Here is a 56,829-nt window from a genome sequence, read left to right as displayed (position 1 = left end):
CTTTACTACGCCTATTTGCTGAAGAAGAACATTAGCCCGAATGGTAAAGATGAAGCACTGGTCATCCTACTGGCATTCGCGGTTTTCTTTCTGGCGATATTTGCCCACAACCTGTCCAGCTACAATCCGCAGATCTCGCTGAATCTGATTAATAAAGCGAACGGTCACGACCGTAACGCCTGGAGCAGTTACTACAGCGCGTTGATTGTGGCAGGCTGGTTTATGACGCTGCTGTTGGCAATTGTCATCACTCAACTCAGGAACCTGCTGTGGGTGAGCATTGCGGCATTCTGCATCTCGAGCCTCTTCAGCAATCTGATTTTGCTGAACCTGAATGAGTACAATTTCTCCGTCTGGTATCTGAGTCGCGGCATTGAGGTGGTCTGCACCTTCTTTGTGATCATCGTGCTGCTCTATGACATCTTCCTGATGCACAAAAATTCCACCATGCTCTCGATACACGATCCTCTGACCGGTATCTACAACCGTGCCTATTTCTACAAAGAGCTGCAGCAACTGATCGCAGCTGGTGAGAGCATCAGTCTGATGATTCTGGATATCGATCACTTTAAACGTATCAATGACCGTTATGGACACCCGACAGGGGATGCGGTGATACGTAGCGTCGTTGAGTTAGCAAAAAACGCCACCCGTGAATGCGATATTCTGGCGCGCATCGGTGGCGAAGAGTTTGCCGTGTTGATGCATAACGCCTCTGCGCAGGTGGCGCTGACGGTAGCAGAGCGCATTCGTGGGCGCATTGAATCGGAGACGGCAAAAGCGGGAGCGAATCTGACCCCGGAGCCAATGACGGTGAGCATCGGCGTCTTTACCTCATTAGAAAAGCGTTTCACCGCCGATGAGTGCATTTCGTTTGCTGACAAGGCGTTATACGTCGCGAAGGAGAGCGGGCGAAACAAAGTTGTTGTCAGCAGGTAACGTCAGGTTACACGATTGAGTACTTTCCCTTCTGCGCGCAGGTGGTACACTGAAAATGTGATTTTCATCATGACCTGCGTAAAAACGAAAAAGAGATACTGCTATGCAACATATCATTGAAGGGTTCCTCAACTTTCAGAAAGAAGTTTTTCCTCAACGTAAGGAACTCTTCCGTAGCCTGGCTTCCAGCCAGAATCCTAAAGCGCTGTTCATCTCCTGTTCCGACAGCCGTCTGGTGCCAGAGTTAGTCACCCAGCAGGAGCCGGGGCAGCTGTTCGTCATCCGTAACGCCGGTAATATCGTACCGTCCTTCGGCCCGGAGCCGGGCGGGGTGTCGGCGACGATTGAGTATGCGGTTGTCGCGCTGGGCGTGACCGATATTGTTATCTGTGGCCACTCTAACTGCGGCGCAATGAAAGCCATTGCTACCTGTCAGTGTCTGGAACCGATGCCTGCGGTTTCCCATTGGCTGCGCTATTCCGACGCGGCGAAAGCGGTTGTCGAGAAGAAAACCTACGCGACTGAAACCGATAAGGTGAACGCGATGGTGGAAGAGAACGTGATTGCGCAGTTGAATAACATCAAGACGCACCCGTCGGTGGCCGTGGGCCTGCGCGACAACGCGATTCGCCTGCACGGCTGGGTATATGACATCGAAAGCGGTGCCATTCGTGCACTGGATAAAAACAGCAAAACGTTCGTCTCCCTGGCCGATAACCCGGAAGTCTTCTTCGAGTAATCGCCACCGTACGCTGCCTGCGGGCAGCGTTAACGGTTTTTCACCAGTCTCAGTTTGCCGCGTTTTGCGGAGCGCCGGGGCAACGCATTCGTAATCACATAAAGAAAAGGTTGCCAGGCCATGGCCTTGTCCTCCGCTGCCGTTGTTTTAAACATGGCAAACTGGAGAAGAAAGGCGCTCCGGCGAAAGACTGAATCTGGCCGTCTGCGCTCATGCTTTAGCATGATGACAGTAATTAAAACGGGAGCCGCGCGCGCCCGTTTTTTATTGCCAGTCCTTTACTCATCGCAAACAAAAACATTCAACTTATGCTTCATTAATGTTACAAATACAGCGAAATATCATGCGATCGGCGTCGGGAGGATGCGATGATTCTGGAAAAACTGCGGACACCAAACGGCAAGAAATTCCTGCTGTGTGCGGTAGTAGTATTTGCCATTGCTTTAGTAGTGGTAGGGCGAGCAACCTTTGGTGGTGTGGTCAGAGAATATAATCTGCCATACGCTGAGTGGACAACCGGCATGTTTGTCCTGCAAGGGGCGATGGTGATGGTTTACAGCTCAATATTTACCGTCCTGTGCTCTATCCCACTGGGATTTTACTTCTTAGGTTCCGAAGAGCAGCAGTAATCACCTCGGGTGAGCCCCTGCGCTCACCCGCCTGAATGGGTATTGCCATTCCGCTTAACTCCTGACAGGATCAAATTCTCGCTTGCGAAAGTTCTCAGCCATAATGATCTGATACGTATTGAAGACGTACCGGACGCAGCGGCTGACTGCGCGGGTGGCGTTTCAGGGAATTAACCCATCCGTACGGGGTGTCAGTGAGAATTATTCAGGATAGTTTGCGTAAAAAGCAGTCTCTGCTTGCCTCGGTAGCGGTCACTTTTCTGCTCATCTGCCTTGCCGTTTTCTTCTTGTACCAGCGTACGCTGTCGCAGGTGAGCGAAGGGGTTAACGCGATGCAAAGCCAGATGGTGACGATGTTTAACGATAACGAACTGATGGCGGAAGCCGCGGGCGTACGTTACCAGCAGATAAGCCGCCACTATCTGTGCGGCGATGCCGATGTTTTCGAGCCCCGTGGTGGCGCCTGGGGAATTAACGCCGATCCCAAAAATATCGATAAGCAGCATGGCGCGTTGATTACCCGTAGCCCCGAGCGCAGCGCCCGCTGTATCTATGTGGCTGCCGAATATATCCGGGATAAAGTCCGGGCGCTCAACCCTGAGCAGCACGATATCCATCGCTATATTATTGCCAGCGACGGCCGCTGGTTTTACTGGTTTACGCCCACTGATTCCGTGCCGTTTAGCTTTGAAACCTCACAGATGGCTAATGACCCGCGCCAGTTCTTCCATGAACCGGAAATGTTCTATGACCGCGTGCTGCAAAAAAGCATGCGTAAAAAATCCCTTAGCTCAACCACCTTTTACGCCGACAAAATTACCGGCGATAAGGCCTACAGCGTGGTGAGCTATATCTACGATCTCTCTGAAGGTGAACCAAGTAACCATATCATCGGCTATCTGGCCTATGACCTTTCACGGGTCGAGCTGCAGCGGATACTGAACCAGGCATTCAATCAACAGGTACCATCGGGATTAATTCTGGGCTATCAAAGTCGAGAAACGGGCGAAGTGCTGTGTATTGTCGGCAACTGCCGCTGGCTGGATAGCTACCGTATTCATACGGTCTCATCGCGCTATGAAATTAAATATGCGCTCCCGGTGTGGCTATTTATCGCGCACAACCCCTATGCGTTGACGATTCTGGCGATGGCGCCGGTGCTGCTGCTTTTACTGTTCCTGCTGATCCGCTATCACCTTAACCACGCAGACCTGCGCTTTTACCGTGACCCGCTAACCGGCTGCTTTACGCGCAATATTTTTGCCCTTATTCAGGAGCGCGGGCTGCCTTTTATGACGGTTATTCTTTTTGACTGTAACAAGTTTAAGGCGATCAACGATAACTATGGCCACCAGGCCGGAGACCGGGCGCTGCAGGCCATCTCGCAGTGTATGTTGAACGATGTTCGAGCGAACGGGGATTGGGTCATTCGCAGCGGCGGCGATGAGTTCGTGGTATTGCTGAGCCGGACGGATATCGCCCATGCGCATATGGTTGCTGAGCGGATTGCGGCAAAGATTGCGGTGTTCCCGTTCAGCCCGCAGGGGCAACAGGTGCCGCTATCGGTATCCTGGGGGGTAGCGCCGTGCGTCACGACGCTGGATGCGGCAATTCAGCAAGCTGACGAAGAGATGTATCAGATGAAAAATCGCCGTGGCGAAAGACGATAAGCCGGGCAGAAGCGCGGCTTATCTCCGGTTTACCACCAGCCGAGTTGAACGCCTACGACGGTAATGACGGCGACGATCAGCATAATAATCGTGGTCTTTCTCATTGTGCTCCTCCCGGCAGTGCGTAACCGCCTATAAAAAACCAGGCCAGAAAGATCACGGCGATAATAAAGATAACGATGGGAAAGGCGATACCCAATCTCATTGTGACATCCTGATTGTTGTCCAAAACAGCGCGTATGATACTGTAATTATTCGACCCGTTGGGCGCTAATTTCCGGGCGATGACGGAATTTTTTATCCTGATACATTTCGCTGTCGGCGGCGCGAAGCGCGCTGTCAGGGTCCATCAGGTGTGGGTCAACCACGACGGCACCAATGCTAGCACCGGGATAGTGAATCAACGTGTCGCCGAGCAGGTAATCGCCAACCAGGAGTTGACGCAGCGTTTCGGCAAACTGCTCAAGCTGCACCGTCGCGCGGGCAAGGGTAGCGACCATAAACTCATCGCCACCCAGTCTGCCAAGCTGGTCATCAGGCGAGATGCCGAGCTTTAGCCGCTGGCCCACCTGCTGTAAAAACGCATCGCCAGCCTGATGGCCGTAGCAGTCGTTGATCATCTTAAATTTATCGAGGTCGATAAACGCCAGCAGCACCGAATGGTTCAGATGCCGGGCGAGGGAGAACAAGGTCTCCAGATTTTCAAACACCGCACGGCGGTTCGGTAGGCCGGTCAGCGCGTCGGTGTAGGAGTGATAAATCAGCGCGGCGTTAGCTTCCTGAAGCTGCGAAACCAGCGACTCTTTTTCGATATAGCGGGCAATGATGCTGGCAAACAACTGCAACACATGCTCGCTGTTAAAGCTGAGCGGCTTTTGTTGGGTGCTGGTGGCGCACAGGGTGCCGTACAGGGAGCCGTCGGTCAGATGGATAGGCGTGCTGAGGAAGGTGGTGATCCCCAGCGCTTTTGCCGCATCGCAGTCGGCCCACTGCTCAGGTACGTGGTCGCTGTAAAAACAGCCGTCGGCCATGGCGCGCTTGCACAGAGTGTCGCCCCAGGGAACGGAGAAGTTTTCCGGGATGTTCATCTCGCCGCTGTTGCGCGAGTATACGATGTGCTGCAGGTCGGCCTGAGTATCAATTTTCGTCAGATAGGTGGATTCCATATTGGCCACCAGTTCAAGCATCTCAAGCAGTTGGCGAACAAGACTCTCAAGTGATTGTTCAGAGGCAAGCGTTTGTGATACCCGGGCAAGAATAATATCTGACATGAAAACAAGGGTCCCTACGATAGCGTGAGTGGTGGTTTTTCGCCCTAAATGAAATCCGGACTCACTAAATTTTATACATTATGTATCCAGAACGTAAGCACTGTGTGGCTAAAAGGTGTGTAACGGAAGGTTATCTGTTTCTTATTACAGATAAAAAAAGCCCCATCGGGGGAGATGGGGCAAAAATAACTCATTGATTATGGAATGTTCTGTTCTCTGGTCAGTTGAGAACGAGACGTACTTTACGTCGCAAAAGTGTAGCTAATTTGAAGAAATTATGGAGTTTAAAGCTAAATTCCAGCGTGAAACCAAGGAGAAATGATGTCCAGTCGCTACGTTTTACTACTGCCTCTACTGCTTGCTGGGTGTGCAAAATCAGCCGAACCGGATGCACCACCACCGCCGCAAATCGGTATGGCTAATCCTGCTGCGGTGTACTGCCAGCAGAAGGGAGGTGAAAGCATTCGTCAGGTCAATGCTAAGGGCGAGTTCAGCCTCTGTAAGCTGCCGAGTGGCGAAACGATTGAGGAGTGGGCGCTGTGGCGGCGCGATCATCCGCAGAAAAAATGACAGTACATTCCTTATCCAGTACACTGCGCCTCCAGGATAATTCTGATTAACGAGAGACGTATGTTTTCGCTGAAGCCGGGCACCATCGCCATTATTATCGGTGCCCGTACCGCCGCTGGCCGAGCAAATATCGGCAAAAGTGTTGAACTGTTTGCGCTGATTAAGCCAGGAGAACGCTGTCTGAACCCGGTGAACGGGCTGATGACAGAACTGGCCGCCGATTCGCCGCGTGCGCTATGGCTGGTGACCGGTGAAGTGAGCGCGGGTGAAGGGCAGCAGGGCTTCGCTTTTGTGCGTTCAGAATATTTGCTGCCGTTAACGCCGGATGCGCTGATGGCGCAGGAGCAGGCTGCTCTAGTGGGGTAACGCGATGCCCGTAGACATCGCGTTCAGGCGCTAGCGATTTTTCAGCCAGTCGGCCAGCACGCGCGCGTGGTTTTGCGCGGTGTTCGCGGCGGCATAAATCAGCGTTAGTCCCTGCTTTTGCGCGATGTCGGCCAGGCGCTGGCCTACATCCTGATGGTGCGAAAGCTCTTCGCGGTAGTGCTGGCAGAAGGTGGCAAAGTCGATAACCTCGCCGTGATAAGCCTTACGCAGCTCGGCTGAAGGGGCAAGGTCTTTGCACCATTCATCGTAGATAAGGTTTTCCTTTTTGATACCGCGCGGCCACAACCGGTCCACCAGGACACGGTAACCATCGTCAGGTGCTGCGTCGTCATATACGCGTTTACACTGGATCATATCCTTCCTCCCTTGTTCCATTCGACCATACCACAAAGATTGGTTGTGTTCGCCCTCTGGGTATTGCTAAAGCGTGACGACATCGCTAGTCTGAGGCTCCTTATGCCGTTCGAAACGTCTGCACATAAGGACCTCTCATGGAAAACTCTGCACTGACCCCCGTTCTTCGCATTGCCCTCGTGGGCGACTACAACGCTGATGTGATTGCTCATCAGGCGATCCCGCTGGCGCTTGACGATGCCGCCGCGGTGCTGGAAGTGCCCGTTGAATATCGCTGGGTTGCCACGCGTGATGTGCACAGCGCCGATAGCCTCGCTGACTTTGATGGTATCTGGCTGGTGCCTGCCAGCCCGTACCAGAATACCGAAGGGGCATTAATCGCCGTACGCTACGCCCGCGAAAACAGCCTGCCGTTTCTCGGCACCTGCGGTGGGTTCCAGCACGCTATTCTGGAGTACGCGCGCAACGTGATGGGTTGGGAAGATGCGGCTCATGCGGAAACGGATACCGAAGGCCGGATGGTGATTGCGCCGCTGACCTGCTCACTGGTGGAAAAGAGCGACACCATTGAACTGCGTGCCAATACGCTGATTGCGCGCGCTTATGGCCGCGACAGCATCGAAGAGGGCTATCACTGCAACTACGGTATTTCCGCCGACTTCGCCGAGGCGCTGAAATCGCTGCCGCTGCGGGTAACCGGCTGGGACGATAATGGGGATATTCGCGCGGTGGAACTGGTGACGCATCCGTTCTTCGTGGCGACGCTGTTCCAGCACGAGCGTAACGCTCTGGCAGGACGTCCGGCGCCGCTGGTGCAGGCATTCCTGCACGCCGCCGCCCAGTAAAAAAAGTAGCCCGGACGAGGCGGTACGCCGACTCCGGGATTTCCCCGGCGTCGCTGCGCTCGGCCGGGCTACGTGTTATTCGACGTTAATCTCTCTGTCTCGTCCGGCAAGCCCGCCGAACACCGCCATCACCAGCGCAATGATCGCCACCGCCATCAACGAAAGATGCCATGCGCCGGTTGCATCGTGAATTTTCCCCATCAGCGGAGGCCCACAGGCGGCCAGCAGATACCCCACCGCCTGCGCCATCCCCGAAAGTGCCGCGGCCTGGTGCGCCGAGCTGGCGCGCAGCCCGATAAAAGTCAGGCCCAGAATCATTGTGGCACCAGAGCCAAAGCCAAAGATAACCGTCCAGAGCACCGCCTGTAAGGGAAAGAGCCAGTAGCCCAGCGCGCTGACGGCGCACATCAACGCTACGGTAATGGCGATCCCTCGTTGATCCTTCATCCGATGCAGGATCAGCGGCACCACAAAACCGGGGGCGGCGGTGGCGAGTTGCAGGAGGCCGTGCAGAGAACCGGCATGCGCTTCGCTGTAGCCCTGGCTAATCAGAATCGCCGGCAGCCAGCCAATAATCACGTAGTAGACCAGCGAGTTCAGACCCAGGAACAGCGTCACCTGCCAGGCCAGTGCCGAGCGCCAGATGCCGCGGTTATGCATGGCTCCGCTGCCGGAGATGGCCGTAGTTTTTGCAGCTCTCCACTGCGGCAGCCAGAACAGCAGCGCCAGTACCGGGAAGACCATCAGCATCAGCAGCGCGCCGCGCCAGCCAAAGCCGCTAAGCGCAATCGGCACCACCAGTGCAGAACCGAGTGCCGCCGCCGCGCCCATCGTCACCGAATACGCGCCGGTAAACTTCGCCACCTGCGAAGCAAAATCACGTTTGATTAACCCAGGCAGCAGCACGTTGCCCAGCGCAATTCCGCAGCCAATGATGGCGGTGCCAGTAAACATCAGCGTCACCGACGGCAGGGAGCGCACGGCAATTCCGGCGCAAATCAGCAGCATGGCGATAAACAGGCTGCGTTCCATACCGATGCGACGGGCAACCCCGGCGGCCAGCGGAGAGACGAGACCAAACGCCAGCAGCGGCAGGGTGGTTAACAGCCCGGTTTGTGCGGTGGTCAGGCCATATTCATCGCGAATGGCGTCGAGCAAAGGCGCGGCGCCGGTAAAGGTGACGCGCAGCGTCGAGGCAATCAATAAAATACCAATAATCAGCAGCCAGCGGCGGCTGGCAGACGTCGTAACTTCAGACATAGTCATCTCGACAAAAGAGTGGGAGCACTACAATACCCGCTTTAGCGGTTGTTGAAATCAAGCTAAAATGACAGATTATCGCTAAAATCGGACAAAATGATGCTGGGACTCGGATTAGGCGGCTATCACCCGGATAGCCATCAGGATGCCGCCGTGGCGTTTGGGATTCAAGTGGCACAAGGGGAGCAGTACATCCCCCTGCATCAGCACCGTAAAGGTCAGCTGATCCTCGCGCTACACGGCGCCATTACCTGCGAAGTGGAGAACGCTTTATGGATGGTGCCGCCGCAGTTTGCGGTGTGGGTTCCCGGCGAAGTGCCGCACAGCAACCGCGCCACGCCGCAGGCTGAACTGTGCTTTTTGTTTATTGAACCTGGCGCAGCGCAGATGCCGGCGCACTGCTGCACGCTGAAAATATCGCCGCTGGTGCGTGAGCTGATTCTGTCGCTGGCGCAACGGGATGAAGCGCAACGCCAGCAGCCGGAGACGCAGCGGTTGATTCAGGTGCTGTTCGATGAACTTCCGCAGCAGCCGGAGCAGCAACTACAGCTGCCGGTGTCTGCACACCCTAAAATTCGCCTGATGGTTGAGACCATGGAAGCCGAGCCTGCCCAGTGGCAGACGCTGGCACAATGGGCCCAGCACTTTGCCATGAGCGAGCGTAACCTCGCCCGACTGGTGGTGAAAGAGACCGGGTTGAATTTCCGTCGCTGGCGTCATCAGCTGCAGCTGATCCTTGCGCTGCAAATGCTGGTGCGCGGTCTGAATGTCCAGCAGGTGGCGCTATCGTTGGGCTATGACTCCACCACGGCGTTTATCACCATGTTCCGTAAAGGGCTTGGGCAGACGCCGGGACGCTATCTGGCGGCGCTGACTACGACTTCCCAATAAGCAGCGACACCAGGCCCGCCGCAATCAGCGGCCCCACCGGCACGCCGCGAAACAGCGCGACGCCCAGCACGGTGCCAATCAATAGCCCGGCCACCAGATGCGGCTGAGTGCCCATCAGCGTCACGCCGCGCCCACCGAGCCACGAGACAAATACGCCGACGCCGATAGCGACCAGCGATTTCCAGTTGGCGAAAGAGTGGATCAGCGTCGAGGCTGGCAGCGTGCCGCTGGCGATAGGGGCCATTACGCTGATGGTCAGAATGATAATCCCGATGCTGAGCCCCTGCTTCTCGACCCACGGGAAAAAGGTGCTGAGCGGGGTGACGCGAAGAATAATCAGAACCAGAATGGAGACGGCGACGGTGGTGTTGTGACTAATAAAGCCCAGCGCCGCCAGACCCAGAAGGATCAGTAGGGTGGTATCGATCATAAAACGGTAATCCTTGCCAGAAAGCGAAAAAGAGCGTGCATTATCGTCTCCCGGCGTCGCGGCGCTCGGCCGGGCTACTTGTAAGCCACTCTACTGTACGCAAGAAGCGGGGCGTAGACAGGTCTTTTTCAATCTTTGGCGAGGATTTCAGGCATTTGCCTGATTATTTAACCAATACCGTTATTAATGGGCTGCCTTCACGAATAAACAGCGGAATCGTCTCCGGTACTGAATCGAAACGATAGCGGTAAGCCGGATAAGGCGGTTACGCCGCTATCCGGCAATGGCTTGCTGTCAGGAGTGACGGCGGAAGGCAACCAGTTCCGGCTGGGCAATGCGCAGGTAATCTTCGGTATTGAGGATCACCGATTTTTCGAGGCTACCGGCGTTAAAGGCGATCTCTTCAAAGCGGTCAAACAGCAGCGGGTCGGCGATGAGACGCAAAGATGGATGGAAGCTGAACGGCGGGATGGCGCCAAACACGCAGGCGGTGAGGGCATCCACTTCTGCCGGGCTTGCCAGCGACGCTTTCAGGCCACCGATATGCTGCGCCAACTGCGCAAGGTCGGCCTGCTGGTCAGCAGCGAGGATCGCCAGCACGTGCTGGCTCACGCCGTTGCCTTTCACTTTGCACACCAGCGCTTTTGCTCCCTGGCCTAATGCGGTGCCGCGAATTTCAGAAACCGCTTCGCATTTACCGACCGCCTCGTGTGCCATCACGCGATAGCGGGCCTGATGGTGGTCGAGCAGGTTCAGCAGTTGTTGGTGAATATTGGCCGCGACGGGCTCAATCATGGTGTTCTCTCCTGTGTTCCGCCGAAAGCGTGCGGCTACGCTGTTTTTTATGCTGATAGAGGCGCTGGTCGGCGATTTTCATCGCCTCCTCAAGATTATCCCCCAGACGCATTTTATAGGCGCCCCAGGAGAAGCTGACGCGGTTTTCGGTATCGATAATCGCCAGCTGCTCCAGAATTCTGTCGGTAATCACCTTCGCTTCGGCCTCTTCGTAGTCGATGAGGATAATACAAAATTCATCGCCGCCCAGCCGAACGCCATAGTCGCTTTTACGGATGGTGGCGGAGATAGCCTGGGCCAGCATGATGATCGCTCGGTCGCCTTCATCGTGGCCCCAGGTATCGTTAATTTGCTTCAGCTTGACGCAATCGAGGGCGATGACCACAATCCCTACGCCCTGTTCTGTCAGGCGCTGCAGTCGCATGCTCTGCACCGATGAAAGAATTTTACGGTTGTATAGCCCGGTGAGGGAATCGCTGATGTTCTCTTTGCTGACCGTCCGGTAGAGACGGAAATGGGTGCGGACCAGCTGCAATAATGCGGCGGTAGAGGCCAGATAAAACAGGAACAGCTTCCACGAGCTTAACAGGAAGTACATCACGTCCAGCGACAGCTCTACGCGCATGTTCTCCGCCAGCGGCCGGGTGTAGTTCACGTAGCTCAGCAGGTGAGAGGCGCTGCGATGGATAACAATATGGGCGTCGTTGTCGGAATCAATAATTGAGATATCCAGATAGCGCCAGAAATGAGGACGGTCGCGGGTATAGAGAATATCGTGCAGATCCTGATGCGACAGATCGACCATCACGATCCCCTGCAGGTTTTCATGATGATAAAGTGGTGTTAAAAACGTTAAAATATTCTTATGAGTAAAGGTATCAATATAGATACTCGACACCACCGTACGCCCAAGGAATAAGTTTTCGAGGCTCGCTGGCGATATTCCTAGCCGGTCGCCGTAGAGAAAATTCCAGCTGGTTAACGTTGGGTCGTTAATAGTGACTTGTGAATTGAAATAGATATATTGATTCACGATATCAATATAATAGCGAAAACGTTTTTGCTGTCCTTCTTCATCGGGCAGCATCGGTTTCCAGACTTCATTATTCTCAATAGCGGAGTCAAACGCCTCTAAGGCTGGCAGACTCTTTACCCATGTTTCACAGGGCGTTCTTCCGGCGGTGAGCGACCCTTCCAGCAGCGAGTAGCTCTCGCCGTCAATGTTCAGACCGTTCACTTCACCACGATGCTGCACGCTGGCGCAGGCCCGCAAGGCGGCCTCTGGGGTAGGCCATTCATCCAGTTTCTGTGCAAACTGAGATATGATCAGCTGGTTTTGATACTTCTCATAGAGAAAGGCCGACTCCCCTTTATCGACGATATATCGCATATATTCGGACATATCCCGATGACTGGCGATTAATTCATATATCAGGAAGGAGGAGGTCAAAATGACAACGCCTGATGAAATGACAAATCGCAGTATTTTATTCTGCAGTTTCATGGTGAAATTAAATGTTCTTCCGTGTCAGCCGGAATTTTAACATGGGAGGCTCGCTATCTCTAGCGATGCATTAGCGATAGAAATGTTTTGCAAACATCAAGAAGGGGCTGTCTCCGAAGAGACAGCCGAATAACGTTATTTTTCACTGCCTTGTTTGTGGAACAGTTCGCGGAATACCGGGTAGATATCCTCCTGATCGCGAATATGCTGAATGGCAAAGTTATCAAACGTCTGCTGCAGATGCTCATATTCGCGCCACAGCGTCTGATGCGCCCGTCGGGTGATTTCGATATAGCTGTAGTAACGCACCACCGGCAGAATTTTCTTCGCCAGAATTTCATGACACAACGGGGAGTCGTCCGCCCAGTTATCGCCGTCCGACGCCTGCGCGGCGTAAATGTTCCACTGCGCCGGGTCGTAGCGGGCTTTCACCACTTCATCCATCAGCTTTAGCGCGCTCGAGACAATAGTGCCGCCGGTCTCCTGCGAATAGAAGAACTCGTGCTCGTCCACCTCTTTGGCCTGGGTATGGTGGCGGATATAGACCACTTCGACGTTTTTATAGGTCCGGCTCAGGAACAGATAGAGCAGGATGTAAAAGCGTTTGGCCATATCTTTGGTGGATTGGTCCATCGAGCCGGAGACATCCATCAGGCAGAACATCACCGCCTGGCTGGAAGGCTCAGGGCGTTTTTCGTAGTTTTTGTAGCGCAGGTCGAAGGTGTCGATAAACGGCACACGGTCGATTTTAGCCCGCAGCTCGGCAATCTCTTTACGTAAACGCTCTTCCTCCAGCAACTGCACCGGTTCGCTTTTGGCGACCTCATCCAGCGTGGCTTCCAGTGCGTGTAGCTCGCGACGTTTACCTGCCGTCATCGCCGTGCGGCGGGCGAGGGAGTTTTGCAGCGAACGAACAACGCTGATATTGGCAGGCACACCGTTGGCGGTGAAGCCCGCGCGGTGCGTTTTAAACTCGGTTAACTGACGCTGCTGGTTGCGTTTGAGATTCGGGAGCGCCAGATCTTCAAACAGCAGATCCAGATACTCATCTTTGGAGATCTGGAATACGAACTCATCCTGACCCTCGCCATCGGCGCTGGCCTGGCCCTGACCGCTACCGCCACCACCACCGCCGCCCTGTGGTCGTTCGATACGATCGTTTTGTACGAAGTGATCGTTACCGGGATGCACCCGATGCCGCAACCCTCCGCGCCCCTGATGGAACATCGGCTCGCTAATATCATCCGTCGGAATGGAGACAGATTCACCGCTGTCGATGTCGGTCACCGAACGTTTGTTGATGGCCTCGGAGATCGACTGTTTAATTTGCGCTTTATAACGGCGCAAGAAGCGCTGGCGGTTAACCGCACTCTTGTTTTTGCCGTTCAGACGCCGGTCAATGAACCAGGTCATAGCCCCTCCTGAACTGCTTTTTGCCAACTTACTGCGCCTGTAAGTGCCGGGTGACCCGGCCTACGGGACATTGTTGTAGACCCGGTAGCGCGAACGCTACCGGGTACAGCGTGGTTATGACGATTTACGCACGCGCAGATACCATTCACATAACAGGCGAACCTGCTTACGCGTATAGCCTTTCTCCATCATCCGATCGACAAAATCGTCGTGCTTTTTCTGCTCATCGGTGGAGGTCTTCGCGTTAAACGAAATCACCGGCAGAAGCTCTTCGGTATTGGAGAACATTTTCTTCTCAATAACCGTGCGCAGCTTCTCGTAGCTCGTCCAGTTCGGGTTGCGGCCGTTGTTGTTGGCGCGGGCGCGCAGCACAAAGTTGACTATCTCATTACGGAAGTCTTTCGGGTTGCTGATCCCGGCAGGCTTCTCGATTTTCTCCAGTTCAGCGTTCAGCGATTCACGGTCGAATAGCTGTCCGGTATCCGGGTCGCGATACTCCTGATCCTGAATCCAGAAATCGGCGTAGGTGACATAACGGTCGAAAATGTTCTGTCCGTATTCCGAGTAGGATTCGAGGTACGCCGTCTGGATCTCTTTACCGATAAACTCGGCGTATTTCGGGATCAGATAGCCTTTGAGGAACTCCAGGTAGCGCTCTGACTGCTCCTGTGGGAACTGCTCGCGTTCGATCTGCTGCTCCAGTACGTAGAACAGATGTACCGGGTTCGCCGCCACTTCGGCGTGGTCGAAGTTGAACACGCGAGACAGGATCTTAAAGGCGAAACGGGTTGAGAGACCGTTCATCCCTTCGTCCACGCCCGCGTAGTCGCGATACTCCTGGTAGGATTTCGCTTTCGGGTCGGTATCTTTCAGGCTCTCCCCGTCGTACACGCGCATTTTCGAGTAAATGCTGGAGTTTTCCGGTTCTTTCAGACGCGAAAGAATCGAGAAGCGTGACAGGGTTTCCAGCGTGCCCGGTGCACAAGGCGCATGGGTCAGTTCACTGTTGTTAAGAAGTTTTTCGTAAATCTTGATCTCTTCGGAAATGCGTAAGCAGTAAGGCACCTTGACGATGTACACACGGTCGAGGAACGCCTCGTTGTTTTTGTTATTACGGAAGGTAACCCACTCGGATTCGTTCGAGTGCGCCAGAATAATGCCGTTAAAGGGCAGGGCAGAGATCCCTTCGGTCCCGTTGTAGTTACCTTCCTGGGTAGCCGTCAGCAATGGATGCAGTACCTTGATAGGCGCTTTAAACATCTCGACGAACTCCATAATCCCCTGGTTGGCGCGGCACAGCGCACCGGAATAGCCGTAGGCATCCGGGTCGTTCTGCGCGTAGTGTTCCAGTTTACGGATATCAACTTTACCGACCAGCGCGGAGATATCCTGGTTGTTTTCATCGCCCGGTTCGGTCTTAGCAATCGCAATCTGTTCAAGGATCGACGGCCAGACTTTTACCACGCGGAATTTGGTGATATCGCCGCCGAATTCGTGCAGGCGCTTCGCCGCCCACGGCGACATAATGGTGCCCAAATAGCGGGTTGGCACGCCGTACTCTTTTTCCAGAATCTGCGCGTCTTCCTGCGGGTTAAACAGGCACAATGGGTGATCGTTAACCGGGCTGCGCTCGCCGTTGGCGCTCAGCACGTAAATTGGCACGCGCTGCATCAGCGCTTTAAGACGCTCTGCCAGCGAGGATTTACCACCGCCGACCGGGCCCAATAAGTAGAGGATTTGTTTCTTTTCTTCCAGTCCCTGGGCGGCATGTTTCAAATAGGAGACGATCTGTTCAATCGCTTCTTCCATGCCGTAGAATTCTTCGAACGCCGGATAGCGCCCGATGACTCGGTTCGAAAAGAGACGGGAAAGCCGCGGTTCCTGGGCAGTATCAACCATTACAGGCTCGCCGATAGCGGTTAATAGCCGTTCTGCTGCGTTAGCATAGGCACTGCGATCTTGCCGACAAATGGTAAGAAACTCCTGCAGTGTGAACTCTTCGTCCTTGGCAGCTTCATAGCGCTGGCGATAGTGATCGAATATATTCATGGCATGCCGTCCTTTCGTTTTTTAGCACAGGTTAAGAGCCGTTGGTATGAATAATGGGGGCTCCCGGAAGAGGTAAGCCGAACGACGCTCACTCCTTATCCAGCAACCCGTATGCCAGGTTGTCGGACGATTAACGGTAACGTGCGCTGCGATTACACCTTCTAAAATTAAGCGTAGATGGCATTTGCAAAACTTGCATGGCGAGAAAAACGATTTTCAATGACATATCAATAACTCATCAAAAAATACGGGCATTAATTCTTTTACTATTTTTTACGCTTTCATAGTGCTGTCACGTATTTGCAAGCGTGCTGCCATCTTTACGCGAGATAATGACCAGTCATATTCTGATATTACAGGTAAAAAATTTGTCGTCAGACGGTGTGAAAGGTAAACTTCAGCCCGCTGAAATGTTGAAAAAAGGAATGACAGATTGTGAATCGAATCAAACTTCTAGCTTTAGGGGTCCTGATTGCCACTTCTGCTACCGCAGTACAGGCGGAAAGTAAGCTGACTCTGGGTGCGGGTGTCGGGATTGTTGAGCATCCATATAAGCAGTACGACCATGATGTGTACCCTGTACCGGTTATCAACTATGAAGGGGATAACTTCTGGTTCCGTGGTCTGGGCGGCGGCTACTATCTTTGGAACGATGGCACCGATCAGCTCTCGCTCACGGCGTACTGGTCTCCGCTGTACTTCAAGCCGGGCGACAGCGACAACAGCCAACTGCGTAAACTTGATAAGCGTAAATCTACCGTGATGGCGGGTGTTTCCTGGATGCACCACACGCAGTACGGCTCTCTGCGTACCATGCTGTCTGGCGATACGCTGGATAACAGCAACGGGATTGTGTGGGATACCGCATGGGTCTATCGCTACACCAATGGCGGCCTGACGTTAACCCCAGGTATCGGCGTGCAGTGGAACAGCGAAAATCAGAACCAGTACTACTACGGCGTTTCGCACCACGAATCGGCGAAGAGCGGCCTGAGAAGCTACGATCCGAACAGCAGCTGGAACCCGTATCTGGAGCTGAGCGCTAATTATCGCTTTGCCGGCAGCTGGAGCGTCTACGGTACCGCGCGTTATACCCGTCTGTCCGATGAGATTACCGACAGTCCGATGATCGACAAGAGCTGGACCGGGTTACTCTCTACGGGTGTCACCTACACCTTCTAAATTATCCAAAATTTCAGGGTGATGAACCCCAACGCATTGCGCGTCGGGGTCGCACTACTTAAGGGCCTCATCGTGGTGCATCGCACCGTGGTGGGGCTTTTTTATTTAAAGACGTATTTCACCCCCATCATAATCGACGCATCGCTATAGCTGTGGTCGCCCACCTGCACGGCGGTACCGCCCCATAGATTCAGCGACGGGGAAATTTGCCCCTGCACGCCGAGCTTCAGCTGCGCAATGTTGGTTGCGCCTTCCTGACGAATCGACGTATTGCCCATGCGGATTTCAGCAAAATGGGTGTTGTGCAGCCAGTCGGCTTCAACGTACGGCTTGAACTCACGTCCCTTGCCGTCGTCCTGGCTACGATGACCGCGTAAATAGAGGCGCATCCCCAGACGAGACTGCAGGTTGCCTTTGCTAGTGTCTTTCACCTGCGTACCGTTTGCTTCGGTATGGTCGGGACTTTTTACCCCCATCCACGTGAGCTGAGCCTGCGGTTCAAGATAGATTGCCTGGCGTGGCTGCTCACGCAGCAGCATGTTATAGCCCGTTTCCACCGAGGCGGTGAAGCCGCGGCTGTTATAGGTTTCGCGCTGTAATTCGTCGCCGTTGACCCGGTTAGTAAACCAGTTGTAATTCACCCAGCTGTCGAGATACAGGCCCTGTCGGCTAACCGCGTTCTGATACCAGGTGCTGTACGCACCCACGCTATAGCCTGCCATATGGCTGCGAGAACGGTAGCCGGTCAGCGATGATGACGATAACCCGGAGACGTTGCCGTAACCAGCCATCAGCCCCGTGCCCCAGCGATCGTCGCCGTTGTGGCTGCCGTGCCAGAATTCGTTACCCATCTGGGCCACATAGCGGTTGGCGCGAGAGCGAATCTGCCCGTCTGCCGCGCGTGAACGGTTTTGTCCGCCTTCCTGGCGCAGCCAGAAGGTGCTTGCCAGGGCAGAGCGCTGCGCGTCCTGTTGCGTGTACTCCGTGGCCCCTTCACGATCGTCCAGCGCCAGGCTGAAGAGGGTATTGGCGGCGGCCAGGTTGACCAGATAACTCCCGGCCTCCGGGCGATACTGCGGTGTTACCGCACTGGTGTTGATTGAGGTCAGATACCAGTTCTGCCCTTTTTGCACCAGGCTGTAGTCCCAGGGGCCTGCAACCACACGGTTCGCCTGGACGAAAGCGCCTGCAGCGGATTGTCCGCCAACGCTAATCACCTCAATCCCCTGATTGGTCTGAGCGCCGAGGCCGCCCACGTTATTGACCGTGACGCGCGTGGTACCGGAGGTATCGCCTGCGATGCTCAGATGATCGGTTTGCGAAGTATCATCGCCAAGCACGGTATTGAGATTCAGCGTGCTATCGCTGCCGCCGCGGTAGTTACCGCTGACATCCAGCTTATTGCCCGCATGCAGCAGGCTGCGTGATAGCGTGGCGCTGCCGCTGTTGCTGAGATCACCATTAACCGTAAAGGTTGCGTCGGCTTCATCGCTCTCGGTGGGTGAACCCACGGTCAGTGAACTGCCATCCTCAAGGGTTGTGCTGCCGACGCTGCCGGTACCAGAGAGGGCGGTGGCGCTTTGCGCCGTTACCGTACTTTGGAGTGAACCAGCCACATCCATACTGCCTTCGGCAAGCGTGGTTTCACCGTCAAAGGTGCTGTCGCCGGTAAGCATCAGCGCACCAGAACCTTGTTTGGTGAAGTTCCCGCTGCCAGTGATGCCCTGATCTATGGTGGAGTGGTAACCCTGGGTATCCAACGTACCGCCAGCGCTACCGATAGCAACCGGGCGTGAGGCGTCCAGTGAGACGTTGTCGAGCAACTGAAGCGTACCGCCGTCGAAGGTCAGTGCGCTTCCGGCCTGGCCGAGGCTATCGGCTTTGGCAACCTGTAATACGCCGCCTTTCAGCGTCCAGGGCGTAACTGAATCGGTGCTGTTTTTCAATAGCCAGGTGCTGCCGTCCTCTTTGCTGAAATGGTCGAAGCCCTGATACTGGGCGCTGTCGCCAATACTCGCGGCATCAAACTCTGCGTTACGGTCACCGCCAAGGATCAGCGTATCATCGCCGTTACCTGCGCTCACGTCGCCCACCACGTTATAGCCGGCATGCAGGGCCAGCGAGTTGGTGCCAGAGGTAAACATCACGGCCTGGGAGCGGGTGGTGCCGTCCTGGCTCATCCCGCCCTGAAGCGTCCCGCTGTTGATGATGGTCATATCGCTACCGTACACGCCGATACCGCCCGCACCCGCGCTACCCGTGGCAGTACCCGCATTGCCGCCGCTACCGCCAGTAATGGTACCGGTGTTATCAAGCGTACCGCCGCCAGCCTCAATATGTACGCCGTCACCGCCGCTGCCGCCGTCAGCCTGACCACCGCCGCCGCCGCGATTCCCGGTTCCGCCGACAATCGTGCCGTCGTTAGTCACCGTACCGCCCGCGCCAATCAGCACGCCATTGCCCCCTTGACCGCCGACGCCACCGTTACCGGCGTTGCCGCCACCGCCGGTGCCGCCCATGCCGCCGTGAACCGTGGCGCTGGCAGCGTTGGTGACGGTACCCTGGCCGTGAATGGCCAGCCCGTTGCCGCCCTGACCGCCGGTTCCACCGTCGGCGTTGGTACCGTTCGCGTTGGCCCCCGCGCCGCCATCGCCGCCAGTGAATTCTCCTTTGTTCAGCACATCACCCGCGCCGGTAATGTTCACGGCGGTACCGCCAACACCGCCGACACCACCGCCGCCCGCAGAGTCATCGCCGCCTTTACCGCCCAGGACTTTCCCGGACGTTTCGTTAGTCACATTACCCTGCTGGGTAATATCAATCCCGGTGCCGCCAATGCCGGAGTCGCCGCCGCGGGAGGTTGTTAGGTTGCCGCTACCGCCGCCACGGTTGCCCGCGCCGCCGATCACGTTACCGAAGTTAGAGACCGTACCGCCGTTTTCCAGCGCGATACCGATGCCGCCGTTGCCGCCGTCACCGCCATCGCCGCCGCTGAGATTCAGGCCGCTGCTGTTGGAGTTACCGCCGCCGCCGGTCCCGGCATAGCCGCCGATCACCTCGCCACCCACCTGGTTGGTGATGGTGCCGCTCTTGACCACGGTGATCCCGCTGCCACCGTTGCCACCGATGGCACCATAGCCGACAACGCCGGTACCCTGTCCGGCCTCAACCGCGCCGCCGTTGCCGCCATTGCCGCCGATACCGCCCGTAATCTTGCCGTTATTGGTGATGGAACTGGTGTCGCTGAGCCATACGCCGTTACCGCCGTTGGCGGCTTTACCGCCTGTACCGCCTACGCCGGTGACCGTGGTGTTCTGCTGGCTGTTAGCGTTGGCCGCCAGACCACCGGTAGCGCCGTTACCACCGCTGATGGTGCCGCTATTCGTCACGTTGCCGCCCTGCGTTGCGGTAACGCCGTCACCACCTTTACCGCCTGCGCCGCCGCTGCCGGCATGGATAGTGATACCGTTGCTGGTTTTGTCGTTCGCGCTGGCGCTACCGGTATTTCCCCCGGTGCCGCCATTACCACCGTTTATTGTCCCGCTATTGTCGTAATTGCCGCTGGTGGTGAGCAGCACGCCGCTCCCTCCGCCGCCGCCATCACCGCCGTTGCCGCCGTTCCCCGCATCGGCAACGTCCGTGGTGTTGGAGCCGCCGTTACCGCCGCGTCCACCGTTGCCACCCTGAATGGTGCCATCGTTTTGTGTCGGTCCGGTGCCGTCCATTACGGCTCCAGCCGCACCGCCGCCACCGCCGCCGCCGGCAGCACCCGCACCGCTATTGGCGACGCGGTCAGGCTCCTGGTGAATCCCACCGTTACCGGCGGCGATCTGACTGCCACTCAGGTTGCCTGTTTCACCGCTTTGCCCATCACTGCTCGCCTGCCCACGCCCTCCAGAGCCGCCCGCGCCGCCGTGGCCACCGGCACCGGTCACTAAATCCATATCGCCACCCTGGCCGCCCTGAGCGCTGGCATCAGGCGTTGCGGCGCTGCCGTCTGCGCCATCGGCAGCATTTGCCCCGACAGGCGCCAGAGCATAAAGCGCAAGCCCCATGGTGAGAGCCAGGGTGCTACGCCGAAAAGGAAGCGTGTGAAAAACAGGCATGATTATCCTCGACAAAAAACAAAATAATGTTGTTAAGCGCTGCGGGGCTGACGGTGAATCAGACATGCAAACATCGAAATGCCGCACAGTAGATAAGGGAATGAAAGTGAGGTTTATCTGGATGAATATTGTGACTATTTAAAAATTACTAGTGTATTTTTGTTGTGGGATAAGAATATCACCTAATAATAATCCTATTTCAGAATGTTTCAGTCTGCTTGATCCAAGTGATGTTACCGGTAACTTTTTTGAATTAAATAAGTTCGTTGATGCGTGGTAGAAGAAAAGCGCCGGGCAATATGGTATTGCCCGGCGAGAGATAGGGGGAGGGGATTAACGTTTAACGACGCGAATGGTCTGGCTCAGGCGAGCCGGTTTTTCTTCGGTGGCTTTCTGCATTGCGCTGGCGCAGGCGGTTTCGACGCAGACGAAGGTTTTGTAACCATCATCCGGCATATCGGCCATGCTGACGGACAGCGCTGGGCCTGGGTTCCAGCCAACGACGTTGACGTGGTGGTGGTGGATGACGTCGATGGTACGGTTCAGAGAAGTATCGCTGATCACGCTGCATGCTTCCGGGTTCAGGTACACGCGGTCGGTACGATCCGGGAAGGTCTGAACGCCGTCGCTCAGTTCGCCAATTTCTGCGTTCTGCACTTTGTCGATATAACGGTCGCCGAGGCCGCTGACTTTCACTGCGTGAATATCGCCAACGTTGAAGTAGGTGTGCAGCGCAGTGGTGGTTTCGAACTCACCGTGCGCTTCCAGTTCCATCTCGCAGGTTTTACCCAGCTTGAAGCGAGCGAGCAGGGTGAACTCGTGCGGCCAGTATTGACGGGTTGCATCGCTGCTTTTCAGTTCGAAGGTCAGCACTACGCCGTTGTCGTCTTCGTTATGGGCTTTCAGCTCCCACGGCAGATTACGAGCAAAGCCGTGCGCCGGGAAACCTTGTTGAGCTGCTGGGCCAAACCATGGCCAGCAGATTGGTACGCCGCCGCGCAGCGCCACGCCGTCTTTGAACGGAGTGTTGTTGCTCAGCCACAGTACTTCTTCTTCGCCCGCTGGTTTCCAGGAGAGCAGGTGCGCGCCCTGGAAGGCAAGGGAGGCTTTCACTTTTGGGTGGTCTACAACGATAAGCTCCAGCTCATCAAGCTGACGACGGGAGAGGACAGGGGTAAGCTGTTCAATGACCGGGAGAGCGAAAATTGTGTTAATCATGATGCAATCCTTGGTGTTTTAAGATTTTTGGCCATAAAAAAAGGCGACCGAAGTCGCCTTTTTGGATCAGATTCTCATCTCAACTTATTTGGAGATGTGAGCGATCAGGTCCAGTACTTTGTTAGAGTAACCAGTTTCGTTGTCGTACCAGGAAACCAGTTTAACGAAGTTGTCGTTCAGAGCGATACCAGCTTTAGCATCGAATACGGAAGTGCAAACTTCACCGTTGAAATCGGTAGATACAACGTCGTCTTCGGTGTAACCCAGAACGCCTTTCATTGCGCCTTCGGAAGCAGCTTTGATTGCTTTCTTAATTTCTTCATAAGAAGCAGCTTTTTCCAGACGAACGGTCAGGTCAACTACGGATACGTTAGGGGTTGGAACGCGGAACGCCATACCAGTCAGTTTGCCATTCAGTTCTGGCAGTACTTTACCTACTGCTTTAGCAGCACCGGTAGAGGATGGGATGATGTTCTGAGCTGCGCCGCGGCCGCCGCGCCAGTCTTTGTGAGACGGGCCATCAACGGTTTTCTGAGTAGCGGTGGTCGCGTGAACAGTAGTCATCAGACCTTCGATGATGCCGAAGTTGTCGTTGATAACTTTAGCCAGCGGTGCCAGGCAGTTGGTGGTGCAGGATGCGTTAGAAACGATGTCCTGGCCTTCGTATTTGTCAAAGTTAGCGCCTTTAACAAACATAGGGGTGTTGTCTTTGGAAGGACCAGTCAGAACAACTTTTTTCGCGCCAGCAGCAATGTGCTTACGAGCGGTTTCGTCAGTCAGGAACAGACCAGTTGCTTCAGCAACAACGTCAACGCCTGCTTCGTTCCACTTCAGGTTAGCCGGATCACGCTCAGCGGTAACACGGATTTTTTTACCGTTAACGATCAGATGACCGTCTTTCACTTCAACGGTACCGTTGAAACGGCCGTGAGTGGAGTCATATTTCAGCATGTAAGCCATGTAGTCTGCGTCTAACAGATCGTTGATTGCAACGATCTCGATGTCAGAACGTTCCTGAGCAGCACGGAAAACAATGCGACCGATACGGCCAAAACCGTTGATACCTACTTTGATAGTCATATATTCCACCAGCTATTTGTTAGTGAATAAAAGGTTGCCTGTAAAATTACAAAAACCTTACGCAGCGTCAAGCGGAATCGTGTCAATCATTGCGACAAATCAATCCTCTGCCTAAGCTTTGGTCGACTGACGTGTCTCACTCTTCCTATGAGCTTGAAACCACATGAGGGCGGCGCCGGGGATTTTAAAGGGCGCAGAAGATAAAAATGTGATTTAAGTCACAATTACCCGGCTGCCTTTTCACGCCGATTAAGTTTAGAACAAAAGTTCAGGCTTCATTGTTAATGTTTTGTTAGAATCGTCTGGCGAATGTATTTTTCATAGTGAGATGTGAGCAAAATGGTGAAGAAACCCACCCCAGAAGAACTGAAAAATACCCTCAGTGAAATGCAGTTCTATGTCACCCAGAAACATGGCACAGAACCGCCGTTTACCGGGCGTTTACTGCACAACAAGCGCGATGGGATTTACCACTGCCTGGTGTGTGACGCGCCGTTATTTCATTCCCAAAGCAAGTTTGACTCCGGATGCGGCTGGCCGAGTTTTTATGAGCCGGTGAGCGATACGGCCATTCGCTATCTCAATGATTACTCCCACGGCATGCAACGTACTGAAATCCGATGTGGAAATTGCGATGCACACCTTGGGCACGTTTTCCCTGACGGTCCGCAGCCGACTGGCGAACGTTTTTGCGTCAACTCGGCGTCGCTGAGCTTCACGGATGACGAAAACGGCGATGCCACTAAGGGTTGAAGAAACGATTCAGCAAATTATTCCTGAAAAAAGGAGCGGGGCATGAGTATTGAGCAAATGATCGAGACGATGACGCCGGAAATTTACCAGCGTCTCGCCACTGCGGTGGAGCTGGGAAAATGGCCTGACGGCGTGGCGTTAACCGCGGAACAGAAAGAGAACTGTTTACAGCTGGTGATGCTCTGGCAGTCACGCAACAACCAAGATGCTCAGCATATGACCATCGATACCCAGGGCCAAATGGTGATGAAGAGCAAGCAGCAGTTGAAAGAGGACTTCGGCATTGCACCGAAGCCCATCGCTACCTTCAAACAGCATTAAGCCGCCGCCCACGGTTCAATCAGCCGCGCTTTGGCATACCAGAGCGCTTCTCTGACCGCCACGGGCCTGTTCAGCAGGCCCAGTGCGTAGAAGCGGTCAGCGATGGTCTGCTGCGCGCGTATTGCCTGCATATCCATCTCACGGGTCTGATGGCTACGTCGCGCCAGCGCGCAGGCCAGCGATCCGGTATCCAGCCCCAGCTCGCTAGCCAACAGCTGTGCCGCTTCATGACGATGACGGTCGATAAACCTGCCGGTTTTCACCAGCGCCGCCACGATCCCGGTGATGATCTCTTCGTTATGCTGCGCGTACTGACGACGGGTAATATAAAACTGATGGTTATTGACCCGTCCTTCACCGGTCGCCAGCACCCGTAGCGTGCCGCTGCGTTCCGCCGCGCTCAGTACCGGGTCCCACATCATCCACGCGTCTGCCGCCAGATAGTCGCTGGCGGTTAACGGATACTTTGGCGGCGCGTAGACCACTTTCACGTCGTCCAGCCCCAGCCCGGCCTCTTCCAGAATCTGTACCAGCAGCCAGTGCACGTTGGAACCTTTGTTCAGCGCAATGCGTTTGCCTTTGAGCTGCTCCGGCGAGCGGATATCGCTGTCATGCGGCACCACCATCGCGACGCTGCGTGGGGCAGGAGGCTCCCAGGCGACGTACAGCAGCGAGTTGTCTTTCGCCTGGGCGAATATCGGCGGCGCTTCGCCAGTGGTACCAAAATCTATCTCATCATTACCCAGCGCCTGAAGTAGCTGCGGGCCCGCGGGATATTCGCTCCACAGTACATTCACCCCTAAATCAGCAAACGACTGTTCCAGCAGCTGACGCGCCTTCAGCACGCCAAGATTGCCAAAGCGCTGGTAGCCAATACGCAACTCGCGTTCGCGCGGTGCAGGCGGCGGTAGCTCACCGGGTTTACGCCGCTGCTTAATCACCCCCAGATGCGCCAACTGTGTACGCAGCGTGTGACGGCTCATGCCGAGCAGCGAAGCCGCCTGGCTTTGGTTGTTATCACTTTGACTCATGGCGGTGTGGATCATCGCCCGCAGCATACGGTCGTACAGCGCGCCGCTGTGCGCCTGAAGCTGACGGTGCATAAAGGCCGTCAGCTCATCGCTCTCTTCCTGCGCCGGCTGGGGGGATGACATGGCTGACGTAAGCCGCAGATGTTCCGGCAGTAGCCATAAATCGGGGTTCAGCAATACCGCATTATGCAGCGTATTTTCCAGCTCGCGGATATTACCCGGCCAGGGATAGTCCAGCATCATTGCCAGCGTTTCCTGGGCAATTTTCTGCTCGGTGCGCCCGAGTCGACGGGCATAGAGCTGGATAAAGTGATCGGCCAGCACCGGGATATCCTGTTTTCGCTGACGCAGCGGCGGTAGGTTAACGGCGGCGATGTTCAGGCGATAAAAGAGATCCTCACGAAAGCGCCGTTCCTGAATGGCGCGCTGAAGATCGACGTGCGTCGCCGCAATTACCCGGACGTTGATACGAACGGGCTTATGCGATCCGACGCGGGTAATTTCCCGTTCCTGAAGGACGCGCAGTAGCTTGACCTGTAGCGCCGGGCTCAGCTCGCCAATTTCATCGAGCAGCAGGGTGCCGCCCTCTGCCGCCTCAAACCAGCCTTGATGGCGGTGCGTCGCGCCACTGAACGCGCCTTTTTCATGACCGAACAGTTCTGACTCCGCCAGCGACTCGGTTAACGCCCCGCAGTTCACCGCCAGAAACGGTGCGTTGGCGCGCGGGCTATGCCGATGCAGATAGCGCGCCACCACCTCTTTACCGGTGCCGGTTTCGCCGATGATAAGTACCGTGGCGTCGGTTGGGGCGAGCCGATTGAGCACCTTCTGAAAGGCCTGTGAAGCGGGGTCAACCAGCTCCGGGCCTGATGATGTGAGTTCTGCGTTGAGCATGGTGAGTCTCCAGCTAATTCCTGTCTGGACGGTATCTTCTGCGCGCTGAATTTGCCAGAGGGGGGAAGGCGGGATTTGTCGCCATTGCAGCAATTTTTGCCGATGCGGTGTTGCATTTGCAACAGCCTTGTCGTGAAAGCGAATTTTATAACTCAATGAATTAAAACATTATTTTCTCTTTAAAAAACTGGCACGCATTTCGCTAATCTCTTTATAACTGACTTAAATAACCGCTTCTATAAATACCAAATATAGTTATAAAGGAAATGGATAATGACCGTACAAGCCGCTGAGAACATCAATATCTTCTGGTTCCTACCAACCCACGGCGATGGGCGCTATCTGGGCACCACCGAAGGGGGGCGCCCGGTGGATCTTCCCTATCTGCAGCAGGTGGCGCTGGCCGCCGACAGCCTCGGCTACTACGGCGTGCTGATCCCGACCGGTAAAAGCTGCGAAGATTCCTGGCTGGTGGCGGCGGCGTTAGCGCCCATCACCCGAAATTTACGCTATCTGGTGGCCGTTCGCCCTGGATTGCAGCGGCCGACGCTGGCAGCGCGGATGGCGGCTACCCTCGACCGTCTTTCCGAAGGGCGTTTGCTGATAAACGTCGTTACCGGCGGCGATCCGGTGGAAAACAAAGGCGATGGCATCTTCTTGAGCCACAGCGAGCGCTATGAAGTAACCCACGAATTTCTGGACGTCTACCGCCGCCTATTGGCTGGAGAAAAAGTGGACTATCACGGTGAGCATATTCAGGTCGAGGGGGCGGAAGTGCTGTTCCCGACGGTGCAGCGCAACGGGCCGCCGCTCTACTTTGGCGGTTCATCGGCGCAGGCCATTGAGGTGGCGGCCGATCATATTGACGCCTATCTCACCTGGGGAGAACCACCTGCACAGGTAGCGGAAAAGCTAGCGGTGGTGAAAGCGCGCGCTGAAGAGAAGGGACGCACGCTGGAGTATGGCATCCGCCTGCACGTGATTGTGCGGGAAACGGAAGAAGAGGCCTGGGCCGCCGCCGACAAACTGATTGCGCACCTGGATGATGAGACTATCGCGCAGGCGCAGCAGATTTTCTCTCGTATGGACTCCACCGGTCAGGCGCGCATGAGCGCCCTGCATAACGGTAACCGCGACAACCTGCGTATTGCGCCAAACCTCTGGGCGGGCGTCGGGCTGGTGCGCGGCGGCGCTGGCACCGCGCTGGTGGGCAGTCCACAGCAGGTTGCAGAGCGTATCCGTGAGTATCAGGCGCTGGGCATCACCAACTTTATCTTCTCTGGGTACCCGCATCTGGAAGAGGCGCACCGTTTTGCGGAGCTGGTCATGCCGCTGTTGCCGACCAGCACCCAGCCGCGCTCGGCGAAGGGGCAGCTCAACACCGGGCCGTTTGGTGAAACCATCGGCGGGGCGAAACGTCCGGTCAAACAGGTCAGCGCGAGCTGAAGGGGCGACACTATGCAGCAACGGATGAGTGAACCCCATGTGGTGATTGTCGGGGGCGGGTTTAGCGGTACGGCAGTTGCCATCCACCTGCTGCGCGAAGCGGCACGCCCGCTGCGGATCAGCATTATCGAACCTCGTCATGCCCTGGGACTGGGCGTGGCCTATTCGGCTACCGACCCGGCGCACCGGATTAACGTCCCCGCCGCGCGAATGCAGCTCGCCGGGGATGACGACGGCGCCTTTGACCGCTGGTATCGCCGTTACGGCGACTTTCCACAGGACCCGCAGGCATTGCTTGCGGACGGCAGCGTCTATCCGCAACGCGGTGCGTTTGGACGTTATCTTCAGGTCACACTGACGACTGAAGCCCGCGCGCATCGTGGTTGTGTGGTGCATCTACAGGACCGCGCCGTTGGCTGGCAGGACGGTCGGGTGGTGACGGAAAAAGGCGAGCGGCTTCAGCCCGATAGCCTGGTGCTGGCGATTAGCCATCCGCCGCCGCAGCTACCGGGAGCCGTTTGCGAACTGGCGGCTCACCCACGGCTGATCGCGAACCCATGGCAGAGCGGCGCGCTCGCGGCGATCCCCGCCAGCGCACGGGTCGCCATTATGGGCACCGCGCTGAGCATGGGGGACGTGGTGGCCTCGCTGGAACGGCTTGGACATCAGGGCGAGATCATCGCCTTTTCGCGTCACGGTCTGCTCTCACGGCCTAATGCACCCATCAATTTACCCAAGTGGACGGCGGATTATCTGGCGGGCACGCTGCGCCAGCGGTTGGCGCGCATCCGCCAGGATATTCGCCGCGCGGCAGAGCAAGGGCTGCCCTGGCAAGTGGTGCTGGACACGGTGCGCAGTCAGGGGCAGGCCATCTGGCAGCAGATGAGCGAGACGGAGAAGCGGCAGTTTTTACGTCATCTACGGCGCTTTTGGGATGTGCATCGCTACCGCATTGCGCCGCAGGTATCACAGGCGATTGCCGCGCGCCAGCGTGCGGGGCTGCTGCGCGTACAGGCTGCCCGCTTAAATGCTGTGACGGCGGAAGGCGACGCGCTACGTCTGCAGTTGCAGCCACGCGGCGGTCAGCCTCAGTCCGAAACGGTGGACTATCTGGTGCTGACCACCGGGCCTGCGCATAGCCAATTGATTAGCAGTCAGCCCTTTTTCCGGGCGCTTGAACTGGCCGGGATGATTCGTGCCGACGCGCTGGGTATGGGCATTGAGGTGGATGCGCAGTCGCAGCCGGTGGGCAGCACATTACCCATCTGGGTCGCCGGTCCGGCGGCGCGAGGGCGCTTTGGCGAACTGATGGGTCTACCGCAGGTAGCGGATCACGCCCAGCAGGTCGCGCAGTCGGTGCTGGAACGGCTCGACTGTCGCCAGCTCGCGTTATCGTAACTTTACCAACTCTATTTTTGCGCCGGGGCATGACCGGGCGTAAGGGGAAAACGCTATGTCATCACAACGTGAAATTCGTCTGAACGCTTTTGATATGAACTGTGTCGGCCACCAATCGCCGGGGCTATGGGCCCATCCGCGTGACCGCTCCTGGCAGTATAAGGATCTCGATTATTGGGTCGATCTGGCGCGCCTGCTGGAGCGAGGTAAGTTCGACGGCCTGTTTATTGCCGACGTGCTGGGGGTTTACGACGTCTACAACGGCAACGGTGATGCAGCCATTCGCCAGGCGGCGCAGGTGCCGGTGAACGACCCGCTGGCGCTGGTGACGCCAATGGCGCTGGTCACCGAACATCTGGGTTTTGGCCTGACGGCATCGCTGTCGTTTGAGCACCCGTATCCGTTTGCCCGCCGCCTGTCGACGCTGGATCATCTAACCAAAGGGCGCGTGGGCTGGAACATTGTCACCTCCTATCTGGAGAGCGGGGCGCGCAATATCGGCCAGCAGGCGCAGACGGCGCATGATGCCCGCTACGACTACGCGGATGAATATCTGGAGGTTATCTACAAGCTGCTGGAAGGCAGTTGGGAAGAGGGGGCGATTCTGCGTGACCGCGAGCGACGAATCTTCAGCGACCCGAACAAGATTCATGCGATTAACCACCATGGGAAGTTTTTCGACGTACCGGGCTACCATCTGTGCGAACCCTCGCCGCAGCGTACGCCGGTGCTTTATCAGGCGGGGGCTTCCAGCCGTGGTAAACAGTTTGCTGCCAGCCACGCCGAGTGCGTTTTTGTTGCCTCGCCGTCGAAAAGCGCGCTGAAGCGGACGGTAGCGGATATTCGCCGTCGCGCCGAAGAGGCCGGGCGCGACCCGCGCAGCATTCTGATCTTCAATATGCAAACGGTAATCGTGGGTGAAACCGACAAAGCGGCGCAGGCCAAGTGGCAGGAGTATAAAAACTGGACCAGCTACGAAGGCGCGCTGGCGCTCATTTCCGGCTGGACGGGGATTGATTTTGGCCAGTATCAGCCGGATGAGGTCTTTACCTATGCGAAAACCAACGCCATTCAATCGGTGGTGGACACCTTCTCAACCGCTGACCCAGAGCGTCAGTGGTCGGTGAAGGCGATGGCGGATTGGGTAGGCATTGGCGGCTTTGGCCCGCTGATGGTGGGTAGCGCCCAGACGGTGGCGGACGAACTGCAATCGTGGGTGGAAGAGACGGACGTGGACGGTTTTAACCTGGCCTACGCGGTGACCCATGAAACGTTCACTGATGTTGTGGAGCTCTTAATTCCAGAGCTGCAAAAGCGCGGGGTTTACAAGCAGGAGTATAGCCAGGGCACGCTGCGTGAGAAGCTGTTCGGCGGCAGCGCCCGGTTGCAGGCGCCGCATCCGGGAGCCGGTTACCGTATTCATGAACAAAGCGGGATTTTAACGCCGGTGTGATACCTAAAATCCGTAGCCCGGCCAAGCGAAGCGCCGCCGGGATGGCTCGATGTTTCATCTGGCACCGAGCCACCCCCGGAGTCGGCGGAACGCCTCGTCCGGGCTACTTGTTTAGTGTTTGATCCCCAACGACTCGGCCAGTTGCTTCGCCAACTGGTTGTTGTCATCCGCGCCGTACTCCCAGAACATCGCGCCAGCCAGCCCTTTGCTCTTAATGTACTCGGCCTTGATGCTCACCGAACGTGGGTTCTCATAGGAGAGCGCGAACAGCGGTTTGCCGTCCGTTGACTGCACCGACAGCCATGGCACCTTCGCCTGGTCATCCCAGTGCTCGGTAAAGCGTTTTTGCGGGTCGTTCAGCAGTTTGCTGACAATATCGTTGTACTTCACGTAGGTATCTTTGCTGAGGTCTACGCCCAGCGATTTAAACAGATCCACCTCGTGCGGCCCAAAGTAAGGCTGGGTCACCGGGTTTTTCTGTGCATCCGGCTTGCTCCAGTCAATGCCCGGCTCAACCGTACGTTTTGGCACCCGGCCATAGAAACCGATGCCGAGGTTCATCTGGCTTGGCTTCAGACCGGCAGCCAGATAGTTATTCACCACGAAGTCGGCGCTGTACTTATCCGCCGCAGCTACCGTTGGCCACTGGGTCGAATCATAAAGGTTGGAGTTGAAATACTGAGTACCGTACGCCATGTCGTAGGTCATCAGGTTGATGTAATCGAGCAGTGGCGCAATGGCTTTCACGTCCACCCAGCTTTTCGGGCTTTCCGCATTGGCGCCTACGGCAATGGTCACCAGCTTTTTATGGCCAAACGTATCGCGCAGTTCTTTAAGCAGCGTCGTGAAGTTATCCCGGTCCGCCGGTTGGCTGGCGACCAGACCCCATGCGCCGTTGACCGGGTATTCCCAGTCAAGGTCGATACCATCCAAACCATATTTCGCCACCACATCCTGCACCGAGCGGACAAATACCGCCCGGGATTCTGGCGTGGCCGCCGCGCCGGAGAAGCCGCGAGCCCCCCAGCCGCCGACGGACAGCAGCACTTTCAGATCGGGGTTCTGTTTGCGCAACGTAGGGATCTTTTCTAAATCGGCCTGCACTTTCGGCGAGAGCCAGATTTGGTGCAGTTTGGTTGGGTCTTTTAACGCGTCGTTGGTTTCGTCTTTCTCGTCGTTGTAGATAAGGCCGAACGAATAGTTCAGGTGGGTAATCTGGCGAACGTCGAGCTTATCGATGTCGCCGCCGGGCCCCGCCGTCACGTCACCGCCACCGTTGAAGTAGCCGACGGACATCAAGGAATTCGCGGAAACAACCGAGGCGCAGAGCAGGGGTAATGCTGCCAGCAAAGGCAAAAGTTTCATAAACGGTCCTCTTTGACATTAAAAAAGCAAACACGCCACGGAAATGGCGTGGCGAAAAAACAGCCGTTCGAACATATCACTGCCGCTGGGTTAAATCTGCGAGATGGTTCACGAGGGGAGAAGACGATTTACGTCAGGGAATATTGTAAATGGATGGATGATTTTTTATACTTTGTGTACGGATTTATTCCGTACAAGGTAAATTTTCTGGAGTCATCATGCCTGCACTGAAAAAACAACGAATCGATCTTCGACTAAACGATGACGATAAAAGGATCATTGAAGAGGCAGCTGCCATGAGTAATCAGACTATCACGCAGTTTGTCGTGGAGAGCGCTTCAGGACGAGCGGCTGAAATTATTGAACAGCATCGACGTCAAGTGCTGAACGAAGCATCCTGGAACCGTGTTATGGATGCCATTGCACAACCGGTGATCCCTGATGAGAGGCTGCAGCGAGCGGTTAAACGTCTGCGCAATATGGAATAGAGGATGGGATTATGGATAATCTGACCATCGAGATGTTTTCTGAAGGCAGGGAATATGACTTCTCTGAATTTGATTGCGGAGAAGAGTCGCTTAATCTCTTTCTTGTAGAGCATCTTGCTCGTCAGCATCGTGGGCGTATTCTGCGTGGTTATTTACTCATCACGCGCGATCCAATCCCGAGGGTCCTAGGGTACTACACGTTATCCGGTAGCAGCTTCGAGAAAGAGACGCTGCCTTCTAAAAACCAACGGCGTAAAGTACCTTATACCAATGTACCTAGCGTGACATTGGGCCGCCTGGCGGTGCATAAAACGTTACAGGGAAACGCGTGGGGAACGATGATGGTCGCACATGCGATGAGGGTTGTGCATAGTGCTTCGCAAGCTGTGGGCGTACATGGTCTGTTTGTCGATGCGTTGAACGACAACGCGAAATCATTTTATCTGACATTGGGGTTTATAGCGTTGGTGGGCGAGAACGCAAATTCTTTGTTCTATCCCACCAAATCTATTGAGGCGTTGTTTGAGCAAAAATAATGCCTTTCAGCCCTGAATTTCCAGCCAGTCATCCAGCGTATACAGCGTTGCTCCCTCGACCGCCATCTCCATAAACGCATTGGCGCTGTCCTGCGGCTGAATATTGACGCCCCGGCAGCCGTCGGTGATAACGTTGACCGTATAGCCAAGCTGTAATGCATCCAGCACGGTGAACTTCACGCAATAATCGGTTGCCAGCCCCAACACCACAAGCTCGTCGATACCGCGCTCACGCAGCCATGCGTCGAGACCGGTTTTCTGGCGATGGCCGTTGTCGAAAAAGGCGCTGTAGCTGTCGATATTGACGCTTTCACCTTTGTGGAACACGGCATCGATCTCCTGAGCCGTCAACAGCGGATGCAGCGCCGCGCCGTCGCTGTGCTGCACGCAGTGATCCGGCCAGAAGGTCTGCGGAAGGCCATCGAGCGTGCCCTGGCTGTAGACGGCTACCGCGTGCTGGCTGGCAAAGCTGCCGTGGTTGGCGGGGTGCCAGTCCTGGCTTGCGACGACCACATCACCGCGAATCTTCGCGGCGCGGATGAGCAGATTTGCCACGTCGACGGTGCTGTCACCGTCGGCGACGGCAAGTGCCCCACCGGCGCAGAAATCATTTTGTAAATCGACCAATAACAGTGCACGTTGCGTCATCTCGCTCTCCTTACTCGTCCGGCGTCAGTTCACCGCGCAGGTTCTGCTGCATGGCGCTGCGGATAGCGTCGGCATCCAGCCCCTGGCTTAACAGATAGTGCAGTTTGGTCAACGTGGCTTCTACCGTCATGTCAGAGCCGCTAATCACGCCCGCCTGCGCCAGCGCGTTACCGGTGGCGTAGCCGCCCATATTCACTTTGCCAGACATGCACTGGGTGAGGTTCACCACCACGATGCCGCGCTTGCTTGCTTCCGCCAGTTCATTGACGAAAACGCCGTTTTGCGGGGCATTGCCCACGCCGTAAGAGCGCAGAATCAGCGCTTTGACCGGCTGAAGCAGGAAGTTACGTACCACATCGGCGGAGATACCGGGATAAATCGTCACCACGCCAATTGGCTGTGGCGTAATCGGGTGCACAATCAGTTCGCCTTCGCCGTGTGGTGCAGGCGGGGTGCCCAATTTGCGGATATGGATCCCGGCTTCCAGCAGTGGCTGCAGGTTTGGCGAAGCGAAAGCATCAAAGCCGTCGGCGTGCGCTTTGGTGGTGCGGTTGCCACGATAGAGGCGATTATTGAAGAACAGGGTCACTTCATTAATCGGGTAGTTCGCGGCGACGTACAGCGAGTTTAGCAGGTTGATCTGCCCATCGGAACGCAGCTCGGCCAGCGGGATCTGTGAACCGGTAACGATAACCGGTTTACCGAGATTTTCCAGCATGAATGAGAGCGCCGAGGCGGTGAACGCCATGGTATCGGTGCCGTGCAGAATCACAAAACCGTCGTACTCGTCGTAGTGCGCTTTGATGTCGTCGGCGATATGTTGCCAGTCTTCCGGCGTCATGTCGGAAGAGTCCATCAGCGGGTCGTATTCGTGGATCGTAAAGTCCGGCATTTCGGGGCGATGGAACTCGGGCATCAGCGCCAGCTGGCGCTGGAGATGACCGGAAACCGGAATGTAGCCGTGGTCAGAGCGCTGCATCCCGATGGTCCCGCCGGTGTAGGCGACGTAAATAGATTTTTTTTGCATGGGGTCGTCTATTGATTAATCGAAAGAAAATCCCCTCCATGTGGAGGGGATTGCGATTAGCGAATATTGGCGCAGGTCAGGCAAAATGCATAGCGATTTTGCGGATCGTTAAACACCGCCAGCTTGTCGCTCTCGGCTTTTACCGTATTGGCGGCAGCCGCCAGTGGGGCAGGCAGATAGGCCTGCACGGCCTGAGGCAGCGAGGCACGTACCGAACCGGATACGCTATCCATCACCATATCAAAGAACGTCGGTTCGCTCTGGTAGTAGTCAACATGCCAGGATTTCACTTTCGCGAGCTCCGCAGCTTTCGCTACCGCATCGTCGAAATCACCGAGGCTATCAACCAGTCCGTTAGCCTTCGCATCTTCACCGGTCCACACGTGGCCCTGTGCAATCTTGTCGATTGCCTCTGGCGTACTCTTACGTGCCTGCGCCACGAGTGTGATAAAGCGCTTGTAGCCGTTTTCGATGCTGAGCTGCATCATCTGCTGCACTTCAGGCGGTAGAGCTTTGGTCACCGCCATATCGGCCAGCGGTGAGGTTGCCACGCCGTCGGTGTGCACGCCGATGGAATCCAGCGTGTTTTCAACGGTGTTGATCACCCCGAAGATACCGATAGAGCCGGTCAACGTGCTTGGGCTGGCGACGATGTAATCCGCTGGCGTAGAGATCCAGTAGCCACCGGAAGCGGCCATACCGCCCATCGAAACGACTACCGGTTTGCCAGCAGCTTTGGCCGCTGCCAGCTCTTCGCGGATCACCTCAGAGGCGCTAACGCTGCCGCCAGGGCTGTTCACGCGCAGTACGATGGCTTTCACTTTCGGATCCAGACGCGCATCGCGAATCTGCGACGCGGTGGTGTCGCCGCCGACGTTACCCGGAGTTTCTTCACCGTCCATAATGGCGCCGTTTGCGAAGATAACGGCGATGCTTGAGCCGGTATCTGCCGGGGTTTTCACCACGTAGTCATACATGCTGACGGCACGATAGTTGTTATCGGCCTTGCTCCAGCCAAACGCTTTGGTCATCGCTTTTTCGATATCCGCGCTTGAGCCCAGCGCATCAACCAGCTTGTTGTCGAGTGCGTATTTTGCCGTGTCACCGTCCGCTTTACGCAGCCCGTCGAGTAGCCCCTGCGCGCCTGGGAAGACTTGCTGCGCGGTAATCTGACGGTTAGCGGCGATGGTATTCAGGTAGTTCTGCCACAGCTCACCAATCCAGCGGCTGTCCGCTTCGCGTGCGGCAGGGGACATATCGTCACGGATAAACGGCTCAACGGCGGATTTATAGGTGCCGACGCGGAACACGTGAGTCGAGACCTTCAGCTTATCGAGCAGCGACTTGTAGTACAGGCCGTTGGTGGCGAAACCGTGCAGGTCAACCACGCCCTGCGGCGACAGCCAGATTTTGTTGGCGAAGCTCGCCAGATAATATTGCCCCTGGCTGTAGCTATCGCCTACGGCGTAAACCGGTTTGCCGGTGTCGCGGAATTCGCGCAGCGCCTTGCCGATATACTGCATCGACGGCTGATCGCCACCGGCAAAGTTTTTCAGATCCAGCACGATGCCGGTGATATTGCGGTCGTCTTTCGCCTGGCGAATGGTCTGCACGATATCAAACAGCGAGTTTTCCTGCAGGCGATCGCTGCTGGCGCCGAAAATCTGGCGGCCAATCACGCTAAGCTTGCTGCTGGCGGAAGGCTTATCCACCACCACGCCGCTGATATCCAGCAGCAGCGCACCGCGGCTACTACGCTCGCTGGTGGTGCTGCTACTGACCTGCAACCAGATGCCGACGCCAACCAGCACCAGCAGAATAAAGAACAGGTTCAGCACCAGCTCGCGTACGAAGTTGAGCAGCCGCCACGTCCATTTAAAGAATCCGGCAATAAAGCGCCATAGGGTTCGCATGTATTCTCCCTGCAAGAAATAAAAGGTTTACCGAAACGGCAAAACGTGTGGCTATCCTAAATAGACCGCCGCCGCTTGTCAGCAGGAATCGCCTTCGGCGCTGTAACAAAATCCTCGCGCATGTTAATTTTATGAAAAATAACATGAGAGGGTTACTCAATGGACGCACTTGAACTACTCGTTAATCGCCGCAGCGCTTCCCGTCTGGCAGAGCCCGCACCGGCAGGCGAAGCGCTGGAAAACATCCTCCGCGCCGGGATGCGCGCTCCGGATCACGGCACCTTGCAGCCGTGGCAGTTTGTGGTGATTGAAGGCGCAGGCCGTGAGCGTTTCAGCCAGTTGCTGGAGCAGGGCGCGATTGCTGCGCAAAGCGATGAGAAGGCTATCGAAAAAGCGCGCAATGCGCCGTTCCGCGCGCCGATGATCATCACCGTGATTGCCAAATGCCAGGATCACCCAAAAGTGCCGAAGTGGGAGCAGGAAATGTCGGCAGGCTGCGCGGTGATGGCGATGCAGATGGCCGCCGTTGCTCAGGGCTTTAACGGCATCTGGCGCAGTGGTGCGCTGACCGAAAGTCCGGTGGTGCGCGAAGGGCTGCAATGTGGCGAGCAGGATAAAATTGTCGGCTTCCTCTATCTCGGTACGCCGCAGCTTAAAGCGTCGACGACCATCACCTTCCCGGATACGGCACCGTTCGTCCGTTACCTTTAAAAAAACCGTTACGATTGTCTGGAATATAGGCAACTGCCTGCGAATTCAGACAGTCGTACTTATCACGGCTCTGTTCTGGCGTTAACATACAGCCCCTATGCAAATGCCAGAGCAATGACAGGAGTTGTCCATGAGCGAGCAGGCCATTCGTTTAACGCAGTACAGCCACGGAGCGGGTTGCGGTTGTAAAATTTCACCGAAGGTGCTGGAGACTATCCTGCACAGCGAGCAGACGAAGTTTATCGACCCGAACCTGCTTGTCGGTAACGAAACTCGCGACGATGCCGCCGTTTACGACCTGGGTAACGGTACCTCGGTCATCAGCACCACCGATTTCTTTATGCCAATTGTCGACAACCCGTTCGACTTTGGCCGCATTGCGGCGACCAACGCCATCAGCGATATCTTCGCGATGGGCGGTAAGCCGATTATGGCGATTGCCATCCTCGGCTGGCCAATTAACACCCTGGCGCCGGAAATTGCCCGTGAAGTGACCGAAGGCGGGCGCTTTGCCTGCAAACAGGCCGGTATTGCGCTGGCGGGCGGTCACTCCATCGACGCGCCGGAACCGATTTTCGGCCTGGCGGTCACCGGTATCGTTCCGACCGAGCGCGTGAAGAAAAACAGTACTGCGCAGGCGGGCTGCAAGCTGTTCCTGACCAAACCGTTGGGGATTGGCGTGTTGACCACCGCCGAGAAAAAATCGCTGCTGAAGCCAGAGCACCAGGGGCTGGCGACGGAAGTGATGTGCCAGATGAACCTGGTGGGCTCGGCGTTTGCCAATATCGAAGGCGTTAAAGCGATGACCGATGTGACCGGTTTTGGTCTGCTCGGTCACCTGAGCGAAATGTGCCAGGGCGCAGGCGTCCAGGCACAGATTGACTTCGACGCGGTGCCGAAACTGCCGGGCGTTGCCGAATATATTGAGCTTGGCGCCGTGCCGGGCGGGACCGAGCGTAACTTTGCCAGCTATGGTCACCTGATGGGCACCATGACCGCCTCACAGCGCGCGCTGCTCTGCGACCCGCAAACCTCCGGCGGCCTGCTGCTGGCGGTCACGCCGGACGCCGAAGAAGCGGTGCATGCGGCGGCTGCGGAATTTGGTATCAACCTGACCGCCATCGGCGAACTGGTGACCGCGCGCGGTGGCCGTCCGATGATCGAGCTGCGCTGAACCGATGCGGTTGTTCATAGCGGAAAAACCGAGCCTGGCTCGCGCCATTGCTGACGTGCTGCCGAAGCCCCATCGTAAGGGCGACGGCTTTATCGAATGCGGCAACGGTCAGGTCGTGACCTGGTGTATTGGCCACCTTCTGGAGCAGGCGCAGCCTGATGTCTATGACAGCCGCTATGCGCGCTGGAATCTGCAGGACCTGCCGATTGTGCCGGAAAAGTGGCAGCTACAGCCCCGGCCATCGGTCACCAAACAGCTCAACGTCATTAAGCGCTTTCTGCATGAAGCCAGTGAAGTCATCCACGCGGGTGACCCCGATAGAGAGGGGCAACTGCTGGTGGATGAAGTGCTGGACTACTTGCAGCTGTCGGCGGAAAAACGTCATCAGGTGCAGCGCTGTCTGATCAACGACCTGAATCCACAGGCGGTGGAGCGGGCGATTTCCCGCCTGCGCGCCAACAGCGAGTTTATTCCGCTGTGCGTGTCGGCGCTGGCCCGCGCTCGTGCTGACTGGTTGTACGGTATCAATATGACTCGCGCCTATACCATTCTTGGACGCAATGCAGGCTATCAGGGCGTGCTCTCCGTTGGGCGCGTGCAGACCCCGGTGCTGGGGCTGGTGGTGCGCCGCGATGAAGAGATCGAGCATTTCGTGTCGAAGGATTTCTTCGAAGTGAAAGCGCACATTGTCACACCAAAAGACGAACGCTTTACCGCTACCTGGCAGCCGAGCGAAGCCTGCGAGCCGCATCAGGATGAAGAGGGCCGTCTGCTGAACCGCGCGCTGGCCGAGCACGTGGTGAAGCGCATCGGCGGGCAGCCCGCGCTGGTTACCGCCTACAACGACAAACGCGACTCCGAACCCGCGCCGCTACCGTTTTCGCTGTCGGCCTTGCAGATTGAAGCGGCCAAACGCTTTGGCCTCAGCGCACAGAACGTGCTGGATATCTGTCAGAAGCTGTACGAAACCCATAAACTCATCACCTATCCGCGTTCCGATAGCCGCTATCTGCCGGAAGAACATTTCGCCGGTCGACATGCGGTGATCAACGCTATCGGTGTACACGCCCCAGATTTGCTGCCGCAGCCGGTGGTGAACACCGATACCCGCAATCGCTGCTGGGACGATAAAAAGGTCGACGCTCACCACGCCATTATTCCTACGGCGCGGGCCAGCAAGGTTAATCTCACCGACAACGAAGCGAAGGTTTATAACCTCGTCGCACGTCAGTATCTGATGCAGTTCTGTCCGGATGCGGTGTATCGCAAGTGTCAGATCGATCTCGATATTGCCAACGGTAAGTTTGTGGCGAAGGCGCGTTTCCTGGCGGAAGCCGGCTGGCGCACGCTGCTGGGGGCGAAAGAGCGCGACGAAGAGAACGACGGTACACCGCTGCCGGTGGTGGCGAAAGCGGATGAACTGCTGTGTGAAAACGGCGAAGTGGTAGAGCGACAGACGCAGCCGCCGCGCCATTTCACCGACGCCACGCTGTTGTCGGCAATGACCGGGATTGCCCGTTTTGTGCAGGATAAAGATCTGAAGAAGATCCTGCGCGCCACCGACGGATTAGGTACCGAAGCGACGCGTGCCGGGATTATCGAACTTCTGTTTAAGCGCGGTTTTCTGACCAAGAAAGGGCGCTATATACACTCGACCGATGCGGGAAAAGCGCTGTTCCATTCGCTGCCTGAGATGGCAACACGCCCGGATATGACGGCGCACTGGGAGTCCACGTTGACGCAAATCAGCGAAAAGCAGTGCCGCTATCAGGACTTTATGCAGCCGCTGGTGGGCACGTTGTTCCAGCTTATCGAACAGGCGCGCAGTACGCCGGTGAGACAGTTCCGTGGATTAGCAGCGCCGGGCGGTGCGAAGAAGTCATTCAGTAAAGGCAAAGGGAAGAGTAAGAAACCGACGGCAAGCCCGGAACAAGACGCGTAATCGCCCCGACTGCCTGATGATGTTTTCTGGAGAAATGTAGCCCGGCCGAGCGAAGCAACGCCGGGGAAAACCCGGAGTTGGCGCTAAAGCGCCGCGTCCGGGCTACCGACAAGATTAAATCACGCCCTGCGCCAGCATCGCATCGGCCACTTTCACGAAGCCTGCAATGTTCGCACCGCGAACGTAGTTGGTCTGCGCGGATTCACCGCCGTGCTCAACGCAGGCGTGGTGGATATCCAGCATAATGTGGTGCAGACGCGCATCCACTTTCTCCGCTTTCCAGCTCATACGCGCCGCGTTCTGCGCCATTTCCAGGCCAGAGGTTGCGACACCGCCGGCGTTCGCTGCTTTACCCGGTGCGAACAGCACGCCCGCTTCGAGGAACAGGTCGGTTGCTTCGATGGTGGTAGGCATGTTGGCACCTTCCGCCACGGCCTTCACGCCGTTGGCAATCAGTACGCGTGCCGCGTCAACGTCCAGCTCGTTCTGGGTCGCGCACGGCAGCGCGATATCCACCGGCACGCTCCACGGCTGCTGACCTTCCAGATAGGGCAGACCAAACTCGCGCGCATAATCGGCTACGCGACCGTCGCGGCTGGCTTTAATTTCGCACAGACGCGCCAGCTTCTCTTTAGTGAAGCCCGCTTCGTCAACCACGGTACCGCTGGAATCGGAGGCGGTCACCACGCGGGCGCCAAACTCCATCGCTTTTTCGATGGCGTACTGCGCCACGTTGCCGGAACCGGAAACCGCGACGCGCATTCCTTCAAAGCCCAGGCCGTGACGCTTAAGCATCGCTTCAGTGAAGTACACCAGACCGTAGCCAGTCGCTTCCGGGCGAATCAGGCTGCCGCCAAACGACAGGCCTTTGCCGGTAAACACGCAGGCGGTGTCGTTGGAGAGTTTTTTCATCATCCCGGCCATAAAGCCGACTTCACGCCCGCCCACGCCGATATCGCCCGCCGGAACGTCGGTGTCTGAACCCAGATGACGATAGAGTTCGGTCATCAGCGACTGGCAGAAGCGCATCACTTCGCCTTCGCTTTTACCTTTCGGATCGAAGTCAGAACCGCCTTTACCGCCGCCCATAGGCAGGGTGGTCAGGGCGTTTTTGAAGGTCTGTTCGAAGCCGAGGAATTTGAGAATAGAGAGGTTTACAGACGGGTGGAAGCGCATTCCCCCTTTGTACGGCCCAATCGCCGAACTGAACTGCACGCGCCATGCGCGGTTAACCTGTACCTGATTGCGGTCGTCTACCCACACGACGCGGAACTGAATAACACGCTCAGGCTCAACTAATCGCTCCAGCAGAGAGAGCTGGCGATAGCGCGGGTTCTGTTCCAGAAACGGCCAGAGCGTTGTCATGACTTCACGGACAGCCTGAGCAAACTCGGTCTGGTGTGGGTCGCGTTGTTGAACATGAGCCAGGAAGGAATCCAGGGAGCAAACCTTATCCATAAGTATAAGTACCTCTTATGATTGTAGATGTATGTAGTTGTTATGGTTGTGTTTAATAAAGTGTCGTTTTTCGACTATATCATTACCCGGCTAACGTATGACAAGTAAATTCCAGGACCAAAATAAAATTAATACTCGGGAGGGGGTCATAACTAAAAACGATGATGTAAAAAACTTAAGCTCGCCCTGAATTTGGTCGATAGTATTAAGAGAAGATTTTTCAGGAGATTAAGGGATGAAAACGTTCTGGATAGCGGGCGCTCTGGCGCTGTTTTGTCATGCGGCGCAGGCGCGACCGCAGCTTGAAGTGAATGTCCCGCCAGAGGTGTTCAGCAACAGCAACAGCAACACCACCCAGCGGGCGCAGCCGTGCACCCAGTGCTGTATTTATGAGAACCAGAACTACTCGGAAGGGGCGGTGATTAAGGCTGAGGGCGTGCTGTTACAGTGTCAGCGCGATGAGCGAACCATCAGCACGAATCCGCTGGTCTGGCGTCGGGTAAAGCCATAAACGCCTCAAGCAGCGGCACATCGGCGGGGGCCAGCGCATAGCTAAAGGCCTCTTCTGGCGTGCACCACACCAGCGCACTGTGTTCGCGGGCGATGATTTCACCGTCAAAACGGGGCACGTGCCAGGCGTGAAGATGGATGATTCTCCCGGAGACTTCACGCTGGTGGCTGGCAACGTAACGGCCAGGCCAGGCGCGGATCGCCAACTCTTCCTGTAGTTCGCGCACCAGCGCTTCCGGCTGGCTTTCGCCCGCCTCAACTTTTCCACCTGCGAACTCCCAAAGCCCGGCCTGATCGGCATGCGGCGGGCGCTGGGCCAGCAGAATTTTGCCGTTTTGTTCAATTATGGCGGCAACAACATCAATGGTTTTCAGCATAGCGGTCAAAGACTTGATAAAAGGAATGCCATATTATCGCTGCTTTGTTGTTAGCTAAAGCCTTGCAGGAGTCTCCGGGTGAAAAATAAACAACCCTGGGTGCAGCCGCTCAGTCAGTTACCCCTCAGTCTGAAACCTATTGTTGCCATGCAGCAGAAGCATTACGGCAGCGTATTGAATCCCACCCGCTGGTGGGGGCGGATGCCCCGGCTCTTCTGGTTAGTGGCGCTGTTTGTTGGCTATCTGGAGCGTAAAAAAGCGCGTCTGGACCCCACGCTACGGGCACTGTTGATGACCCGCGTTTCCCAGCAGTGCGACTGCGCATTTTGCATTGATGCCAACAGCCTGCGTCTGGCACAGCGTAGCGGGGCGATGGATAAAGTGCTGGCGCTGGGCGATTGGCAAACCTCGACGCTGTTTTCTCCTGCTGAACGTGCGGCGCTGGACTACGCTGATGCGATGACCGCGACGCCGCCGTTAATTTCTGTAGCACAGAAAGAATCGTTACACTGTCACTTTAATGATGAACAAATCACGGAGATGACCGCGCTGGTGGCATTTCAGAATTTGTCGGCGCGCTTTAATGCTGCGCTGGAGATCCCTTCACAGGGGCTGTGCCGCACGACGGGAGAGCACGATGCTGGATAAACATCTTCACCCGCGCCTGAAACCACTGTTGAACCGCGCGGCGCAGGCGCTGGATAAACCCGGTATTTCCGCCGACGGCATTACGCTGCTGGGCTTTGCGATTGGCGTTTTAGCGCTGCCGTTTCTGGCGCTGGGCTGGTACGGCGCGGCGCTGGTGGCCATCGTGGCAAATCGGTTGCTCGACGGGCTTGACGGCGCGCTGGCCCGGCGGCGTGGGCTGACGGATGCCGGCGGCTTTCTGGATATCGCCCTCGATTTTCTGTTCTACGCGCTGGTACCGTTCGGCTTTATGCTGGCAGATCCGACGGCGAATGCCCTGGCGGGGGGCTGGTTGCTGTTTGCGTTTATGGGCACCGGCAGCAGCTTTCTGGCGTTTGCGGCGCTGGCGGCGAAGCATCAGATTGATAACCCAGGCTACGCCCACAAATCGTTTTACTACCTTGGCGGTTTAACCGAAGGCACTGAGACGATTTTGCTGTTTGTGCTGGGCTGCTTGTTTCCGGCGTGGTTCGCGTGGATGGCGTGGATCTTTGGCGCGCTGTGCTGGCTGACGACGTTTAATCGGGTGTGGGGAGGGTACATGACGCTGAAGAACCTCCAGCGTCATAAAGAGACGGATTAGCGAGAACTGTCGGGGCCGCGATCGCCGGTGGAAACCGGGTTCTTAGGATTGCTACTCCACTCGTACCAGCCGCCGTCGTAGACGCTGACGTTCTGCCAGCCCATCGCACGGGCGTACATAAAGGTCTCAGACGCGCGCCAGCCGGTGCCGCAATAGAAGGAGACCTGCTGGGTTGGCAGAATGTTCCAGGACTTCCACATCGCTGCGATATCATCTGCGCTGCGCATGGTGCCGTCCGGGTTATGGAAATCTTCCATATGGGTGGAGTCGCTACCCGCATGGCCCCAACGAGCGCCAGCAATCTCACCTTTTGGCTTAATGTAGCTGTAGCCGCTGGTGGTGCCGATAAATTCCGGCCACGAGCGAATGCTGACCAGCGACGCATCCTGACGATGCAGCAGGCTGCGCGCCTGTTCCATATCCAGCATCAACTGCGGTTGGGCGGGGATGGTGATGCCGAAGTCTGGCGCCGGAGCCACGTCTTTCGGCAGGCCGCGTTCCACCGGCAGACCTGCATCGGACCAGGTTTTCCAGCCGCCGTCCAGCAGGCGCACATCTTTCACGCCCGCATACAGCATAATTTGTGCGACACGCGCCGCAGCATAGACATCGCGACCGTAAAGAATAACGGTGGTGTCATGGCGGATGCCGTGTTTCGCCAGCATCGCTTTGAGCTTATCGTCAGAAACCTTATTCCACAGCGGCTCGCTTTCCACCTCGTTGGTGTCGATATAGCCTGCGTTCGGAATATGGCTGACCAGGTAAAGTTTCGGCGCGCCCCAGGCAGCTTCAATCACTTTAACGTCGCCAGCCGGTTTTGCCGGAACGTTTTTACCCTGCTGTAAATCATGCAGCCACTGCGGGTATACCAGTTGTTCGAAGTGCGGCAGCTTTTGCAGACGGTCTGGCTGCTCCAGCGCATCGCTCAGGGTGGAGATATTGTTGAAGCCCGCGTGTTTCAGACGTTTGGCGACCGCCTCGTTGTCTTTACTGTCGCCGTAAAGTGCGATGTCGGTGGTTTTACTCAGCTGATGCTGCTGCGCCCACGCGCTAAGCTGCTCGTCGTTCATCGCGGAGAGCCAGCTTGCGGAGAGGTTTAACGCGCCCGGTTCGTGGCCCTGCGTGCCGTTGGTATGCTGAGGCCAGCCGTTGTAAAACGCGCTCATGCGCGTATCAATGGCGGTGCCATTTTGCTGCAGCAGGTGGGTCAAGGTTAAGGTTTTTGCCGTTTCGGCAGCAAAGACAGAGGAAGCGAGGCCAAGCGCAACGGCCAGCGCGGTCAGTTGAGAAACACGTTTCATCAAATCATCCGACGAGGAAAAAAGGAGCATCATTCTGAACCTCTAGAGGGGGAAATACCTTGCGTTAACGCAGTATTTCCCGCGTCAATGCCAGTTTGCTAACTGCAAACAGAGGGCGCCGGTGGGGACATCATCCGGGTCGTGAGTCACCTGCACCACGGGAATGTGCAACTGGCGGAGTTCGTCGAACACCCATTGGCGAAAACTGCCGCGCAGCGGCCCGTCGAGGCGGCTAAATGGCTCATCCAGCAGCAGCGCGTCGGGCTCTGCCAGCAGCGCGCGCAGCAGCGCCACGCGGGCGCGCTGGCCACCGGAAAGGGTGGCCGGGTCACGACGATAAAAACCGTCTAACCCCGCCTGCGCCAGCGCCAGCTCAACGCGAGGCTGGCGGGCATGACGGGTAACGGTCGCGGGCAGCGCTAGCTGCAGGTTCTGCCCGACGCTCATATTGTCGAACAGCAACGCGTCCTGGAACAGCACGCCGATGCGCCGTTTCTCAGTAGGTAGCGGATCGCAGCGGCGGCCGTTAAGCCACAGTTCGCCTTGTGCGCGAAAGGCGCCATCGAGCGCGCCGACCATCCACGAAAACAGCGTCGACTTTCCGCAGCCAGACGGCCCCATCAGCGTCACAATTTCGCCCGCCGCGACGGTGAAGTTAACCTCGCGCAACAGTGGCTGACCGCCGAGCGTGAGCGTCAGATTGTTGACCTGCAACATTAGCGTAATCCCCGGCGTAAATGGCCGATACGGCGCGCCAGCAGCGCGGTAAGTAAAAAGAAGCCCATCGGCAGCAACAGCTGCCATAGCGCTTGGGCGGCAAGCGTCGCGGTTACGCCGCCGCTGCTCAGCGCCACGGCTTCGGTGGTTAGCGTGGGCACGCGTCCACCGCCAAGCCATTGGGTGGGCAGATACTGGGCGATACTCACGGAAAAGCCGACCGCCAGCGCCGACAGCAGCGGGCGAACGATCAGCGGGCACTTCAGCCGTAGGAAAATCGCCCCGCGCTGCCAGCCAAGCGTTTTTGCCAACAGTATCTGGCGCGGGTCAATTTTCTGCCAGGCCGGGCGAAGTACAAACAGCATCCATGGCACTACCCACAGCAGATGCCCCCACAGCACGGTGGCGAACTGCCCATCGAGCCAGCCATATAGCGCCAGTTGATATTGCCCTGCGGCCAGCGGCAGGGCGGGTAACAGCAGCGGAAGGTTGAGCCAACCCTGTACCCGGCGTGGCCCCCATTCCAGCCACAGTAGGCAGACCACCGCACCGATCGGCGCGGACAGCAGCCCCAGCCACAGACTGTTGTTGAAGGTATCGGCATCGGGCAGAGTGGCGTGCGCTTGCAACATCAGAAACAGGGTACAGACTAATCCGCTGAGCGGCAGCAGCAGGCCGACTATTCGTCCTGGGGCTTGCGAGAAACTGGGGCGTCGTACGCCGTTCAACCTGGGCAGTCGTCGTTGCCAGAGCGACCAGAGGCCTGCGGCGGTACCGGCAAGTAGCGCCAGCAACACCAGTAACAGCAGGCAGGCCAGTTCACCTTTGACCTGATCCTCCGGGGCTGCCGAATTCAGCCATTGCCAGGCCAGCACCGCCAGCGTCGGCGGGTTACCGGGGCCGATAATCGTCGCCACGTCGACCACCGACAGTGTCCAGGCCGCGGTGGCCAGCAGCGCCACCTTGAGCGAGGGCATCAATGCCGGAAGAATAACCCGGGTCAGGCACTGCCCGCGCCCGTAGCCGAGGCTTTTAAACACCACCACCTGTTCTGCCAGCCGGCGTTCGCCGAGTAGCGCCCAGCACACCCACAGTAAAAAGCCGCTCTCTTTGACCGCCAGCACCAGACCCAGCCCGATACCGTAGCGGTCCTGAAATGGGCTGAGCATCGGCAGCAAACGGTAGAGTTCACCGCCTTCGGCAAACAGCAGCAGCGCGCAGGTAGCGAAGGCTACGTGCGGCAGCGCCAGCAGCCAGGGCAGACGGGAGGCCAGCCGCTGCCAGCCCGCAGAAGGCCAAAGCGTCGCGATGACCAGTAGCGCCAGCACCAGCGCGCCACCAACCGCGAGCAGCGTGGAGACGATCGTCGCGGTCAGTGCCTGTATCAGCTGCGGGTCGGTGAGCAGTTGTTGCCAGTGGGCGAGCGAAAACGCTGGTCTTAACAGCAGACCGGCAGCGGGAAGCAGGGGCAGATAGATAATCAGCATCATGCCCCAGCAAAGTAGAATCAGTGCGTACCGTAACGGCGCAGCCATTCCTGCTCCAGCGCATTCACCCAGGCAGCGTGCGGCTCAGCCAGTACTTTCGGCCCGTGTTCCGGGATAAGCGATTGCAGCGTTTTTTGCTGTTCGGGACTTAGTTTTGCCGGATCCAGCACGCTGGGGTCGCCCCATACCGCTGGATCGGCCTTGCGCAACTGTGCTTCAGGGGAGAGCAGGAAGTTTGCCACCACCTGCGCCCCGGCGCTGGCGGAAGCGTTCGCCGGAATTGTCACGAAGTGCACGTTGCCCAGCATGCCGCTCTGGAAACCAACGCTGTAGCTGTCCTTCGGCAGTTCGCCTTTTGCCACTTTCTGCTTCGCGTGCATCGGGTTAAAGGTGAGGGAGAGGCGCAGCGAACCGTTGCTCAGCATGGCGTCCATTCGCGCCGGTGAAGGGGGGAAATCTTTACCATTGCGCCACAGCAGCGGGTGCAGCGTATCAAGATAGGCCCACAGCGGTGCGGTGACGGCAGCAAAGGTCTTTGCCTCCGGCGGCTGCTTCAGCGCATCCGGCTGGGTGGTGAGGTTGATTAACAACTGTTCAAGCAGCGCAGTGCCGGTGAAGTCGGGTGGGCGCGGGTAGGTCACCGTGCCGGGATGGGCTTTGGCAAATTCGAGCAGCGCCTGCGGTGAGTCCGGCGGCTGCGGCGTTTGCTGCTGGCGAGCAATAAAGGTCAGCTGTGCGCTGCCCCATGGCGATTCTGCGCCTTCCACCGGTACCGAGAAATCTTCCCGCACCGGTTTGCTCACATCCACATAGCGCCAGTTCGGTAACTGCTCCGCCCAACCGGTACGCAGCAGGTTGGCCTCTTTCAGCGCGCGGAAGTTTTCACCGTTGACCCACAACAAATCGACCGATCCGTTAGTCTTACGCCCGGCCTGCGCTTCGGTCTGAATGCGCTTTACGGTGTCTGCCGCATCGGCAATGTGTACGATGCGCAGGTTAATGGCGTAATCACGCTTCACTTCACCGCTCACCCAGTCAAGATAGTGGTTCACCGCTTCGTCGCCACCCCAGGCGTTAAACCAGACGGTTTGCCCTTTGGCCTCATTTTCCACCTGCTGCCAGCTTTGCGCGTGAGCCGTTAATGGACTCAGCGCCAATAGGCCAAGCCCCAACAGCCCAGCGCGCAGGCAATGTACATCTGCGTGATAACGCATCAGGAATTCCTCTTTTGTCGTTCATGATAGAACGTCTTAGCGACAACGATAACGATAGTCAGTGCGAACAAAATAAACAGCCCGGTGACAAACCAGAAGGTGCCGCCGGTGAGCAGGCTGCCGACCCATGAATAGACGATGGTGGCGGGAATCTGACCAATACCCGTGGCGATAAAAAAGTGGCGAAAGCGCAGCGACGTCAGCCCGGCGGCGTAGCTCACCGGGTCGAAGGGGACGAAAGGCAGCAGGCGGCAGACTAAAATGGTGTGCTTGCCGTAGCGTTCAAAGAAGCCGTCAATGCTTTTAAGCACCATTTTTCCGGTCAGCTTTTCGACCACTCCGCGCCCCATCAGCCGGGCGATGTAGAAGCATAGCGCGGCACCGGCCATCGAGCTGGTCCACGAGAGCACCGCGCCCCAGAACGCGCCGAACAGCGAGGCATTGGCGAAGGTGATAAGAAAGGCGGGCAGCGGGGCGGCAACGGCCTGAAAAATCATCAGCACAAAGGAGACCGCGGCGGCCTGTGATCCATAGGAGTGGATAAACCGCTCGATGCCCTGCTGGTCGACGGCGAGAAACGCGGTCAGGCTATGATCGATAAACGCATTCACGCTCGGAATACACCACCAGGCCAGCAGCAGCGCAATAAACGCGGTGAGCAGCAGCAGACGGAAAAACAGCGTGGCGTTGCGTGATGCCATCAGCACTCCTCCTCGGAAAGGTCAACGCGTCTATGCCGGGCATAGCGTTTGGCCGCCTGCACCAGCGCAAACAGCGCCAGCCCGGCGAGGCTCAGTTTGAGGATAAACGCCAGCGTCAGGCCGTGTGCCGCCAGTTCGCTCGCCATCAGCGTATAGATAAAAATTCCCGGCAATGTGGTCAGCGCAGAGATCAGGGTATAGGGCCAGAAGGGGATGGCGGTCAGTCCGTAGGCGTAGTTTTGAATATTGTACGGAAAGAGCGGAATAAGCCGGGTAAGAATCAAAAAGTCGATGCCGCTGCGGGCGATACCGCGCTCAATCGCCTGAAAGGTGGCAGTGTGCCCGACGTATTTGAGCAGCAGCGCCCGTCCGAGCCAGCGGGCGAGCAGGAAGGAGAGCGCCGAGGCGACGGTGGCGGCAATCAGCGATAGCAGTGTGCCGAGCCACGGACCAAAGGCAATGCCACCGACCAGCACCAGCACGCTGCCGGGCAGCAGGCATACCGTGGCGAGGATAAACAGGGTGATGTAGATGACGTAGCCAAGCGCGCCGCTTTGGCGTACCAGTTCCTGCAGGTGGCGGAAGTTGGTGACCAGGTCAGCGAGGTCGAAGGTGTGGATCAGGATAGCGAGCAGGCTGATGACAGCGACAATGAGCAGGAGCTTAGTGGCTGTGTGGTTGTGACTTCTTTTGCATGGGGGTCCTCCAGCCGGGAAGAAAAAGTGCGCGCGACGGTATTATAGATTAGTGGTCACTGCAAGATATTAGCGTTGGTTTATTGATTTTGCTCAGAATTTTTACTTGTATCGTTGAGGGCTTTGCGCTGTTTGTGGGGGATTCTGTTTGGATAATCACTTTGTTGCGCTCCCTTCCAGCGCTAGCCATATAAATTGTATTGGCGCAGGGAGCGCGCAAGGGGCGGCCAATCGCCGCCGCCCCCTGCACCCCCGGGCTCTGGCGGCAAAATCGCCGCTTCGCGGTTCCCTCAGCTTATCCCTTCCGGCTTCGGGTCGGGCGCGAGGCAACGTCCCTGTAAAACCGCGCGGTCTTTTAGTTAACAGCAAAAAACAGTCTTTCTGAAACCGATGAGTCCCCGCTGGAAATCGGCGAGCCGTAGCACGGAAGACAAGGTCAGTCCGCCATGGATGGCGGACTGAGGCGAACCGAGACAGGACGTCGAGTTTCGCCGTGCCGCAGGCTGGAGTCGTAGGCGAGCGCAGTGCGAAGCACCGATTTCCCTGCGGGGCCGCGGGGATTGCGAAGGGGTGCGCGGCCGCACCCCTTGGCCCGTTCACCGGTGATGGAACTTCATATTCCACCTAACGTAAAGTGAACGGAACAGGTGCACTAAACTAGCAAATACGAGCTTATTTAAACGTTGCCCACACCGGTGCATGGTCCGATGGCTTCTCCATCCCACGGATCTCATAATCAATCCCCGTCTCCACGCAGTGCGCCGCCAGCGGCTGGCTTGCCAGCAGCAAATCAATACGCAGCCCACGATTATCGTCAAACCCTTTGGAGCGGTAATCAAACCACGAGAAACGATCGTTGGTTTCTGGATTGGCATTACGGAACGTATCCACCAGACCCCAGCCCAGCAGACGCTGCATCCACTCGCGCTCTTCCGGCAGGAACGAGCACTTACCGGTGCGCAGCCAGCGCTTACGGCTATCTTCGCCAATCCCGATATCGAGATCGGTCGGGCTGATGTTCATATCGCCCATAATCAGCACCGGGTTCTCTTTACTCAGACGGGTTTCCAGATAATCCTGCAAATCCTGATAAAACTTGGTTTTGGCCGGGAATTTGGTTTCATGGTCGCGGCTCTCGCCCTGCGGGAAATAGCCGTTCATCACCGTCACGTTGCCGAAGGGTGACGGCACTTCGGCGATGATCAGACGACGCTGCGCCTCGGGATCATCGGTCGGGAAACCACGGTGCACGGCAATCGGTTCGGCTTTGGTCAGCAGCGCAACGCCATAGTGGCCTTTTTGTCCGTGGTAGAACACGTGGTAACCGAGCTTCGCCACCTCTTCCAGGGGGAACATGTCGTCGTGAACCTTGGTCTCCTGCAGGCCAATCACATCAGGCTGATGTTTTTCAACGATGGCTTGCAGTTGATGAGGGCGGGCGCGCAGGCCGTTGATATTAAAAGAGACAAATTTCATAGTGGTCGTCACTTTACCTGGTGAATTGTGACGGGATAGTAGCAGAATTTAACGTACCTCGCTGCCTTCGCCCGGCGGTATCGCCAATTTCTTTTATTACCGCTGCCATGTTGCAGAGCAAAAACTGCACCAGATTGAGGCAATCTGCGCCGTAATAAGGCGTAAATCTACGATAAATTTCGCAGTTGATCACAAATCCAGAATGATATTTTGTGGATGCATAATATTTCTTAATTTCGCCCTGCAATCATCGCCTGCTGTCACTAATATTCACTTTTTATGCATTTGTGGTGAATAAGTGCCTTTTGTAACTCATTGATATTTCGTTATCGAACCTCGTTTATGCATTTTTACCTCTCGCTGGCACGAACCGTGCAATCTACATTTAAAGGGAAAAACATCAATTCATTAACATAAAATAAACCATTTATTTACTTATCGAGGTCGCTATGTCTCAGTCAATCAGCCGTCAAAATTTTGATCAGTGGATGATGCCGGTTTACGCCCCGGCAGCGTTTATTCCTGTTCGCGGTGAGGGGGCCTGGTTGTGGGATCAAGAGGGCAAAGGCTATATCGATTTTGCTGGCGGTATTGCGGTGAATGCCCTGGGGCATGCGCACCCGGCGATGGTCCGCGCCCTGACCGATCAGGCGACGAAGTTCTGGCATACCGGCAACGGCTATACCAATGAGCCAGCGTTGAAACTGGCTAAGCAGCTGATTGACGCTACCTTTGCTGACCGCATTTTCTTCTGTAACTCCGGGGCCGAGGCCAACGAAGCGGCGCTGAAAACGGCGCGTAAGTTCGCCCACGACCGCTTCGGTGCGCATAAAAGCGGCATTGTAGCCTTCAAGAATGCGTTCCACGGCCGCACGTTGTTTACCGTTACCGCAGGCGGGCAGCCCGCCTATTCTCAGGACTTTGCGCCGCTGCCACCGGATGTCCGTCACGGGGTTTATAACGATCTTGAGTCTGCGCGCATGCTGATTGATGACAGCACCTGTGCGGTGATCGTTGAGCCGATTCAGGGCGAAGGTGGGGTGATCCCGGCGACGCTTGAGTTTTTACGTGAGCTGCGAGAGCTGTGCGATCGCCATCATGCGGTGCTGATTTTCGATGAAGTGCAGACCGGCGTGGGCCGTACCGGCGAATTGTACGCCTATATGCACTACGGCATCACGCCGGATCTGCTGACCACCGCAAAAGCGCTGGGTGGCGGCTTCCCTATTGGCGCAATGCTGTCTCGCGAAGAGATGGCGAGCGTCATGACCGTGGGTACCCACGGCACGACCTACGGTGGTAACCCGCAGGCCTGCGCGGTGGCAGGTGAAGTGCTTTCAATCATTAACACACCTGCGGTACTGAGCGGTGTTAAACAGCGCGAGCAGTGGTTTAAAGAACGGCTACAGGCCATCAACACCCAGTTTGGGTTATTTAAAGAGATACGCGGCATCGGCTTGTTAATTGGTTGCGCGCTGCGTGACGAATACGCCGGGAAAGCGAAGCAGATAAGCCTGCTGGCAGCGGAAGAAGGGCTGATGGTGCTGATTGCTGGGGCAAACGTGGTGCGTTTTGCCCCAGCGCTCATCGTCAAAGAAGAGGACGTGACGCTCGGTCTCAACCGTTTCGCTGCGGCCTGTGAACGTTTTGTCGCGGGAGAGTCATCATGATGATTATCCGTCCCATCGCGTCCGGCGATCTGCCCGGCCTGCTGAAACTGGCCGGAAAAACCGGTGGCGGGCTGACCTCGCTGCCGCAGGATGAACACACGCTGGCGGCGCGAATTGCTCGCTCGCAGGCGACCTGGCAGGGCACGCTGCCGCGCGGCGACCAGGGCTATGTGTTTGTGATGGAAGATACCCGCAGCGGCGACGTGGTGGGCGTGTGCGCCATCGAAGTGGCCGTCGGCATCAATGACCCCTGGTATAACTATCGAGTAGGGACGCTGGTGCATGCATCGAAAGAGCTGAACGTCTATAACGCGCTGCCAACGCTGTTTCTGACCAACGATCACACCGGCAGCAGCGAACTGTGTTCGCTGTTTCTCGACCCGGAATGGCGTAAAGAGAGCAACGGGCACCTGCTGTCATCCTCACGTTTTCTGTTTATGGCGGCGTTCCGCGACTGCTTTAACCACAAGGTGGTGGCAGAGATGCGCGGGGTGATTGACGACCACGGCTATTCACCGTTCTGGGAGAGCCTTGGTAAACGCTTTTTCTCGATGGAGTTTGCCCGCGCGGATTATCTCTGCGGCACCGGGCAGAAGGCGTTTATCGCTGAACTGATGCCAAAACACCCGATCTACACCGATTTTCTCAGTGAAGAGGCGCGGGCGGTGATTGGGCAGGTGCATCCGCAAACGGCGCCCGCGCGCGCCGTGCTCGAAAAAGAAGGCTTCCGCTACCGCGACTATGTCGACATTTTTGACGGCGGCCCGACGCTGGAGTGCGATATCGACCGCGTAAGAGCGGTGCGTAAAAGCCGTCTGGTGACGGTGGCGGCAGGTGAACCGGCAGGGGCCGATTTACCGCTCTGCGTGGTTGCCAACGAACAGTATCAACACTACCGCGCAATGCTGGTTCATGCCGACCCACAGGCAGATGTACTGATTCTGAACGCCGAGCAGTCTGATGCCCTGAACTGTCACCCGGGTGATGCCGTTCGCCTGGTGCGCTTATGCCCTGAGGAGAAAAAATAATGAGCCTATGGATAAATGGTTGCTGGCTGTCTGGTCACGGCGAGGCGCGTCGCAGCGCCAACCCAGTGACGGCAGAAGCGGTATGGCAGGGCAATGACGCAGATGCCGCTCAGGTTGAGCAGGCGGTTGCCGCCGCACGTTCAGCGTTTCCTGCCTGGGCGCGTCGGCCGTTTAGCGAACGTCAGACCATCGTCGAAGGGTTTGCTGCGCTGCTGGAGGCCCATAAAGCCGCACTGACCGACACTATTGCCCGCGAAACCGGCAAGCCGCGCTGGGAAGCGGCCACCGAAGTGACGGCGATGATCAACAAAATTGCCATCTCTATCAAGGCCTACCACAGCCGAACCGGGGAGAGCCATACCGACATGGCCGACGGTGCGGCGACCTTACGCCATCGTCCGCACGGCGTGCTGGCGGTATTTGGCCCCTATAACTTCCCTGGACATCTGCCAAACGGCCATATCGTGCCGGCGCTGCTGGCGGGCAATACGCTGGTGTTTAAGCCGAGTGAACTGACGCCTGCATGCGGCGAGGTGGTGGTTAAGTTGTGGGAGCAGGCTGGGTTACCGGCGGGCGTGCTGAATCTACTTCAGGGCGGGCGGGAAACCGGTGAGGCGCTCAGCGGCCAGTCGGGGCTCGACGGCGTGCTGTTTACCGGCAGTTCGGCAACGGGGTTTCATCTGCATCGTCAGCTTGCCGGGCAGCCACAAAAAATGCTCGCCCTGGAAATGGGCGGTAACAACCCGCTGATTGTCGATGACGTTGCCGATCTGGATGCCGCGGTGCATCTGACCATTCAGTCAGCGTTCGTCACCGCCGGGCAACGCTGCACCTGCGCGCGCCGCCTGCTGGTGAAGCGTGGCGCGCAGGGCGATGCGTTTCTTCAGCGGTTGGTTGAGGTGACGGGGCGCATTATACCGGGCGCGTGGAACGCCGACCCGCAGCCGTTTATCGGCGGGCTTATCTCGCCGCTGGCCGCGGAGCGAGTCTATCAGGCCTGGCAGATGCAGGTAGAAAAAGGCGGCAAAACGCTGCTGGCACCACGGTTACTTAAGCCGGGAACGTCCCTGCTGACACCGGGGATAGTTGAGCTCAGCGAGGCGCACGACATCGCCGATGAAGAGGTCTTTGGGCCGCTGCTTGGGGTATGGCGTTACGATGATTTTGATGAGGCGATTCGGTTGGCTAACGCTACTCGCTACGGCCTCTCCTGCGGGCTTATTTCGCCGGATCGTGAACAATTTGAGCGCCTGCTGCTGGAGGCGCGTGCCGGGATCGTCAACTGGAACAAACCGCTGACGGGTGCGGCGAGCACCGCGCCGTTCGGCGGCACCGGAGCCTCAGGTAACCATCGCCCCGGTGCATGGTACGCCGCGGACTACTGCGCATGGCCAATGGCCAGCCTTGAATCACCGCTACTGACGCTGCCTGCGACCCTCAACCCTGGGCTTGATTTTCAGCATGAGGTGCCATCATGAACGCCTGGGAAGTGAACTTTGACGGCCTGCCGGGGTTAACGCACCATTACGCCGGGCTGTCGTTTGGCAATGAAGCCTCTACGAAGCATCAATATCAGGTCTCTAACCCGCAGCGCGCGGCGAAGCAGGGACTACTAAAGATGAAAGCGCTGGCGGACGCGGGATTTCCGCAAGGGGTGATCCCACCGCAGGAGCGACCGAATGTTGCGCTGCTGCGTCAGCTTGGCTTTAGCGGGCGCGATGAGCAGGTGATCGCCAAAGCGGCAGCGCAGGCACCGGAACTGTTGAGCGCCGCCAGCTCGGCCTCGGCGATGTGGGTGGCGAACGCGGCGACGGTTTGTCCTTCAGCGGATGCATTGGACGGCAAGGTGCACCTGACGGTGGCAAACCTAAACAGCCTGCTGCACCGCGCCAGTGAAGCGCCGACCACTCAGGCCATTCTGGAGGCTATTTTTGCCAATCCCGAACATTTCGCCGTGCACCGCCCGCTGCCTTCGGTGGCGGCATTCGGGGATGAAGGGGCGGCGAACCACAATCGCCTGGGGCGCGACTACGGCCAGCCGGGCGTGCAGCTGTTTGTCTATGGTCGTGACGGCGCACAGGGCAACCAGCCACAGCGCTATCCTGCCCGGCAAACGCGGGCGGCAAGCGAGGCGGTGGCCCGGCTGAACCAGCTCAACCCGAATCAGGCGGTTTTTGCCCAGCAAAATCCGCAGGTCATCGATCGTGGCGTGTTCCATAATGATGTTATCGCGGTAAGCAATCGCCAGGTGTTGTTCTGCCATGCTGAAGCCTTTGTGAACCAGTCCGCGCTGATGGGCGAACTGGCGGAGAAAGTGCCGGGGTTTATGCCGATAGAAGTTCCATCCTCCAGGGTAACGGTGGATGACGCGGTGTCGACCTATCTGTTCAACAGCCAGCTGCTAAGCAAATCTGACGGCAGCATGATGCTGGTACTGCCGGGTGAAGCGCAGGAGCACCCGCGGGTGTGGCGCTACCTTAACGATCTGCTGGC

General features: G+C 56.9%; 53 protein-coding genes (2 of these 53 only partly in view). 27 read left to right on the top strand and 26 right to left on the bottom strand.

Annotation, left to right across the window (positions count from 1 at the left end; translation table 11 throughout):
• The 4 genes from FHC49_RS19230 to FHC49_RS19215 all read left to right on the top strand — a co-directional run.
• A protein-coding gene (locus FHC49_RS19230; RefSeq protein ID WP_370631775.1) for a sensor domain-containing diguanylate cyclase crosses the window boundary here: on the top strand, positions 1-939 show its 3' portion. The gene continues 396 nt to the left of window position 1, outside the view; 939 of the gene's 1,335 nt are visible here — the last part of the coding sequence; the start codon falls outside the window, past its left edge; the stop codon is at positions 937-939.
• A gap of 103 nt (positions 940-1,042) precedes the next feature.
• Positions 1,043-1,678 carry a carbonic anhydrase gene (locus FHC49_RS19225; RefSeq protein ID WP_185665948.1) on the top strand — a complete coding sequence of 212 codons (636 nt, stop codon included), beginning with the start codon at positions 1,043-1,045 and terminating at the stop codon, positions 1,676-1,678.
• Positions 1,679-2,046: 368 nt separating this feature from the next.
• The gene (locus tag FHC49_RS19220; protein ID WP_185665949.1) at positions 2,047-2,307 is read left to right on the top strand and encodes a DUF2534 family protein; all 261 of its coding nucleotides are present in this window, start codon (positions 2,047-2,049) and stop codon (positions 2,305-2,307) included.
• Between the two features lie 194 nt (positions 2,308-2,501).
• Positions 2,502-3,977, top strand: coding sequence for a GGDEF domain-containing protein (locus tag FHC49_RS19215; protein ID WP_220440609.1), 1,476 nt, complete (start codon positions 2,502-2,504; stop codon positions 3,975-3,977).
• Positions 3,978-4,077: 100 nt separating this feature from the next.
• On the opposite strand, the gene FHC49_RS19210 is transcribed toward FHC49_RS19215, so the two are convergent.
• Both FHC49_RS19210 and FHC49_RS19205 read right to left on the bottom strand, forming a co-directional pair.
• Positions 4,078-4,182: a YoaK family small membrane protein gene (locus FHC49_RS19210; RefSeq protein WP_035897158.1), complete on the bottom strand. Its 105-nt coding sequence runs from the start codon at positions 4,180-4,182 to the stop codon at positions 4,078-4,080.
• Between the two features lie 46 nt (positions 4,183-4,228).
• Entirely contained in the window at positions 4,229-5,248 is a 1,020-nt protein-coding gene (locus FHC49_RS19205; protein ID WP_220440608.1) for a sensor domain-containing diguanylate cyclase, read from the bottom strand.
• Between the two features lie 321 nt (positions 5,249-5,569).
• Between FHC49_RS19205 and FHC49_RS19200 the strand changes: the two genes are divergently transcribed.
• Both FHC49_RS19200 and FHC49_RS19195 read left to right on the top strand, forming a co-directional pair.
• Positions 5,570-5,818: a DUF333 domain-containing protein gene (locus FHC49_RS19200; RefSeq protein WP_223883114.1), complete on the top strand. Its 249-nt coding sequence runs from the start codon at positions 5,570-5,572 to the stop codon at positions 5,816-5,818.
• A 60-nt stretch (positions 5,819-5,878) separates the two neighbouring features.
• Positions 5,879-6,184, top strand: coding sequence for a hypothetical protein (locus FHC49_RS19195; RefSeq protein WP_185665953.1), 306 nt, complete (start codon positions 5,879-5,881; stop codon positions 6,182-6,184).
• Between the two features lie 30 nt (positions 6,185-6,214).
• Here the strand turns inward: FHC49_RS19195 and FHC49_RS19190 are convergent, their stop codons facing one another.
• Positions 6,215-6,559 carry a DUF488 domain-containing protein gene (locus tag FHC49_RS19190; protein WP_185665954.1) on the bottom strand — a complete coding sequence of 115 codons (345 nt, stop codon included), beginning with the start codon at positions 6,557-6,559 and terminating at the stop codon, positions 6,215-6,217.
• A 152-nt stretch (positions 6,560-6,711) separates the two neighbouring features.
• Between FHC49_RS19190 and FHC49_RS19185 the strand changes: the two genes are divergently transcribed.
• Positions 6,712-7,404, top strand: coding sequence for a CTP synthase (locus FHC49_RS19185; RefSeq protein ID WP_185666350.1), 693 nt, complete (start codon positions 6,712-6,714; stop codon positions 7,402-7,404).
• 75 nt (positions 7,405-7,479) lie between these two features.
• Here the strand turns inward: FHC49_RS19185 and FHC49_RS19180 are convergent, their stop codons facing one another.
• Positions 7,480-8,664, bottom strand: coding sequence for a CynX/NimT family MFS transporter (locus tag FHC49_RS19180; RefSeq protein WP_220440607.1), 1,185 nt, complete (start codon positions 8,662-8,664; stop codon positions 7,480-7,482).
• 99 nt (positions 8,665-8,763) lie between these two features.
• Here FHC49_RS19180 and FHC49_RS19175 point away from each other — a divergent pair, with 99 nt between their 5' ends.
• Positions 8,764-9,555: a helix-turn-helix transcriptional regulator gene (locus FHC49_RS19175; protein ID WP_305067778.1), complete on the top strand. Its 792-nt coding sequence runs from the start codon at positions 8,764-8,766 to the stop codon at positions 9,553-9,555.
• On the opposite strand, the gene FHC49_RS19170 is transcribed toward FHC49_RS19175, so the two are convergent.
• From FHC49_RS19170 to yeaG, 5 genes are all read right to left on the bottom strand, one after another.
• A complete protein-coding gene (locus tag FHC49_RS19170) occupies positions 9,539-9,985 on the bottom strand; it encodes a DUF441 domain-containing protein (RefSeq protein ID WP_185665957.1) in 447 nt (148 codons plus the stop codon). The genes FHC49_RS19175 and FHC49_RS19170 overlap by 17 nt on opposite strands.
• Positions 9,986-10,279: 294 nt before the next feature.
• Positions 10,280-10,780: a YbaK/prolyl-tRNA synthetase associated domain-containing protein gene (locus tag FHC49_RS19165; protein WP_185665958.1), complete on the bottom strand. Its 501-nt coding sequence runs from the start codon at positions 10,778-10,780 to the stop codon at positions 10,280-10,282.
• Positions 10,773-12,284: a diguanylate cyclase DgcJ gene (gene dgcJ / locus FHC49_RS19160; RefSeq protein WP_220440606.1), complete on the bottom strand. Its 1,512-nt coding sequence runs from the start codon at positions 12,282-12,284 to the stop codon at positions 10,773-10,775. The genes FHC49_RS19165 and dgcJ overlap by 8 nt, the downstream gene beginning before the upstream one ends.
• A gap of 135 nt (positions 12,285-12,419) precedes the next feature.
• On the bottom strand, positions 12,420-13,697 hold the full coding sequence (locus tag FHC49_RS19155; protein WP_185665960.1) for a YeaH/YhbH family protein: 1,278 nt from the start codon (positions 13,695-13,697) through the stop codon (positions 12,420-12,422).
• 114 nt (positions 13,698-13,811) lie between these two features.
• Positions 13,812-15,746: a protein kinase YeaG gene (yeaG, locus tag FHC49_RS19150; RefSeq protein WP_035894607.1), complete on the bottom strand. Its 1,935-nt coding sequence runs from the start codon at positions 15,744-15,746 to the stop codon at positions 13,812-13,814.
• Between the two features lie 435 nt (positions 15,747-16,181).
• Here yeaG and FHC49_RS19145 point away from each other — a divergent pair, with 435 nt between their 5' ends.
• Positions 16,182-16,928, top strand: coding sequence for a MipA/OmpV family protein (locus FHC49_RS19145; protein WP_185665961.1), 747 nt, complete (start codon positions 16,182-16,184; stop codon positions 16,926-16,928).
• 101 nt (positions 16,929-17,029) lie between these two features.
• Here the strand turns inward: FHC49_RS19145 and FHC49_RS24530 are convergent, their stop codons facing one another.
• From FHC49_RS24530 to gapA, 3 genes are all read right to left on the bottom strand, one after another.
• Positions 17,030-21,034 (bottom strand): autotransporter outer membrane beta-barrel domain-containing protein, encoded by a 4,005-nt coding sequence (locus FHC49_RS24530; RefSeq protein ID WP_305067777.1) that lies wholly within the window; start codon positions 21,032-21,034, stop codon positions 17,030-17,032.
• 333 nt (positions 21,035-21,367) lie between these two features.
• A complete protein-coding gene (locus FHC49_RS19130; protein WP_220440605.1) occupies positions 21,368-22,252 on the bottom strand; it encodes a D-hexose-6-phosphate mutarotase in 885 nt (294 codons plus the stop codon).
• An 84-nt stretch (positions 22,253-22,336) separates the two neighbouring features.
• Entirely contained in the window at positions 22,337-23,332 is a 996-nt protein-coding gene (gene gapA / locus FHC49_RS19125) for a glyceraldehyde-3-phosphate dehydrogenase (RefSeq protein ID WP_035894601.1), read from the bottom strand.
• 339 nt (positions 23,333-23,671) lie between these two features.
• Between gapA and msrB the strand changes: the two genes are divergently transcribed.
• Both msrB and FHC49_RS19115 read left to right on the top strand, forming a co-directional pair.
• The gene (msrB, locus tag FHC49_RS19120; RefSeq protein WP_220440604.1) at positions 23,672-24,085 is read left to right on the top strand and encodes a peptide-methionine (R)-S-oxide reductase MsrB; all 414 of its coding nucleotides are present in this window, start codon (positions 23,672-23,674) and stop codon (positions 24,083-24,085) included.
• Between the two features lie 42 nt (positions 24,086-24,127).
• Positions 24,128-24,406: a YeaC family protein gene (locus FHC49_RS19115; RefSeq protein WP_185665965.1), complete on the top strand. Its 279-nt coding sequence runs from the start codon at positions 24,128-24,130 to the stop codon at positions 24,404-24,406.
• On the opposite strand, the gene FHC49_RS19110 is transcribed toward FHC49_RS19115, so the two are convergent.
• A complete protein-coding gene (locus FHC49_RS19110) occupies positions 24,403-26,331 on the bottom strand; it encodes a sigma-54-dependent Fis family transcriptional regulator (protein WP_220440603.1) in 1,929 nt (642 codons plus the stop codon). The genes FHC49_RS19115 and FHC49_RS19110 overlap by 4 nt on opposite strands.
• A gap of 273 nt (positions 26,332-26,604) precedes the next feature.
• On the opposite strand from FHC49_RS19110, the gene ssuD reads away from it, so the two are divergent.
• The 3 genes from ssuD to FHC49_RS19095 are packed head-to-tail and all read left to right on the top strand — an operon-like array spanning position 26,605 to position 30,628.
• Positions 26,605-27,777, top strand: coding sequence for an FMNH2-dependent alkanesulfonate monooxygenase (gene ssuD / locus FHC49_RS19105; RefSeq protein ID WP_220440602.1), 1,173 nt, complete (start codon positions 26,605-26,607; stop codon positions 27,775-27,777).
• 24 nt (positions 27,778-27,801) lie between these two features.
• Positions 27,802-29,175, top strand: coding sequence for an FAD/NAD(P)-binding protein (locus FHC49_RS19100; RefSeq protein WP_220440601.1), 1,374 nt, complete (start codon positions 27,802-27,804; stop codon positions 29,173-29,175).
• A gap of 55 nt (positions 29,176-29,230) precedes the next feature.
• Positions 29,231-30,628 (top strand): LLM class flavin-dependent oxidoreductase, encoded by a 1,398-nt coding sequence (locus tag FHC49_RS19095; protein WP_220440600.1) that lies wholly within the window; start codon positions 29,231-29,233, stop codon positions 30,626-30,628.
• Positions 30,629-30,739: 111 nt separating this feature from the next.
• On the opposite strand, the gene FHC49_RS19090 is transcribed toward FHC49_RS19095, so the two are convergent.
• Positions 30,740-31,993 carry a glycoside hydrolase family 18 protein gene (locus FHC49_RS19090; protein WP_185665968.1) on the bottom strand — a complete coding sequence of 418 codons (1,254 nt, stop codon included), beginning with the start codon at positions 31,991-31,993 and terminating at the stop codon, positions 30,740-30,742.
• A gap of 218 nt (positions 31,994-32,211) precedes the next feature.
• On the opposite strand from FHC49_RS19090, the gene FHC49_RS19085 reads away from it, so the two are divergent.
• Positions 32,212-32,481 carry a DUF1778 domain-containing protein gene (locus FHC49_RS19085; protein ID WP_185665969.1) on the top strand — a complete coding sequence of 90 codons (270 nt, stop codon included), beginning with the start codon at positions 32,212-32,214 and terminating at the stop codon, positions 32,479-32,481.
• 11 nt (positions 32,482-32,492) lie between these two features.
• Positions 32,493-33,017, top strand: a complete 525-nt coding sequence (locus FHC49_RS19080) for a GNAT family N-acetyltransferase (RefSeq protein ID WP_185665970.1) — start codon at positions 32,493-32,495, stop codon at positions 33,015-33,017.
• A 6-nt stretch (positions 33,018-33,023) separates the two neighbouring features.
• Here the strand turns inward: FHC49_RS19080 and pncA are convergent, their stop codons facing one another.
• From pncA to sppA, 3 genes are read right to left on the bottom strand one after another with little or no spacing between them, the layout of a single operon-like run.
• Positions 33,024-33,665 carry a bifunctional nicotinamidase/pyrazinamidase gene (gene pncA / locus FHC49_RS19075; RefSeq protein ID WP_185665971.1) on the bottom strand — a complete coding sequence of 214 codons (642 nt, stop codon included), beginning with the start codon at positions 33,663-33,665 and terminating at the stop codon, positions 33,024-33,026.
• A 10-nt stretch (positions 33,666-33,675) separates the two neighbouring features.
• Positions 33,676-34,692 (bottom strand): asparaginase, encoded by a 1,017-nt coding sequence (gene ansA / locus FHC49_RS19070; protein ID WP_220440599.1) that lies wholly within the window; start codon positions 34,690-34,692, stop codon positions 33,676-33,678.
• A 56-nt stretch (positions 34,693-34,748) separates the two neighbouring features.
• Complete coding sequence (gene sppA / locus FHC49_RS19065; protein ID WP_185665973.1) at positions 34,749-36,605, bottom strand: signal peptide peptidase SppA; 1,857 nt, start codon at positions 36,603-36,605, stop codon at positions 34,749-34,751.
• A gap of 159 nt (positions 36,606-36,764) precedes the next feature.
• On the opposite strand from sppA, the gene FHC49_RS19060 reads away from it, so the two are divergent.
• From FHC49_RS19060 to FHC49_RS19050, 3 genes are all read left to right on the top strand, one after another.
• On the top strand, positions 36,765-37,316 hold the full coding sequence (locus tag FHC49_RS19060) for an NAD(P)H nitroreductase (RefSeq protein ID WP_185665974.1): 552 nt from the start codon (positions 36,765-36,767) through the stop codon (positions 37,314-37,316).
• Between the two features lie 130 nt (positions 37,317-37,446).
• Positions 37,447-38,490, top strand: coding sequence for a selenide, water dikinase SelD (gene selD, locus FHC49_RS19055; protein ID WP_220440598.1), 1,044 nt, complete (start codon positions 37,447-37,449; stop codon positions 38,488-38,490).
• A 4-nt stretch (positions 38,491-38,494) separates the two neighbouring features.
• On the top strand, positions 38,495-40,432 hold the full coding sequence (locus tag FHC49_RS19050; protein ID WP_220440597.1) for a DNA topoisomerase III: 1,938 nt from the start codon (positions 38,495-38,497) through the stop codon (positions 40,430-40,432).
• 114 nt (positions 40,433-40,546) lie between these two features.
• On the opposite strand, the gene gdhA is transcribed toward FHC49_RS19050, so the two are convergent.
• Complete coding sequence (gene gdhA, locus FHC49_RS19045) at positions 40,547-41,890, bottom strand: NADP-specific glutamate dehydrogenase (RefSeq protein ID WP_220440596.1); 1,344 nt, start codon at positions 41,888-41,890, stop codon at positions 40,547-40,549.
• A 235-nt stretch (positions 41,891-42,125) separates the two neighbouring features.
• On the opposite strand from gdhA, the gene FHC49_RS19040 reads away from it, so the two are divergent.
• A complete protein-coding gene (locus tag FHC49_RS19040; RefSeq protein ID WP_220440595.1) occupies positions 42,126-42,401 on the top strand; it encodes a YnjH family protein in 276 nt (91 codons plus the stop codon).
• Here the strand turns inward: FHC49_RS19040 and FHC49_RS19035 are convergent.
• Positions 42,361-42,777, bottom strand: a complete 417-nt coding sequence (locus FHC49_RS19035; RefSeq protein ID WP_305067776.1) for a pyrimidine (deoxy)nucleoside triphosphate diphosphatase — start codon at positions 42,775-42,777, stop codon at positions 42,361-42,363. The genes FHC49_RS19040 and FHC49_RS19035 overlap by 41 nt on opposite strands.
• 78 nt (positions 42,778-42,855) lie before the next feature.
• Between FHC49_RS19035 and FHC49_RS19030 the strand changes: the two genes are divergently transcribed.
• On the top strand, positions 42,856-43,425 hold the full coding sequence (locus tag FHC49_RS19030) for a carboxymuconolactone decarboxylase family protein (RefSeq protein WP_368300845.1): 570 nt from the start codon (positions 42,856-42,858) through the stop codon (positions 43,423-43,425).
• Entirely contained in the window at positions 43,415-44,047 is a 633-nt protein-coding gene (locus FHC49_RS19025; protein ID WP_220440594.1) for a CDP-alcohol phosphatidyltransferase family protein, read from the top strand. The genes FHC49_RS19030 and FHC49_RS19025 overlap by 11 nt, the downstream gene beginning before the upstream one ends.
• Here FHC49_RS19025 and FHC49_RS19020 read toward each other — a convergent pair.
• From FHC49_RS19020 to FHC49_RS18995, 6 genes are all read right to left on the bottom strand, one after another.
• Positions 44,044-45,348, bottom strand: a complete 1,305-nt coding sequence (locus FHC49_RS19020) for a sulfurtransferase (protein ID WP_220440593.1) — start codon at positions 45,346-45,348, stop codon at positions 44,044-44,046. The genes FHC49_RS19025 and FHC49_RS19020 overlap by 4 nt on opposite strands.
• Before the next feature lie 84 nt (positions 45,349-45,432).
• The gene (locus FHC49_RS19015) at positions 45,433-46,065 is read right to left on the bottom strand and encodes an ATP-binding cassette domain-containing protein (RefSeq protein WP_220440592.1); all 633 of its coding nucleotides are present in this window, start codon (positions 46,063-46,065) and stop codon (positions 45,433-45,435) included.
• Positions 46,065-47,600 (bottom strand): thiamine ABC transporter permease, encoded by a 1,536-nt coding sequence (locus tag FHC49_RS19010; RefSeq protein WP_220440591.1) that lies wholly within the window; start codon positions 47,598-47,600, stop codon positions 46,065-46,067. The genes FHC49_RS19015 and FHC49_RS19010 overlap by 1 nt, the downstream gene beginning before the upstream one ends.
• The gene (locus FHC49_RS19005) at positions 47,573-48,766 is read right to left on the bottom strand and encodes an ABC transporter substrate-binding protein (protein WP_220440590.1); all 1,194 of its coding nucleotides are present in this window, start codon (positions 48,764-48,766) and stop codon (positions 47,573-47,575) included. The genes FHC49_RS19010 and FHC49_RS19005 overlap by 28 nt, the downstream gene beginning before the upstream one ends.
• Positions 48,766-49,467 carry a TVP38/TMEM64 family protein gene (locus FHC49_RS19000; RefSeq protein ID WP_220440589.1) on the bottom strand — a complete coding sequence of 234 codons (702 nt, stop codon included), beginning with the start codon at positions 49,465-49,467 and terminating at the stop codon, positions 48,766-48,768. The genes FHC49_RS19005 and FHC49_RS19000 overlap by 1 nt, the downstream gene beginning before the upstream one ends.
• On the bottom strand, positions 49,467-50,108 hold the full coding sequence (locus FHC49_RS18995; protein WP_370631776.1) for a TVP38/TMEM64 family protein: 642 nt from the start codon (positions 50,106-50,108) through the stop codon (positions 49,467-49,469). The genes FHC49_RS19000 and FHC49_RS18995 overlap by 1 nt, the downstream gene beginning before the upstream one ends.
• On the opposite strand from FHC49_RS18995, the gene FHC49_RS24475 reads away from it, so the two are divergent.
• Positions 50,022-50,210: a hypothetical protein gene (locus FHC49_RS24475; protein WP_255581415.1), complete on the top strand. Its 189-nt coding sequence runs from the start codon at positions 50,022-50,024 to the stop codon at positions 50,208-50,210. The genes FHC49_RS18995 and FHC49_RS24475 overlap by 87 nt on opposite strands.
• 624 nt (positions 50,211-50,834) lie before the next feature.
• Here FHC49_RS24475 and xthA read toward each other — a convergent pair.
• Entirely contained in the window at positions 50,835-51,638 is an 804-nt protein-coding gene (gene xthA, locus FHC49_RS18990) for an exodeoxyribonuclease III (RefSeq protein WP_185665988.1), read from the bottom strand.
• A gap of 449 nt (positions 51,639-52,087) precedes the next feature.
• Between xthA and FHC49_RS18985 the strand changes: the two genes are divergently transcribed.
• The 4 genes in view from FHC49_RS18985 to astB are tightly spaced (each overlapping or abutting the next) and all read left to right on the top strand, a layout consistent with a single transcriptional unit that may run on beyond the window.
• Entirely contained in the window at positions 52,088-53,308 is a 1,221-nt protein-coding gene (locus FHC49_RS18985; RefSeq protein WP_220440588.1) for an aspartate aminotransferase family protein, read from the top strand.
• A complete protein-coding gene (astA, locus tag FHC49_RS18980; protein WP_220440587.1) occupies positions 53,305-54,336 on the top strand; it encodes an arginine N-succinyltransferase in 1,032 nt (343 codons plus the stop codon). The genes FHC49_RS18985 and astA overlap by 4 nt, the downstream gene beginning before the upstream one ends.
• Positions 54,336-55,814 carry a succinylglutamate-semialdehyde dehydrogenase gene (gene astD / locus FHC49_RS18975; protein ID WP_220440586.1) on the top strand — a complete coding sequence of 493 codons (1,479 nt, stop codon included), beginning with the start codon at positions 54,336-54,338 and terminating at the stop codon, positions 55,812-55,814. Before astA ends, astD begins: the two co-directional genes overlap by 1 nt.
• Positions 55,811-56,829, top strand: partial view of an N-succinylarginine dihydrolase gene (gene astB / locus FHC49_RS18970; protein WP_220440585.1) — the 5' portion only. It continues 307 nt past the right edge of the window; 1,019 of the gene's 1,326 nt are visible here — the first part of the coding sequence; it begins with the start codon at positions 55,811-55,813; its stop codon lies beyond the right edge, outside the window. The genes astD and astB overlap by 4 nt, the downstream gene beginning before the upstream one ends.

Source organism: Kluyvera sp. EC_51 (assembly GCF_019584505.1).
Classification (GTDB): Bacteria; Pseudomonadota; Gammaproteobacteria; order Enterobacterales; family Enterobacteriaceae; genus Kluyvera; species Kluyvera sichuanensis.
Note: the sequence above shows the minus strand (reverse complement) of the source record. Positions and strands in the feature narration are given on the sequence as shown.

What these genes read in the sequence shown, in the direction of transcription:
- FHC49_RS19225 (WP_185665948.1), top strand. Translation starts at nt 1,043, where the DNA reads ATGCAACATATCATTGAAGGGTTCCTCAACTTTCAGAAAGAAGTTTTT.
- FHC49_RS19220 (WP_185665949.1), top strand. Translation starts at nt 2,047, where the DNA reads ATGATTCTGGAAAAACTGCGGACACCAAACGGCAAGAAATTCCTGCTG.
- FHC49_RS19210 (WP_035897158.1), bottom strand. Translation starts at nt 4,182, where the DNA reads ATGAGATTGGGTATCGCCTTTCCCATCGTTATCTTTATTATCGCCGTG.
- FHC49_RS19205 (WP_220440608.1), bottom strand. Translation starts at nt 5,248, where the DNA reads ATGTCAGATATTATTCTTGCCCGGGTATCACAAACGCTTGCCTCTGAA.
- FHC49_RS19200 (WP_223883114.1), top strand. Translation starts at nt 5,570, where the DNA reads ATGTCCAGTCGCTACGTTTTACTACTGCCTCTACTGCTTGCTGGGTGT.
- FHC49_RS19195 (WP_185665953.1), top strand. Translation starts at nt 5,879, where the DNA reads ATGTTTTCGCTGAAGCCGGGCACCATCGCCATTATTATCGGTGCCCGT.
- FHC49_RS19190 (WP_185665954.1), bottom strand. Translation starts at nt 6,559, where the DNA reads ATGATCCAGTGTAAACGCGTATATGACGACGCAGCACCTGACGATGGT.
- FHC49_RS19180 (WP_220440607.1), bottom strand. Translation starts at nt 8,664, where the DNA reads ATGTCTGAAGTTACGACGTCTGCCAGCCGCCGCTGGCTGCTGATTATT.
- FHC49_RS19175 (WP_305067778.1), top strand. Translation starts at nt 8,764, where the DNA reads ATGCTGGGACTCGGATTAGGCGGCTATCACCCGGATAGCCATCAGGAT.
- FHC49_RS19170 (WP_185665957.1), bottom strand. Translation starts at nt 9,985, where the DNA reads ATGATCGATACCACCCTACTGATCCTTCTGGGTCTGGCGGCGCTGGGC.
- FHC49_RS19165 (WP_185665958.1), bottom strand. Translation starts at nt 10,780, where the DNA reads ATGATTGAGCCCGTCGCGGCCAATATTCACCAACAACTGCTGAACCTG.
- dgcJ (WP_220440606.1), bottom strand. Translation starts at nt 12,284, where the DNA reads ATGAAACTGCAGAATAAAATACTGCGATTTGTCATTTCATCAGGCGTT.
- FHC49_RS19155 (WP_185665960.1), bottom strand. Translation starts at nt 13,697, where the DNA reads ATGACCTGGTTCATTGACCGGCGTCTGAACGGCAAAAACAAGAGTGCG.
- yeaG (WP_035894607.1), bottom strand. Translation starts at nt 15,746, where the DNA reads ATGAATATATTCGATCACTATCGCCAGCGCTATGAAGCTGCCAAGGAC.
- FHC49_RS24530 (WP_305067777.1), bottom strand. Translation starts at nt 21,034, where the DNA reads ATGCCTGTTTTTCACACGCTTCCTTTTCGGCGTAGCACCCTGGCTCTC.
- FHC49_RS19130 (WP_220440605.1), bottom strand. Translation starts at nt 22,252, where the DNA reads ATGATTAACACAATTTTCGCTCTCCCGGTCATTGAACAGCTTACCCCT.
- gapA (WP_035894601.1), bottom strand. Translation starts at nt 23,332, where the DNA reads ATGACTATCAAAGTAGGTATCAACGGTTTTGGCCGTATCGGTCGCATT.
- msrB (WP_220440604.1), top strand. Translation starts at nt 23,672, where the DNA reads ATGGTGAAGAAACCCACCCCAGAAGAACTGAAAAATACCCTCAGTGAA.
- FHC49_RS19115 (WP_185665965.1), top strand. Translation starts at nt 24,128, where the DNA reads ATGAGTATTGAGCAAATGATCGAGACGATGACGCCGGAAATTTACCAG.
- FHC49_RS19110 (WP_220440603.1), bottom strand. Translation starts at nt 26,331, where the DNA reads ATGCTCAACGCAGAACTCACATCATCAGGCCCGGAGCTGGTTGACCCC.
- ssuD (WP_220440602.1), top strand. Translation starts at nt 26,605, where the DNA reads ATGACCGTACAAGCCGCTGAGAACATCAATATCTTCTGGTTCCTACCA.
- FHC49_RS19100 (WP_220440601.1), top strand. Translation starts at nt 27,802, where the DNA reads ATGAGTGAACCCCATGTGGTGATTGTCGGGGGCGGGTTTAGCGGTACG.
- FHC49_RS19095 (WP_220440600.1), top strand. Translation starts at nt 29,231, where the DNA reads ATGTCATCACAACGTGAAATTCGTCTGAACGCTTTTGATATGAACTGT.
- FHC49_RS19090 (WP_185665968.1), bottom strand. Translation starts at nt 31,993, where the DNA reads ATGAAACTTTTGCCTTTGCTGGCAGCATTACCCCTGCTCTGCGCCTCG.
- FHC49_RS19085 (WP_185665969.1), top strand. Translation starts at nt 32,212, where the DNA reads ATGCCTGCACTGAAAAAACAACGAATCGATCTTCGACTAAACGATGAC.
- FHC49_RS19080 (WP_185665970.1), top strand. Translation starts at nt 32,493, where the DNA reads ATGGATAATCTGACCATCGAGATGTTTTCTGAAGGCAGGGAATATGAC.
- pncA (WP_185665971.1), bottom strand. Translation starts at nt 33,665, where the DNA reads ATGACGCAACGTGCACTGTTATTGGTCGATTTACAAAATGATTTCTGC.
- ansA (WP_220440599.1), bottom strand. Translation starts at nt 34,692, where the DNA reads ATGCAAAAAAAATCTATTTACGTCGCCTACACCGGCGGGACCATCGGG.
- sppA (WP_185665973.1), bottom strand. Translation starts at nt 36,605, where the DNA reads ATGCGAACCCTATGGCGCTTTATTGCCGGATTCTTTAAATGGACGTGG.
- FHC49_RS19060 (WP_185665974.1), top strand. Translation starts at nt 36,765, where the DNA reads ATGGACGCACTTGAACTACTCGTTAATCGCCGCAGCGCTTCCCGTCTG.
- selD (WP_220440598.1), top strand. Translation starts at nt 37,447, where the DNA reads ATGAGCGAGCAGGCCATTCGTTTAACGCAGTACAGCCACGGAGCGGGT.
- FHC49_RS19050 (WP_220440597.1), top strand. Translation starts at nt 38,495, where the DNA reads ATGCGGTTGTTCATAGCGGAAAAACCGAGCCTGGCTCGCGCCATTGCT.
- gdhA (WP_220440596.1), bottom strand. Translation starts at nt 41,890, where the DNA reads ATGGATAAGGTTTGCTCCCTGGATTCCTTCCTGGCTCATGTTCAACAA.
- FHC49_RS19040 (WP_220440595.1), top strand. Translation starts at nt 42,126, where the DNA reads ATGAAAACGTTCTGGATAGCGGGCGCTCTGGCGCTGTTTTGTCATGCG.
- FHC49_RS19035 (WP_305067776.1), bottom strand. Translation starts at nt 42,777, where the DNA reads ATGCTGAAAACCATTGATGTTGTTGCCGCCATAATTGAACAAAACGGC.
- FHC49_RS19025 (WP_220440594.1), top strand. Translation starts at nt 43,415, where the DNA reads ATGCTGGATAAACATCTTCACCCGCGCCTGAAACCACTGTTGAACCGC.
- FHC49_RS19020 (WP_220440593.1), bottom strand. Translation starts at nt 45,348, where the DNA reads ATGAAACGTGTTTCTCAACTGACCGCGCTGGCCGTTGCGCTTGGCCTC.
- FHC49_RS19015 (WP_220440592.1), bottom strand. Translation starts at nt 46,065, where the DNA reads ATGTTGCAGGTCAACAATCTGACGCTCACGCTCGGCGGTCAGCCACTG.
- FHC49_RS19010 (WP_220440591.1), bottom strand. Translation starts at nt 47,600, where the DNA reads ATGGCTGCGCCGTTACGGTACGCACTGATTCTACTTTGCTGGGGCATG.
- FHC49_RS19005 (WP_220440590.1), bottom strand. Translation starts at nt 48,766, where the DNA reads ATGCGTTATCACGCAGATGTACATTGCCTGCGCGCTGGGCTGTTGGGG.
- FHC49_RS19000 (WP_220440589.1), bottom strand. Translation starts at nt 49,467, where the DNA reads ATGGCATCACGCAACGCCACGCTGTTTTTCCGTCTGCTGCTGCTCACC.
- xthA (WP_185665988.1), bottom strand. Translation starts at nt 51,638, where the DNA reads ATGAAATTTGTCTCTTTTAATATCAACGGCCTGCGCGCCCGCCCTCAT.
- FHC49_RS18985 (WP_220440588.1), top strand. Translation starts at nt 52,088, where the DNA reads ATGTCTCAGTCAATCAGCCGTCAAAATTTTGATCAGTGGATGATGCCG.
- astA (WP_220440587.1), top strand. Translation starts at nt 53,305, where the DNA reads ATGATGATTATCCGTCCCATCGCGTCCGGCGATCTGCCCGGCCTGCTG.
- astD (WP_220440586.1), top strand. Translation starts at nt 54,336, where the DNA reads ATGAGCCTATGGATAAATGGTTGCTGGCTGTCTGGTCACGGCGAGGCG.